General features: G+C 67.1%; 54 protein-coding genes and 1 riboswitch (2 of these 55 running past the window's edge). Of the genes, 33 read left to right on the top strand and 21 right to left on the bottom strand.

Annotated features, from left to right (window positions below; all coding sequences use genetic code 11):
* From AC1Q5B_RS06630 to AC1Q5B_RS06620, 3 genes are all read right to left on the bottom strand, one after another.
* Positions 1–448: the start of a sensor histidine kinase gene (locus tag AC1Q5B_RS06630; protein ID WP_492630913.1), read on the bottom strand. Its footprint begins 2,603 nt before the window's first position; 448 of the gene's 3,051 nt are visible here — the first part of the coding sequence; its start codon is at positions 446–448; its stop codon lies beyond the left edge, outside the window.
* A 187-nt stretch (positions 449–635) separates the two neighbouring features.
* Positions 636–1,613 (bottom strand): alpha/beta fold hydrolase, encoded by a 978-nt coding sequence (locus AC1Q5B_RS06625; RefSeq protein WP_492630912.1) that lies wholly within the window; start codon positions 1,611–1,613, stop codon positions 636–638.
* Positions 1,614–1,707: 94 nt separating this feature from the next.
* Positions 1,708–2,313 carry a response regulator gene (locus tag AC1Q5B_RS06620; protein ID WP_492630958.1) on the bottom strand — a complete coding sequence of 202 codons (606 nt, stop codon included), beginning with the start codon at positions 2,311–2,313 and terminating at the stop codon, positions 1,708–1,710.
* A 285-nt stretch (positions 2,314–2,598) separates the two neighbouring features.
* Between AC1Q5B_RS06620 and AC1Q5B_RS06615 the strand changes: the two genes are divergently transcribed.
* Positions 2,599–3,036, top strand: coding sequence for a helix-turn-helix transcriptional regulator (locus AC1Q5B_RS06615; RefSeq protein ID WP_492630911.1), 438 nt, complete (start codon positions 2,599–2,601; stop codon positions 3,034–3,036).
* Between the two features lie 11 nt (positions 3,037–3,047).
* Positions 3,048–3,647, top strand: coding sequence for an NAD(P)H:quinone oxidoreductase (wrbA, locus tag AC1Q5B_RS06610; protein WP_492630910.1), 600 nt, complete (start codon positions 3,048–3,050; stop codon positions 3,645–3,647).
* Between the two features lie 16 nt (positions 3,648–3,663).
* Here the strand turns inward: wrbA and mobA are convergent, their stop codons facing one another.
* Entirely contained in the window at positions 3,664–4,230 is a 567-nt protein-coding gene (mobA, locus tag AC1Q5B_RS06605; protein ID WP_492630909.1) for a molybdenum cofactor guanylyltransferase, read from the bottom strand.
* Entirely contained in the window at positions 4,215–5,459 is a 1,245-nt protein-coding gene (locus AC1Q5B_RS06600; RefSeq protein WP_492630908.1) for a molybdopterin molybdotransferase MoeA, read from the bottom strand. Before AC1Q5B_RS06600 ends, mobA begins: the two co-directional genes overlap by 16 nt.
* 167 nt (positions 5,460–5,626) lie before the next feature.
* On the opposite strand from AC1Q5B_RS06600, the gene azu reads away from it, so the two are divergent.
* Positions 5,627–6,082, top strand: coding sequence for an azurin (azu, locus tag AC1Q5B_RS06595; protein WP_492630907.1), 456 nt, complete (start codon positions 5,627–5,629; stop codon positions 6,080–6,082).
* Between the two features lie 45 nt (positions 6,083–6,127).
* On the opposite strand, the gene cydX is transcribed toward azu, so the two are convergent.
* From cydX to AC1Q5B_RS06580, 3 genes are read right to left on the bottom strand one after another with little or no spacing between them, the layout of a single operon-like run.
* Positions 6,128–6,244: a cytochrome bd-I oxidase subunit CydX gene (gene cydX / locus AC1Q5B_RS06590; RefSeq protein ID WP_492630906.1), complete on the bottom strand. Its 117-nt coding sequence runs from the start codon at positions 6,242–6,244 to the stop codon at positions 6,128–6,130.
* Between the two features lie 10 nt (positions 6,245–6,254).
* Positions 6,255–7,400: a cytochrome d ubiquinol oxidase subunit II gene (gene cydB, locus AC1Q5B_RS06585; RefSeq protein WP_492630905.1), complete on the bottom strand. Its 1,146-nt coding sequence runs from the start codon at positions 7,398–7,400 to the stop codon at positions 6,255–6,257.
* A 13-nt stretch (positions 7,401–7,413) separates the two neighbouring features.
* On the bottom strand, positions 7,414–8,982 hold the full coding sequence (locus tag AC1Q5B_RS06580; RefSeq protein ID WP_492630904.1) for a cytochrome ubiquinol oxidase subunit I: 1,569 nt from the start codon (positions 8,980–8,982) through the stop codon (positions 7,414–7,416).
* Between the two features lie 209 nt (positions 8,983–9,191).
* Between AC1Q5B_RS06580 and ccoN the strand changes: the two genes are divergently transcribed.
* From ccoN to cydC, 12 genes are all read left to right on the top strand, one after another.
* Positions 9,192–10,631: a cytochrome-c oxidase, cbb3-type subunit I gene (gene ccoN / locus AC1Q5B_RS06575; protein ID WP_492630903.1), complete on the top strand. Its 1,440-nt coding sequence runs from the start codon at positions 9,192–9,194 to the stop codon at positions 10,629–10,631.
* Between the two features lie 12 nt (positions 10,632–10,643).
* Positions 10,644–11,264 (top strand): cytochrome-c oxidase, cbb3-type subunit II, encoded by a 621-nt coding sequence (gene ccoO, locus AC1Q5B_RS06570; protein WP_492630902.1) that lies wholly within the window; start codon positions 10,644–10,646, stop codon positions 11,262–11,264.
* A 3-nt stretch (positions 11,265–11,267) separates the two neighbouring features.
* Complete coding sequence (locus AC1Q5B_RS06565; protein WP_093303618.1) at positions 11,268–11,408, top strand: cbb3-type cytochrome oxidase subunit 3; 141 nt, start codon at positions 11,268–11,270, stop codon at positions 11,406–11,408.
* Complete coding sequence (gene ccoP, locus AC1Q5B_RS06560; RefSeq protein WP_492630901.1) at positions 11,405–12,340, top strand: cytochrome-c oxidase, cbb3-type subunit III; 936 nt, start codon at positions 11,405–11,407, stop codon at positions 12,338–12,340. Before AC1Q5B_RS06565 ends, ccoP begins: the two co-directional genes overlap by 4 nt.
* Entirely contained in the window at positions 12,337–12,633 is a 297-nt protein-coding gene (locus AC1Q5B_RS06555; protein WP_492630900.1) for a hypothetical protein, read from the top strand. The genes ccoP and AC1Q5B_RS06555 overlap by 4 nt, the downstream gene beginning before the upstream one ends.
* Before the next feature lie 73 nt (positions 12,634–12,706).
* Positions 12,707–14,296: a 4Fe-4S dicluster domain-containing protein gene (locus AC1Q5B_RS06550; protein WP_492630899.1), complete on the top strand. Its 1,590-nt coding sequence runs from the start codon at positions 12,707–12,709 to the stop codon at positions 14,294–14,296.
* Positions 14,293–14,814 (top strand): FixH family protein, encoded by a 522-nt coding sequence (locus AC1Q5B_RS06545; protein WP_492630898.1) that lies wholly within the window; start codon positions 14,293–14,295, stop codon positions 14,812–14,814. Before AC1Q5B_RS06550 ends, AC1Q5B_RS06545 begins: the two co-directional genes overlap by 4 nt.
* An 8-nt stretch (positions 14,815–14,822) precedes the next feature.
* On the top strand, positions 14,823–17,195 hold the full coding sequence (locus AC1Q5B_RS06540; protein WP_492630897.1) for a heavy metal translocating P-type ATPase: 2,373 nt from the start codon (positions 14,823–14,825) through the stop codon (positions 17,193–17,195).
* Positions 17,192–17,386, top strand: a complete 195-nt coding sequence (gene ccoS / locus AC1Q5B_RS06535) for a cbb3-type cytochrome oxidase assembly protein CcoS (RefSeq protein WP_492630896.1) — start codon at positions 17,192–17,194, stop codon at positions 17,384–17,386. The genes AC1Q5B_RS06540 and ccoS overlap by 4 nt, the downstream gene beginning before the upstream one ends.
* Entirely contained in the window at positions 17,376–18,101 is a 726-nt protein-coding gene (locus AC1Q5B_RS06530; RefSeq protein ID WP_492630895.1) for a sulfite exporter TauE/SafE family protein, read from the top strand. Before ccoS ends, AC1Q5B_RS06530 begins: the two co-directional genes overlap by 11 nt.
* Positions 18,098–19,786 carry a thiol reductant ABC exporter subunit CydD gene (gene cydD / locus AC1Q5B_RS06525; protein ID WP_492630894.1) on the top strand — a complete coding sequence of 563 codons (1,689 nt, stop codon included), beginning with the start codon at positions 18,098–18,100 and terminating at the stop codon, positions 19,784–19,786. Before AC1Q5B_RS06530 ends, cydD begins: the two co-directional genes overlap by 4 nt.
* Positions 19,783–21,471: a thiol reductant ABC exporter subunit CydC gene (cydC, locus tag AC1Q5B_RS06520; RefSeq protein WP_492630893.1), complete on the top strand. Its 1,689-nt coding sequence runs from the start codon at positions 19,783–19,785 to the stop codon at positions 21,469–21,471. Before cydD ends, cydC begins: the two co-directional genes overlap by 4 nt.
* Positions 21,472–21,556: 85 nt before the next feature.
* On the opposite strand, the gene AC1Q5B_RS06515 is transcribed toward cydC, so the two are convergent.
* A complete protein-coding gene (locus tag AC1Q5B_RS06515; protein ID WP_492630892.1) occupies positions 21,557–22,321 on the bottom strand; it encodes a Crp/Fnr family transcriptional regulator in 765 nt (254 codons plus the stop codon).
* A 401-nt stretch (positions 22,322–22,722) separates the two neighbouring features.
* Here AC1Q5B_RS06515 and AC1Q5B_RS06510 point away from each other — a divergent pair, with 401 nt between their 5' ends.
* From AC1Q5B_RS06510 to AC1Q5B_RS06500, 3 genes are all read left to right on the top strand, one after another.
* Positions 22,723–24,090, top strand: a complete 1,368-nt coding sequence (locus AC1Q5B_RS06510; protein WP_492630891.1) for a DEAD/DEAH box helicase — start codon at positions 22,723–22,725, stop codon at positions 24,088–24,090.
* Between the two features lie 63 nt (positions 24,091–24,153).
* On the top strand, positions 24,154–24,510 hold the full coding sequence (queD, locus tag AC1Q5B_RS06505) for a 6-carboxytetrahydropterin synthase QueD (protein ID WP_492630890.1): 357 nt from the start codon (positions 24,154–24,156) through the stop codon (positions 24,508–24,510).
* Between the two features lie 155 nt (positions 24,511–24,665).
* Positions 24,666–25,058, top strand: a complete 393-nt coding sequence (locus tag AC1Q5B_RS06500) for a phasin family protein (RefSeq protein ID WP_492630889.1) — start codon at positions 24,666–24,668, stop codon at positions 25,056–25,058.
* Positions 25,059–25,228: 170 nt separating this feature from the next.
* On the opposite strand, the gene bioD is transcribed toward AC1Q5B_RS06500, so the two are convergent.
* Both bioD and AC1Q5B_RS06490 read right to left on the bottom strand, forming a co-directional pair.
* Positions 25,229–25,918 (bottom strand): dethiobiotin synthase, encoded by a 690-nt coding sequence (gene bioD / locus AC1Q5B_RS06495; RefSeq protein ID WP_492630888.1) that lies wholly within the window; start codon positions 25,916–25,918, stop codon positions 25,229–25,231.
* Entirely contained in the window at positions 25,911–26,636 is a 726-nt protein-coding gene (locus tag AC1Q5B_RS06490) for a TMEM175 family protein (RefSeq protein WP_492630887.1), read from the bottom strand. The genes bioD and AC1Q5B_RS06490 overlap by 8 nt, the downstream gene beginning before the upstream one ends.
* A 91-nt stretch (positions 26,637–26,727) precedes the next feature.
* Between AC1Q5B_RS06490 and AC1Q5B_RS06485 the strand changes: the two genes are divergently transcribed.
* The 4 genes from AC1Q5B_RS06485 to AC1Q5B_RS06470 all read left to right on the top strand — a co-directional run bounded on the left by AC1Q5B_RS06485 (position 26,728) and on the right by AC1Q5B_RS06470 (position 30,311).
* Entirely contained in the window at positions 26,728–27,213 is a 486-nt protein-coding gene (locus AC1Q5B_RS06485; RefSeq protein WP_162338101.1) for a GAF domain-containing protein, read from the top strand.
* Positions 27,210–27,581, top strand: a complete 372-nt coding sequence (locus AC1Q5B_RS06480) for a TfoX/Sxy family protein (RefSeq protein ID WP_492630886.1) — start codon at positions 27,210–27,212, stop codon at positions 27,579–27,581. The genes AC1Q5B_RS06485 and AC1Q5B_RS06480 overlap by 4 nt, the downstream gene beginning before the upstream one ends.
* 95 nt (positions 27,582–27,676) lie before the next feature.
* A riboswitch (cobalamin riboswitch) is annotated at positions 27,677–27,898 on the top strand.
* Positions 27,899–28,025: 127 nt separating this feature from the next.
* Positions 28,026–29,912: a TonB-dependent vitamin B12 receptor gene (gene btuB, locus AC1Q5B_RS06475; RefSeq protein WP_492630885.1), complete on the top strand. Its 1,887-nt coding sequence runs from the start codon at positions 28,026–28,028 to the stop codon at positions 29,910–29,912.
* Between the two features lie 105 nt (positions 29,913–30,017).
* The gene (locus AC1Q5B_RS06470; protein ID WP_492630884.1) at positions 30,018–30,311 is read left to right on the top strand and encodes a DUF2218 domain-containing protein; all 294 of its coding nucleotides are present in this window, start codon (positions 30,018–30,020) and stop codon (positions 30,309–30,311) included.
* Positions 30,312–30,318: 7 nt separating this feature from the next.
* On the opposite strand, the gene dinB is transcribed toward AC1Q5B_RS06470, so the two are convergent.
* A complete protein-coding gene (gene dinB, locus AC1Q5B_RS06465; RefSeq protein ID WP_492630883.1) occupies positions 30,319–31,392 on the bottom strand; it encodes a DNA polymerase IV in 1,074 nt (357 codons plus the stop codon).
* 214 nt (positions 31,393–31,606) lie between these two features.
* On the opposite strand from dinB, the gene fabA reads away from it, so the two are divergent.
* Both fabA and fabB read left to right on the top strand, forming a co-directional pair.
* Positions 31,607–32,122, top strand: a complete 516-nt coding sequence (gene fabA, locus AC1Q5B_RS06460; protein ID WP_492630882.1) for a 3-hydroxyacyl-[acyl-carrier-protein] dehydratase FabA — start codon at positions 31,607–31,609, stop codon at positions 32,120–32,122.
* A gap of 2 nt (positions 32,123–32,124) precedes the next feature.
* Positions 32,125–33,333 carry a beta-ketoacyl-ACP synthase I gene (gene fabB / locus AC1Q5B_RS06455; protein ID WP_492630881.1) on the top strand — a complete coding sequence of 403 codons (1,209 nt, stop codon included), beginning with the start codon at positions 32,125–32,127 and terminating at the stop codon, positions 33,331–33,333.
* 5 nt (positions 33,334–33,338) lie between these two features.
* Here the strand turns inward: fabB and AC1Q5B_RS06450 are convergent, their stop codons facing one another.
* Positions 33,339–34,424, bottom strand: coding sequence for a glycerophosphodiester phosphodiesterase (locus tag AC1Q5B_RS06450; protein ID WP_492630880.1), 1,086 nt, complete (start codon positions 34,422–34,424; stop codon positions 33,339–33,341).
* Positions 34,425–34,659: 235 nt separating this feature from the next.
* Here AC1Q5B_RS06450 and AC1Q5B_RS06445 point away from each other — a divergent pair, with 235 nt between their 5' ends.
* The 9 genes from AC1Q5B_RS06445 to AC1Q5B_RS06405 all read left to right on the top strand — a co-directional run bounded on the left by AC1Q5B_RS06445 (position 34,660) and on the right by AC1Q5B_RS06405 (position 48,620).
* Positions 34,660–35,319, top strand: a complete 660-nt coding sequence (locus AC1Q5B_RS06445) for a YjfI family protein (protein WP_492630879.1) — start codon at positions 34,660–34,662, stop codon at positions 35,317–35,319.
* Complete coding sequence (locus AC1Q5B_RS06440; protein WP_492630878.1) at positions 35,319–35,981, top strand: PspA/IM30 family protein; 663 nt, start codon at positions 35,319–35,321, stop codon at positions 35,979–35,981. Before AC1Q5B_RS06445 ends, AC1Q5B_RS06440 begins: the two co-directional genes overlap by 1 nt.
* A gap of 16 nt (positions 35,982–35,997) precedes the next feature.
* Positions 35,998–36,633, top strand: coding sequence for a hypothetical protein (locus AC1Q5B_RS06435; RefSeq protein WP_492630877.1), 636 nt, complete (start codon positions 35,998–36,000; stop codon positions 36,631–36,633).
* Between the two features lie 30 nt (positions 36,634–36,663).
* Entirely contained in the window at positions 36,664–38,637 is a 1,974-nt protein-coding gene (locus tag AC1Q5B_RS06430; RefSeq protein WP_492630876.1) for a hypothetical protein, read from the top strand.
* Positions 38,638–38,724: 87 nt separating this feature from the next.
* Positions 38,725–44,046: a DNA repair ATPase gene (locus tag AC1Q5B_RS06425; RefSeq protein WP_492630875.1), complete on the top strand. Its 5,322-nt coding sequence runs from the start codon at positions 38,725–38,727 to the stop codon at positions 44,044–44,046.
* Positions 44,043–44,744, top strand: a complete 702-nt coding sequence (locus AC1Q5B_RS06420) for a hypothetical protein (protein ID WP_492630874.1) — start codon at positions 44,043–44,045, stop codon at positions 44,742–44,744. The genes AC1Q5B_RS06425 and AC1Q5B_RS06420 overlap by 4 nt, the downstream gene beginning before the upstream one ends.
* The gene (locus AC1Q5B_RS06415; RefSeq protein WP_492630873.1) at positions 44,741–45,844 is read left to right on the top strand and encodes a toxic anion resistance protein; all 1,104 of its coding nucleotides are present in this window, start codon (positions 44,741–44,743) and stop codon (positions 45,842–45,844) included. Before AC1Q5B_RS06420 ends, AC1Q5B_RS06415 begins: the two co-directional genes overlap by 4 nt.
* A gap of 277 nt (positions 45,845–46,121) precedes the next feature.
* Complete coding sequence (locus AC1Q5B_RS06410) at positions 46,122–47,600, top strand: TnsD family Tn7-like transposition protein (RefSeq protein WP_492630872.1); 1,479 nt, start codon at positions 46,122–46,124, stop codon at positions 47,598–47,600.
* A gap of 84 nt (positions 47,601–47,684) precedes the next feature.
* A complete protein-coding gene (locus AC1Q5B_RS06405) occupies positions 47,685–48,620 on the top strand; it encodes a diacylglycerol kinase catalytic domain-containing protein (RefSeq protein ID WP_492630871.1) in 936 nt (311 codons plus the stop codon).
* Between the two features lie 197 nt (positions 48,621–48,817).
* Here the strand turns inward: AC1Q5B_RS06405 and AC1Q5B_RS06400 are convergent, their stop codons facing one another.
* From AC1Q5B_RS06400 to AC1Q5B_RS06365, 8 genes are all read right to left on the bottom strand, one after another.
* Positions 48,818–49,270, bottom strand: coding sequence for a GIY-YIG nuclease family protein (locus tag AC1Q5B_RS06400; protein ID WP_492630870.1), 453 nt, complete (start codon positions 49,268–49,270; stop codon positions 48,818–48,820).
* A 55-nt stretch (positions 49,271–49,325) separates the two neighbouring features.
* Positions 49,326–49,727 (bottom strand): hypothetical protein, encoded by a 402-nt coding sequence (locus AC1Q5B_RS06395; RefSeq protein ID WP_492630869.1) that lies wholly within the window; start codon positions 49,725–49,727, stop codon positions 49,326–49,328.
* Positions 49,728–50,611: 884 nt separating this feature from the next.
* Positions 50,612–51,049 carry an EamA family transporter gene (locus tag AC1Q5B_RS06390; protein WP_492630868.1) on the bottom strand — a complete coding sequence of 146 codons (438 nt, stop codon included), beginning with the start codon at positions 51,047–51,049 and terminating at the stop codon, positions 50,612–50,614.
* Between the two features lie 24 nt (positions 51,050–51,073).
* The gene (locus AC1Q5B_RS06385; RefSeq protein WP_492630867.1) at positions 51,074–52,630 is read right to left on the bottom strand and encodes an ArnT family glycosyltransferase; all 1,557 of its coding nucleotides are present in this window, start codon (positions 52,628–52,630) and stop codon (positions 51,074–51,076) included.
* A gap of 133 nt (positions 52,631–52,763) precedes the next feature.
* Positions 52,764–53,126: a hypothetical protein gene (locus AC1Q5B_RS06380; RefSeq protein ID WP_492630866.1), complete on the bottom strand. Its 363-nt coding sequence runs from the start codon at positions 53,124–53,126 to the stop codon at positions 52,764–52,766.
* Positions 53,127–53,238: 112 nt separating this feature from the next.
* Entirely contained in the window at positions 53,239–53,988 is a 750-nt protein-coding gene (locus tag AC1Q5B_RS06375) for a hypothetical protein (protein ID WP_492630865.1), read from the bottom strand.
* Positions 53,989–54,024: 36 nt separating this feature from the next.
* A complete protein-coding gene (locus AC1Q5B_RS06370; RefSeq protein ID WP_492630864.1) occupies positions 54,025–54,723 on the bottom strand; it encodes a response regulator transcription factor in 699 nt (232 codons plus the stop codon).
* A 48-nt stretch (positions 54,724–54,771) separates the two neighbouring features.
* Positions 54,772–56,213, bottom strand: partial view of an NADP-dependent malic enzyme gene (locus tag AC1Q5B_RS06365; protein ID WP_492630863.1) — the 3' portion only. It continues 910 nt past the right edge of the window; the window shows 1,442 of its 2,352 coding nt (coding positions 911–2,352); its start codon lies beyond the right edge, outside the window; the stop codon is at positions 54,772–54,774.

Here is a 56,213-nt window from a genome sequence, read left to right as displayed (position 1 = left end):
GCGCGAAGCGGAACACGGTACTGGTGGGCAGGCCCTGCGCCTCGCCGTAATGGGTCAGGCGGCCGTCGCGCAGGAACGACACCGCGCCATAGCGGAAACCGATCCAGAGACCACCGTCGGCGGTGGCGTACAGCGTGGAAATGCTGGTGGCCGGAAAGGCCTGCGTGCCGGGCGGCTCGTAGCGCTCGAACCGCACGCCATCGAACCGGAACAGCCCGACCTGCGTGGCCAGCCACAGGTAGCCATCATCGGTCTGCGCCAAGGCGGTGATCTGTCCCGGCGCGCCCTCCTTCACCGTCCAGGCCGTGTGGTGGAACTGGGCGATCTGCCGCTGCGGATCCAGCGCATGCGCGAACGGCATCGAGAGCAGCAGGCACAGCCCGATCAGCCACGGGCCGAGCCCGCGCCGGCATGCGGTTCTGGACTTCCTGCTGCGCGCGCTGGACACCCTGCCCCCTGGTGAGCTGTCGATCCGCCCGCGCCGTTCCCCCTCGGCACGCGACGCATCAACTCACTTTAACCGAGGCGGTGCCGGGCAAGGGCCATCACGCCTCGTCGCCCGGGGCGACGACGCGCCCCGATGCAGGGTGGTCCGCAACCTGGCCCGCTGCGCCATCCCTGTCGCGGCGGGAGGATCAGGCCGATGCGAACGCCAGCAGATCGGTGTTGAGCTGTTCGCGGCTGGTGTCGCCCAGCGAATGCGAACCGCCGGGATAGATCTTCAGCGTGGCGCCCGGCACCCGCTTGACCGACAGCTTCGCCGAGGCGTCGATCGGCACGATCTGGTCGTCGCTGCCGTGGATGATCAGCGTGGGCACGTCGAACTTCTTCAGGTCTTCGGTGAAGTCGGTTTCCGAAAACGCCTTGATGCAGTCGTACGCGTTCTTGAAGCCGGACTGCATGCCCTGCGTCCACCATGCGCGGATGTTGCCCTCGGACACCTTGGCGCCGGGACGGTTGTAGCCGAAGAAGGGACCGCTGGCGACATCGAGGAAGAACTGCGCGCGGTCGGCAAGGTAGGCCTGGCGGAAACCGTCGAACACCGACATCGGCAGGCCACCGGGATTGGCGTCGGTCTTCAGCATGATCGGCGGCACCGCGCCCATCAGCACGGCCTTCTTCACGCGCCTGGTGCCGTGGCGGCCGATGTAGCGCGCGACTTCGCCACCGCCGGTCGAGTGGCCGATCATCACCACGTCCTTGACGCCCAGGTGCTCGAACAACTGTTCGAGATCGTCGGCGTAGGTATCCATGTCGTTGCCGTTCCAGGGCTGGCTGGAACGGCCATGGCCGCGCCGGTCGTGGGCGATGCAGCGGAAGCCGTTGCTGGCGAGATGGAAGATCTGCGGGTCCCACGCATCGGCGCTGAGCGGCCAGCCATGACTGAAGGAGACCACGGGCCCCTTGCCCCAGTCCTTGTACCAGATCGTCGTGCCGTCTTTGGTGGTGAAGGTGGCCATGCGTCGTTCCTCGTGAGGGAGGGTGGAAGAAGAAGGTCCGGCGGCCGCGATCGGCAGCGCCGGAAGCGCGGCGAACGCGGCGGTGGCCGCGCCGGCGATGACCAGGCGGCGGCGTTGCGGATCGGCGGGTCGGTGATTTTCGGGACTGCGCATCGCGATGTTGCGCCTGTGGTCGTGGAGACCGCGTCAGCGTGCGCCCGCCCCCGCGCATCGCGATTGCACATCCGTGCGCTACGCGGCGCATCGATCAGAGCTGGATGATGCCGCGCTTGATCGCGATGGTGACCGCATGCGTACGGTCGTTGGCGCCCAGCTTGGACAGGATGCTCTTCATGTGCGCCTTGACCGTCTCTTCCGAGATGCCGAGGTTGCGCGCGACCCGCTTGTTCGCGTTGCCCTCGGCCACCTGGCGCAGCACGTCGGTCTCGCGTCCGCTCAGGCCGTCGTCGCCCACGTGCGCCGCCAGGTTCTCCGCGATCTCCGGCGGCACCCGGTGGCCGCCCGCGTGCACCGCGCGGATGGTGTCCACCAGTTCCCGGCGCAGCATGCTCTTCAACAGGTAGCCGTGCGCGCCGGCACGCAGTGCGCGCAAGGCCTGCACATCGCCCTGGTAGGTGGTCAGCACCACGATGCGCGCCATCGGGTCCTGATCGCGGATGGCGCGGATCGCGGTGAGGCCGTCCATCCCCGGCATCTGCAGGTCCATCAGCACCACGTCGGGCCGCAGCGACGCGTACAGCGCGACCGCTTCGCCGCCCTCGGTGGCCTCCGCTTCCACGCGCATGTCAGGCTGCGTACCGAGCACGGCGGCGATGCCTTCGCGCAGCAGGGGATGATCGTCGACGACGAGCACCCGGATCGTGCCGTCGGACGCGGACAGGCTGGCGATGGCAGGAGCATCCACGGGCGCGGGACCAGACGAAGTGCCGGCCACGATACCGCGTGCCGCTGTCCGGCGCGAAGCCGGATGCCGGGGAAGCGCGCAAGGCGCGGACGGACGGCAGCATGCCCTCCCCCGATCGGGTGAGGCGACGGCTACGCCGATTGGGGTATCGATGTCGCACCGGCCCGCGCATCGTGGACGAAGGGGACCACGCGGCGCGCCAAGCGCACGCCACACATCGGACACGATGCCGCCATGCCTGCCTGCCAGGAACGCCACCTGACCGGTCCGCGCGCTGCCGCGGGCCTCAACGAACGCGCCTTCCAGCGTGCGGATGCCTTCATCCTGCACAACCTGGGCAAGAACTTCACGCTCGCCGAAATCGCCTCGGCCGCCTGCGTCAGCCGCTTCCATTTCGCGCGCCAGTTCCGCCAGCGCATGGGGTGCAGCCCGATGGCCTACGTGATGCGGTTGCGGCTGGAACGCGCGAAGGAAATGCTCGCGCGCGGCGACCAGCGCATCGCCGACACTGCGGCGGCACTGGGGTTCTACGACCAGAGCCACTTCACCCGGACCTTCCGGCGCGCGACCGGCGTATCGCCGCGCGCGTTCTCGCGCCAGTGCCATCACACCGGCACGACGGGGGCGGCGCGCACACTGCGCCTTCCCGAACCCGCACACGCGCATCCCTGAGGAGACCCGCGATGGCCAGGATCCTGGTGCTGTACTACTCCGCCTACGGGCATATCGAAACGATGGCGCAGGCGGTCGCCGAAGGCGCGACCGGCGCGGGCGCGCAGGTCGACATCAAGCGCGTGCCGGAGCTGGTGCCTGAGGACGTGGCGCGCGCGTCGCACTACAAGCTGGACCAGCCCGCGCCGGTCGCCACCATCGCGGAACTGGCGGATTACGACGCCATCATCGTCGGCACCGGCACGCGTTTCGGCCGCATGAGCTCGCAGATGGCGAACTTCCTCGACCAGGCCGGCGGCCTGTGGGCACGCGGCGCCCTGCACGGCAAGGTCGGCGCGGCATTCACGTCCACCGCCACCCAGCACGGCGGCCAGGAAACCACGCTGTTCTCGATCATCACCAACCTGCTGCATTTCGGCATGGTGATCGTCGGGCTGGACTACGGCCATGCCGGGCAGATGACGCTGGACGAGATCACCGGCGGCTCGCCGTACGGCGCCAGCACCATCGCCGGCGGCGATGGCGCAAGGCAGCCCTCGGAGAACGAGTTGAAGGGCGCGCGCTACCAGGGCCGCGTGGTCGCGGAGACCGCGATCAAGCTGCACGGCTGATCCGCACGGCGGCCCCTCAGCGCAACGCGTCGAGGGCCGCCCAGTCTTCCGGCGTGTTGCAGTTGCGCAGCACCGCCTGCCACGGCGCTGCGGGCAGGTGCATGGCCTGCAACCGTTCCTGCAACGCACGCAACGATCGCCCACGCTCCCCGCGCGCGCCGACCTCCCGCATCACGGCACGCACGCCGTCATCGAGGCGAAGCGCCATCGGCAACGGGTGGTCCGCCACGCACGCGCACGCCGCGTCGACCGACAGCAAGGCATGCACCAGCGCCACCGGCAGCAGCGGCATGTCAATCGGCGCCACCAGCCACGCCCCATCGTGCAGCTGCGGCGCGAGCTGCGCCAACGCGCCCATCGGGCCGGTATCCGGCTGCGCGTCGGGCACACCGCCGAGATCGGGGCGGTCGCCACTGACGACGACCTGCGCCGCGCCCGCCTCTACCAGGCGCGCATGCATATGCGCCAGCAGCGTGCCCTCGCCCCATGGCAGCAAGGCCTTGTCGCTCCCCATGCGCGACGAGCGCCCCCCGGCGAGCAGCACCGCACACCATGCCGACGACGACATCAGGGGACGCTCCATGTCGGCGGATGCAGATGACCCGAGCCATGCACCTGCACGCGCGCGCCGGCGTCGACATGGTCCGGTTCCGTCGGCAGCGTGATCCATACCGACGACTGCGAGAAAGGCAGCAGGCGGAACGAGGCTTGCGCCTCGGCGACGCACGCCTGCAGCCGGCCTTCGTCATCGCCGCGCAGCGTGCCGTGGAACATGGCAAGCAGACCCGCGCGCTTCCGGCATGCGCTCGCCAGCGGCAGCCAGCGTTCGGGTTCGGGCGCCATGCCCAGCCATGCGCGCAGCAGCGGTTCGACCAGGAAGCGGAAGCCGACCGCGGTCGACAGCGGATTGCCCGGCAGGCCAACGAACATCGCGCCCTCGCGCAGGCGCGCGGCCAGGACAGGCTTGCCGGGCCGCATCGCCACGCCATGGAACAGCGGCTCGGCGTCGCGCGCGGCCAGGGCGGCGGGGACGAAGTCGTATACGCCTTTCGATACCGCCCCCGTGCTCAGCACCAGGTCGGCGCCGTCGGCGGACGCGGCCTCCAGCGCGCGCTGGAACCGTGCGACGTCGTCGCCGACGCGCACGACGCGGATGAGGTCGGCGCCCGCCGCGGCGGCCACCGCTGCCAGATACGGCGAGGTCGCGTCGTGGATGCCGCCCGGCGGCAGCGGTTCGCCGGTCGCCACGATCTCGCGCCCCGTCGCCACCAGCGTCACGCGTGGACGACGCGCCACTTCGACCGTGTCGATACCGGCGCCGGCCAGCACCATCAGTCGAGCGGCATCCACGACCGAGCCCCTCCGCAGCAGCACTTGGCCCGGCCGCACATCCTCGCCGCGGCGCCGGATGTTCGCCTCCGGCCATGCGTCGGCCAGCAGGCGCACGCGCGCTCGGCCCGGGCCCGGCGACGGCACGGCCTCGATGCATTCCACCGGCACGATGGTGTCGGCGTGCGCAGGCAGCGGCGCGCCCGTCATGATCTCCCACGCAATGCCGGCGTCCCGCGGTGCCGGTTCGCCGGCACCGATGCGCGCGGCGATGTCCCACTCGCTTCCCGCCCGCAACGTCCCGCCGGAAGACGCCAGCGCCACGCCATCCACGGCGGCATTGTCGAACGGCGGCAGCGCGTGCGTACCCACGGCATCGTCTGCCAGCACGCGACCGCACGCATCGGCCAGCACGACCCGCTGCGTCCCGCGTCGGCACGCGCCATCCACCAGTCGTGCCACTGCCTCGCGATAGCCGATCACGGCACGTCCCTCCCTGTACCCGTTCGACACCAGCCTAGTGTCGGTGGAAGGCAAAGCCAAACGCGGGATCGCCGAGGCCCATCCCGCCGACTGATCCAGATCAAGGCGACACCGGTGGGGCCGTGATGACATGGCGCTCCTTCCGCCGTTTCGACCAGGAGTACCCCATGACGCTCGCCCGTACCTTCGCCGCCATCGCCCTGCTCAGCGCCACCGGCATGGCGCAGGCCGCCAGCCAATGCACCGTCAGCCTCAAGGGCGACGACGCGATGAAGTTCGACCTGAAGGAAGCCACCGTCTCCGCCGGTTGTCCGACCATCACCATCGAACTGACCCACGCCGGCAAGCTGCCGGTCACCGCGATGGGCCACAACGTGGTGGTGGCGAAGACCGCCGACGTGGCCGGCGTCGCGCGCGACGGCATGAAGGCCGGCGCCGCCGGCGCCTACGTGCAGGCCAACGACGCGCGCGTCATCGCGCATACCACGCTGGTGGGCGGCGGACAGAAGACCAGGATCACCTTCCCCGGCAAGAAACTCACCGCCGGCGGCGACTACAGCTTCTTCTGCAGCTTCCCCGGCCACGCCACGCTGATGAAGGGCAAGCTGGTCGTCACCCGATAAGCCGACGTCCACGGCGCTGCATGCGACCGGGCGACACCGGCCGGGTCAGGACTCCCGGTGCGTGGCGTCGCGGTCGTTTTCGCGCATCTCGTACCACATCCCGTTGAGGATGGCGAAGCTCGCGGCGAGGCCGGCGCCCAGGATCCAGCTGAAGTACCACATGGGATGCTCCTCAGTATGCGTTGGGGTTGCGGCCCATGCCGTCCTGGTCGACCTTGCCGCGCAGCACGCGGAAGACCCAGGCGGTGTAGAGCAGGACGATGGGCAGGAAGAAGGCCGTGGCCAGCAGCATGATGAAGAGCGTCATGTGGCTGGACGACGCATCCCAGAGGGTCAGGCTGGAGCCCGGCTGCGTCGATGACGGCAGCAGGAACGGGAAGGCCGCCACGCCCTCGGTCAGGATGATCCCGATGATGCTGGCCGACGAGGCGAGGAACGCCAGCCCGGCGCGGCCGGCACGCAGCAGCCATGCGCTGGCCAGCGCGCCGGCGACGCCGATGACCGGCAGCAGCCAGCTCAGCGGCCAGCGCGCGTAGTTCTCCATCCATGCGCCGGGTTGCGCCACCACGACCTTCGCCAGCGGATTGGACGCGCCCGCGGGATCCATCGCGACCTGCAACGCATAACCGTCGAGGCGCGCCACCCACACGCCGCCGAGCACGAACAGCAGGGCGGTGGCCAGCGCCGCGATGCTGCCGTAGCGCCGGGCGCGCGCGGCGATCTCGCCGGACGTCTTCATCGCCAGCATGCCGGCACCGTGCATCACCAGCATCGCCACGCTGACCAGGCCGCACAGCAGCGCGAACGGCGTCAGCAGTCCGAACAGTCCGCCTTCGTAGAAGATGCGCAGCGTGTCGTCGAAGTGGAACGGCACGCCGAGCAGCACGTTGCCCATCGCCACCCCGAACACCAGCGCCGGCACCAGCCCGCTGACGAACAGCGCCCAGTCCCATGCCGCCCGCCAGCGCGGATCGGGGACCTTGCTGCGGAACTTGAAGCCGACCGGCCGCAGGATCAGCGCGAACAGGATCAGGAACATCGCGAGATAGAACCCGGAGAAGCTGACCGCGTACAGCGGCGGGAACGCCGCGAAGATCGCGCCGCCTCCAAGGATCAGCCACACCTGGTTGCCTTCCCACACCGGGCCGATGACGTTCAGCACGATGCGGCGCTCCTCGTCGGTGCGCGCCACGGCGGGCAGCAGCGTCGCCACGCCCAGGTCGAAGCCGTCCATCACCGCGAAGCCGATCAGCAGGATGCCCAGCAGCAGCCACCAGATCAGGCGCAGCGTCGCGTAGTCGAGGGGAATCGTGTCCATGCGTGGTCTCCCGTCAGCCCGCCAGGGCCGGTTGCGGTGCCGGGGCATCGGGGGCGGGCTCGGACAGATGTTCGGGCCCCTTCAGGATCAGCTTGCGCATCAGCCAGATTTCGATGATCGCCAGCACCGTGTAGACCAGCACGAAACCGGTCAGCGTGATGATGATCTGGTGCAGCTTCAGCCCGGACGCCGCCAGGAAGGTCGGCAGCACGCCGTCGATGATCCACGGTTGTCGCCCGTACTCGGCGATCAGCCAGCCGCATTCGATCGCCACCCACGGCAGCGGCAGGCTCCAGAACGCCACTTTCAGGAACCAGCGGTACCTGTCCAGCCGTTGCCGGCTGGCGAGATAGAACGCAACCGCGAAGAACGCGATGAAGTAGAAACCGAGCCCGGCCATCGCCCGGAAGCTCCAGAACAACGGCGCCACGTGCGGCACGGTGTCGTGCGCGGCGCGCACGATCTCCTCCTCGGTGGCGTTGCCGATGTCCTCGCGGTAGCGCTTCAGCAGCAGCGCGTGGCCGATGTCGCGCCAGTGCGCCTCGAACACATAGCGTGCGGTGCCGTCGTGCTTGTTGGCGCGCAGCTTCTGCAGCGCCTCGTAGCCCAGCAGGCCGTTGCGGATGCGGCCCTCGGCGCGTTCGACCAGGTCCAGGATGCCCGGCATCTCGGTATTGAACGAGCGCGTGCCGATCAGACCCATCACGTAGGGAATGTGCAGCGCGTAGTGGTTGGTCTGGGTCTTCTGGTCGGGGAGGGCGAATGCGTTGAAGCCGGCCGGCGCGGGCTCGGTCTCCCACATGGCCTCGATCGCGGCCAGCTTCATCTTCTGGTGTTCGCTGGTGGCGTAGCCGCTCTCGTCGCCCAGCACCACCACCGACAGCGCCGCGGCCAGGCCGAAACTGGCCGCCACCGCCATCGAGCGCTTGGCGAAGTCGGCGTTGCGGCCGCGCAGCAGGTAGAACGCACTGATCGCCATGACGAACACCGCACCGGTCACGTAGCCGGCCGAGACCGTATGCACGAACTTCGCCTGCGCCACCGGGTTGAAGATCACCGCCATGAAGTCGGTGATCTCCATGCGCATGGTTTCCGGATTGAAGACCGCCCCGACCGGGTTCTGCATCCAGCCATTGGCCACCAGGATCCACAGCGCGGAGAAGTTCGACCCCAGCGCCACCAGCCAGGTCACCACCAGGTGCTGCACCTTGCTCAGCTTGTCCCAGCCGAAGAAGAACAGGCCGATGAAGGTCGCTTCCAGGAAGAACGCCATCAGGCCTTCGATCGCCAGCGGCGCGCCGAAGATGTCGCCCACGTAATGGCTGTAGTAGGACCAGTTCATGCCGAACTGGAACTCCATCACGATGCCGGTGGCCACGCCCATGGCGAAATTGATGCCGAACAGCGTGCCCCAGAACAGGGTCATGCGCCGCCAGATGTCGCGCCCGGTCATGACGTAGACGCTCTCCATGATCGCGATCATGAAGGACAGCCCCAGCGTCAGCGGGACGAACAGGAAGTGGTACATCGCCGTCAGCGCGAATTGCAGACGGGACAGTTCGACGACGGTCATGTCCGGCATGGCGGTGCGGCTCCCGGGTGTCTGTCCGGGATTCTAGCCCCGTCGCGCCGCCGGCAGGGGCGACCCTCTGTCGCACCCCCCGCGCTTCCCGACATGCGGCCCCTGCACGTCGCGCGGCCGCGGCCGTCCGCCGGAGGCGGTTGATCCTGATCAATGCGGTGCGGCTGCCGGATCCCGAGAATCCGCCGTACCAGATGAGGAGAGGCCGCATGCAAGGCGTCCAGGGGACTTACAACGACAAGGTGGTGCGCCAGTTCACGGTGATGACCGTGGTCTGGGGCATCGTGGGGATGCTGGTGGGGGTGCTGATCGCCGCCCAGCTGTACTGGCCGGCCCTGAATTTCGATCTGCCGTGGCTGAGCTACGGCCGGCTGCGGCCGCTGCACACCAACGCGGTGATCTTCGCGTTCGGCGGCTGCGCGCTGTTCGCCACCAGCCTGCACGTGGTGCAGCGGACCAGCCACGTGCGGCTGCTCTCCGACAAGCTGGCCGCCTTCGTGTTCTGGGGCTGGCAGCTGGTCATCGTGCTGGCCGCGGTCACCCTGCCGCTGGGCCTGACCCAGGGCAAGGAGTACGCCGAGCTGATCTGGCCGATCGACATCCTGATCGCGGTGGTCTGGGTCGCCTACGGCGTGCTGTTCTTCGGCACCATCGCCAAGCGCGCCGTCAAGCACATCTACGTGGCGAACTGGTTCTTCGGCGCCTTCATCATCGCCGTGGCGCTGCTGCACATCGTCAACAGCCTGGCGCTGCCGAGCGGCCTGCTGCACTCCTACCCCGTCTACAGCGGCGCGGTCGACGCGATGGTGCAGTGGTGGTACGGCCACAACGCGGTGGGCTTCTTCCTGACCGCCGGTTTCCTCGGGATGATGTACTACTTCGTGCCGAAGCAGGCCGGCCGCCCGATCTACTCCTACCGCCTGTCGATCGTGCACTTCTGGGCGCTGATCGCCATCTACATGTGGGCCGGCCCGCACCACCTGCACTACACGGCGCTGCCGGACTGGGCGCAGAGCCTGGGCATGGTGTTCTCGCTGATCCTGCTGGCGCCCAGCTGGGGCGGCGCCATCAACGGCGTGATGACGCTGTCGGGCGTGTGGCACAAGCTGCGCACAGACCCGATCCTGAAGTTCCTGATCGTCTCGCTGTCGTTCTACATGATGTCGACCTTCGAAGGTCCCATGATGTCGATCAAGACGGTCAACTCGCTGAGCCACTACACCGACTGGACCATCGGCCACGTGCACGCCGGTGCGCTGGGCTGGGTGGCGATGATCACCATCGGCTCGGTCTACGCGATGCTGCCCAAGCTGCTGGGGCGCGAACAGATGTTCTCGGTCAAGGCCATCGACACGCACTTCTGGCTGCACACCCTGGGCGTGGTGTTCTACATCGCCTCGATGTGGATCGCCGGCGTGATGCAGGGCCTGATGTGGCGCGCCACCAACGCCGACGGCACGTTGACCTACAGCTTCGTCGAAGCGCTCAACGCCACCTACCCCTACTACCTGGTCCGCCTGGGCGGCGGCCTGCTGGTCTTCGTCGGCATGCTGCTGATGGCATGGAACACCTGGAAGACCTTCCAGGCCGCCAAGTCCACCGCGCCACAGCCGATCCTGCAACCCGATGCCAGCCAGGCGCGTGCCTGAGGACCTGACGACATGAGCAACGGAAACTCACACGAGAAAGTCGAGAAGAACGTCGGCCTGATGGCCGTCCTGATCGCGGTGGCGGTGTCGTTCGGCGGCCTGGCCGAGATCGTCCCGCTGATGTTCCAGGCCGAGGCGATCAAGCCGCTGGAAGGCGTGAAACCCTACCCCGCGCTGCAGCTCGCCGGCCGCGACATCTATATCCGCGAAGGCTGCTACAACTGCCACTCGCAGATGGTGCGCACGCTGCGCTTCGAGTCCGAGCGCTACGGCCATTACTCGCTGGCCGGCGAATCGGTCTACGACCGCCCGTTCCAGTGGGGCAGCAAGCGCACCGGGCCGGACCTGGCCCGCGTGGGGGGGCGTTACTCCGACGACTGGCACCGCGTGCACCTGGTCAATCCGCGCGACGTGGTGCCGGAATCGAACATGCCGTCCTTCCCGTGGCTGGAAAACGCCAAGGTCGACGGCCCCGAGGTCGCGCAGCGCATGAAGACGCTGCAGCGCATCGGCGACCCGTACACCGACGAAGAAATCAACAACGCCGCCACCGACGTGGAAGGCAAGACAGAACTGGACGCGGTGGTCGCCTACCTGCAAGGGCTGGGCAAGGCCGCACCGAGGGGAGGCTGAGCCATGGTATCGGGGATCGTGACCGGGGCACTGATCGTGCTCTTCATCGCCGGCTGGGCGTGGGCGTGGAGCCCGCGCCGCAAGGCGGATTTCGAGGATGCGGCGCGCATGCCGCTGGGTGAGGACGGGGAGAACAACCCATGAGCGCTGGCTGGATCGGTTTCATCGTCGCGCTGGTCGTACTGAACATCCTGGGCTGCGTGTGGTTGCTGTGGTGGACCGGCCGACGCCGTCCCGGCGATCCGGCGCCGGAAGACACCTCGCATGTGTGGGACGGCGACCTGACCGAGTACAACAAGCCGCTGCCGAAGTGGTGGATCAACCTGTTCTACCTGACCATCGTCTTCAGCATCGGCTACATCGCGTGGTACGGCGGCCTGGGCGTCATCCCGGGCTACGCCAAGTGGTCGTCCTCCGGCGAGCACGACCAGGTGAAGGCCGTGCAGGACAAGAAGCTGGAAGCCACCTTCGCGCCGTTCGCCAACCAGCCGATCGACGCGCTGGCCAAGGATCCGAAGGCGCTGGCGCTGGGCCGTTCGATCTTCAACAACACCTGTGCGACCTGCCATGGCTCCACCGGCCAGGGCGCGATCGGCTATCCCAACCTGACCGACGGCATCTGGCACTGGGGCGGCACGCCGGATCTGGTCCTGCAGACGGTGCTGGACGGCCGCGAAGGCGTGATGCCGGAATGGGGTACCGCGCTGACCAACATGGGCGGCCAGAACGCGGTCGACTACGTCATCGCGTACGTCAACGTGCTGGGCGATCCGCAGGACGGCATGAAGAACAACTTCATGGCCGCCCAGGGCAAGCCGCTGTACGACGGTCTCTGCGTCGCCTGCCACGGCGTGGACGGCAAGGGCAACCCGGAACTGGGCGCGCCCGACCTGACCGACGACTACTGGTTGTACGGCAACAGCAGGGACAGCCTGCGCAAGACGATCACGCAGGGACGCCATGGCGTGATGCCCGCCCACCGCGAACTGCTGGGCGAGACGCGCGCACGCCTGGTGGCCTCGTATGTCTGGTCGCTGTCGCACAAGGAAGCGCAGACGGCCACTGGCGCGCGATGACCGACTTCACCGCGCCGCGCCCCGATCATCCGCCCCGGCCGCTCGTGCAGCGCGCCGGCGCGGTGCTCTGGCCCAGCTTCTTCGCCGCCGGCATGGCGACGATGGTGTTCTTCGCCTTCGTCGACCCGCTGACGCTGCGCGACATGACCTTCCCCGACCTGGCGATCAGCCGCGAACTCGGCTACACGCTGGGCTTCTTCATGTTCTGGCTGGCGACGGCGTCCAGCAGCCTGTTCACCTGGATCCTGCTGCGTCCCGCCAGCCGCTTCAACCGCGCGCTGAAGCCGGACTAGGCCTGCGACAAACCGTCGCTCCCTCGCGCAGCCCCGCGGCGCGAGCATGACGCCAGCCACGACAGACACTGCCATGTCCACGCCAGCCCCGCCTTCCGCTCCCTCCGACAGCAAGCGCCGCATTCCGCTGGACGTGGTGGATGCGCAGGGCAATTCGTTCTACGCCAGCGAGCGCAAGGTCTATCCGCGCGACGTGGCAGGTCCGCTCAACCGCCTGCGCGTGGCCGCGGTGTGGTGGCTGCTGGGCATGTACTACGTGTTCCCGTGGCTGACGTGGGATGGCCGCCAGGCCGTGCTGTTCGACCTGCCGGCACGCAAGTTCTACGTGTTCGGCCTGGTGTTCTGGCCGCAGGACTTCCTGTTCCTGTCCATGCTGCTGATCATCGCGGCCATGGCGCTGTTCTTCTTCACCGCGCTCGCCGGCCGCCTCTGGTGCGGCTACGCATGCCCGCAGACGGTGTGGACGGAAGTGTTCCTGTGGATGGAGCGCTGGACCGAAGGCGACCGCAGCGCGCGCATGAAGCTGGACGCGGCGCCGTGGAGCGCCAACAAGTGGCTGCGCAAGGGCGGCAAGCACCTGTTGTGGGCCGCGTTCGCGCTGTGGACCGGCTTCACCTTCGTCGGCTTCTTCACTCCGGTCCTCGACCTCGGTGCGCGCCTGTGGCCGTTCGCATGGAGCGGCTGGGAGACCTTCTGGGTGCTCTTCTACGCGCTGGCCACGTGGGGCTTCGCCGGCTTCCTGCGCGAGCAGGTCTGCAAGTACATGTGCCCGTATGCGCGCTTCCAGAGCGCGATGTTCGACCGCAACACACTGATCATCGGCTACGACCCGATGCGCGGCGAGCCGCGCGGTCCCCGCAAGCGCGGCCTGGGCAGCGTGCTGGAGCGCGCACGCGGCCTGCTGGACCAGGTGACCGCCTACGACTACGTGATGCGCGCCAATGCGCATCCCAGCGCCGCCGACCAGCGGCTCGGTGCGCACGGCACCATCACCTTCGCCGGGGCCGGCGTGGTGGTCGAACCGCTGCCGAAGTTCCTGCCCGACCAGCTGGGCGACTGCATCGACTGCACGATCTGCGTGCAGGTCTGCCCCACCGGCATCGACATCCGCAACGGCCTGCAGTACGAGTGCATCGCCTGCGGCGCCTGCATCGACGCCTGCAACGACGTGATGGACAAGATGGGCTATCCGCAGGGCCTGATCCGCTACACCACGCAGAACGCGATCGACGGCAGGCCGTCGAAGGTGTTGCGGCCGCGCATCGCCGTCTACGGCGCGCTGCTGCTGGCGCTGGTCGCCGCCTGGAGCTGGGGCGTGTTCAACCGCGACGTGCTGATCGCAGAGGTACTGCGCGACCGCAACGCGCTGTATCGCGAGGTCGCCAGCGACCGGGTCGAGAACAGCTACACGCTCAAGCTGGTGAACAAGGACCAGCTGCCGCATCGCTACCTCGTGACGCTGGCATCGGATTCGCCCGGCATCCGCCTGCGCGACGGCGAGCTGTCGGTGCGTGCGGCACCCGAAGAGGTGCTCTCGCTCGCCGTCACCGCCACCGCGCCTTCCACCCTGCACGGCCGCCACGCCGTGACATTCATCGTCCGCGATGTCGATACCGGCACCGAGAAGACCGTGGACAGCAGCTACTTCGGACCGAGCCCATGACCACAAACCCCGTCTGCCACGCCGGCAATGCCCGCCCGTTCTGGAAAGAGCCGATGGTGTGGCTGGTGTGGGGCCTGCCACTGGCCTCGGTCGTCGCCGGCCTCTGGCTGGTGGTGACCGCCGTGCGCGCCGGTGGCGCCGATCCCGTCATCGACGAGGTGCAGCGCGTGTCGCAGATCCAGACCACCGACCTGGGACCCGACGAGCGCGCCGCGCAGCGCCGTCTCAGCGCCATCGTGCAGGTCCGCCCCGATCATGTGGAACTGACCGCGGTGACCGGCGAGTTCGAACGCGACGCCGGACTCGTGCTGGTCATGACCCATCCCACCGACGCCGCGCAGGACCTGCGCCTGCCGCTGGCGCGCACGACCACCGGCTGGACGGCACCGGTCGACGTCGACACGCGACACGACTGGAACGTGCAACTGGCGCCCGAGAACAATCACTGGCGCATCCGTGGCCGCCTGCAGAAAGACACGCAGGCCTCGCGCTTGGCGCCGTCGCTCGGGGGCGGTTGAGCCCGGCCATGGACGCGCGCGTGATGCCCTGCCATCACTGCGGCGAACCGGTCGCCTGCGGCCAGCCCATCACGGCGGGCGAGCACGCGTTCTGCTGCGAAGGGTGCGCCGCCGCCGCGGCGTGGATCCAGGACGCGGACCTGGGTAGCTACTACCGCCTGCGCAGCGCGAACGCCAACCGTGTGCAGGCCGACCGGCTGGACCTGGAGAGCTGGGACCGCGCCGAGTTGCTGGACGAACACAGCCGGGCGGTCGAAGGCGGCCGCGAGATCGTGCTGCTGACCGACGGCATGCGTTGCGCCGCCTGCGCCTGGCTGATCGATCGTGCACTGGCGCGTGAGGCCGGCGTGCTCGACATCACGGCCAACGCCGTCACCGGCCGCATCCGCATCGCCTGGGATCCGGCGCGCACGCCGTTGTCCGCCCTGCTGCAGCGACTGGCGATGCTCGGCTACCGGCCGTACCTGGCCACCGGCGATGCGCGCGAACAGGCGCGGCTGTCCGAACGCCGCCGCTGGCTGCTTCGGCTGGGCGTGGCCGGGCTCGGTTCGCTGCAGGCGATGATGCTGGCCGAGGCGTTGTACCTCGACGTCAACGCGACGATGCCGCTGCCGACACGCGACCTGTTCCGCTGGCTGACGTTCCTGGTCAGCACGCCGGTGGTGTTCTACAGCGGCTGGCCGTTCCTGGCCGGCATGGCGCGCGAGCTGCGCGCGCGCCACGTGGGCATGGATACGCTGATCGCCAGCTCCACCCTGCTCGCCTATCTCGCCAGCCTGGTCGAGACGATCCGCGGCGGCACGCACGTCTGGTACGACGCGGCGGTGATGTTCGTTTTCCTGCTGCTGGCCGCGCGCATGCTGGAGCAGCGCGCGCGCAACGTCGCCACCGCGCAGGTCGATGCGCTGGCGCGGGCGCAGCCGGTGTTCGCGATCCGCGAACGCGACGACGGCACGCGCGAATCGGTGCCGCCATCGGCGCTGCGCGTGGCGGACGTGGTCTGCGTGTCCGCCGGCGACGGCGTGCCCGCCGACGGCGTACTGCTCGACGCTGCGGCCGACTTCGAGGAAGCCCTGCTGACCGGCGAATCGCGCCCGGTACGCCGCCATGCCGGCGAGACGGTGTACGCCGGCACGACCTGCCGCGAGCGGCCCGCGCGCCTGCGCGTGACCGCCACCGGCCCCTCGACGCGGCTGTCGCAGCTCGCCGGGCTGGTCGATCGTGCACAGAGCCACCGCCCGCCGCTGGCGCGCGTCGCCGACCGCGTGGGTCGCCATTTCGTGGTGACGCTGCTGGTGTTGGCGGTGTGCGTCTACGTCGGCTGGCGGATCCACCAGCCCGAGCGCGCATTCGAAGTGACGCTGGCGCTGCTGGTGATCAGCTGCCCCTGCGCACTGTCGTTGTCGGTGCCGGCGGTACTCGCCGCCGCGCATGGCGCGCTGGCGCGCTGCGGCGTGCTGGCCACGCGACCGGAAGCACTGGACACGCTGGCGCGCGCCACCGATGTGGTCTTCGACAAGACCGGGACGCTGAGCGACGGGCGTCCTGCGCGCGTCGCCGTGGACGTGTCCGACGGCCTGGATGCGGAAGCGGCCACGCGCGTGGTCGCGGCGCTGGAGAAGGACAGCGGGCATCCGATCGCCGCCGCCTTCGCGGACATCGACGTGCGCGACATGGCACGGAGCGTCGTCGCCCGCGCCGGCCTGGGCGTGGAAGGCGATGTCGACGGTCGGCACTGGCGCTTCGGGCGCGCCGAGTGGGCAGCCGGCCGCGCCGACGATGGCGCGTTGTGGCTGGGCGACGGCACCCGCGGCGTGGCCCGCTTCACCCTGGACGAGAGACCACGCGACGATGCCGCCGCCGCCATCACCGCGCTGCGTGCGCAGGGCATGCGGATCCATCTCGCCAGTGGCGATGGCGAAGACGCGGTACAACGTCTGGCGCGCATGCTGGGCATCGACGCGACGCTGTCCCGCCAGTCGCCGGAGGACAAGCTGGCGCGCGTTCGGCGATTGCAGGCGGAAGGCCGCATCGTCGCGATGGTCGGCGATGGCCTGAACGATGCCCCGGTGCTGGCCGGCGCGGACGTGTCCATCGCCATGGGAGAAGGCGCGCCGCTGGCGCAGCAGGCGGCGGATCTGGTCGCCACCGGCCCCTCGCTGCTGCGCATCGCCGATGCGGTGCGCATCGCGCGCCTGTCGCGCCGGCTGGTGAAGCAGAACCTGCTCTGGTCCGCCGGCTACAACCTGCTCGCCGTGCCGCTGGCGGCGGCCGGCATGGTGACGCCTTGGATCGCGGCGGTGGGGATGGCGGTATCCTCGCTGGTGGTGACCCTCAACGCGCTGCGGTTGGCGCGCACGTCCACGGAGATGGCGGCATGAACATCCTGCTGATGCTGTTGCCGATCAGCCTGGTCCTGCTGGCGCTGGCCATCGCGGCGTTCGCGTGGGCGGTGCGCGAGGGCCAGTTCGACGATCTCGACACGCCCGCGCTGGACATCCTCGACGACGCACCGGCGAAGCCGCGAGCGCCCGCCGCGCCACCCGTCCGCGAAGGCGACGATGGCGCCTGACGTGCCGGTCCTGCTCGCCGCGCTGCTGGCCGGCCTGGTGGGCAGCACGCATTGCGCGGTGATGTGCGGCGGCATCGCCACCGGCTTCTCCGCCGTGTCGTCCCGCCCGGGCTGGGGCAGCGCACTGCAGCTCAATCTTGGACGCGTCGCCGGCTACACGCTGGCAGGCGCGCTGGTCGGTGCGTTCGGCGGTGGCCTGCTGTCGCTGGCACGGCACGAGACCGCTGTGCTCGCCATGCGCGTCGGTGTGGGACTGGCCCTGGTGGTGCTGGCGCTGCGCCTGTTCGACCAGCGCGGCCGGCTCGATGTCCTCGCCCGTCCCGGCGCGAAGGTGTGGCACGCGCTGCGCCCGCTGCATGCGCGCGTGCTGCCGGCCGATACGCTGCCGCGCAGGCTGGCGGCGGGCGCGCTGTGGGGCTGGCTGCCGTGCGGGCTGAGCCTGGGCCTGCTGACGGTGGCGTGGCTGCAGGCCAACGCGCGCGATGCCGCGATGACGATGGCGATGTTCGGCCTGGGCACGCTGCCGATGATGGTGACGCTGACCTGGTCCGGCGCGCGTCTCGGTCGCCACTGGCAGCGCGCGTCGGTGCGCCGCACGGCGGCCGGCTTCGTGCTCTTCGCGGGCGTGCTGACGATCGCCTCGCCGTGGCTGATGCGGCATCCCGCCCTCCATGGCGTCCTCGCGGCCCTGGGCTGCCAGCCGCTCCCGGCATGACGGAGAACGCCGCCGACATGCCGACGGGGGCCGCGGCAAAGGCTCGCCTGCAGGCGCTGGGCGCCGTGGCGCGCGGGCCGTTGCATGCGGCCAGCGTGCTCGCCATCCTCGGCGGCGTCCTGGTGGTGCCGCAGGCGGCGCTGATCGCGTGGTGCGTACAGCGCGGCCTGGTCGAGGACGCCGCGCCCGCTTCGCTGCTCCCGCTGCTCGGCGGCTTGCTGGCCACGCTGCTGCTGCGCGCGGTCCTGGGCTGGTCCGGCCGCCGTCTCGCCGACCGCGCTGTCGAGCGGATCCGCATGGACCTGCGCGCCCGCATCGCGCGTGGGCTGGTCGCACGCGGGCCGGCGTGGGTGCGGTCGCAGCAGAGCGGCGCGCTCGCCGAGCGGATGGGCACGCACGTCGACGCCCTGGAAGGCTACTTCGGCGGCTTCGTGCCGCTGCGGGCGGAAGTGGTGGGCGTGCCACTGGCGATCCTGGTGGCCGTGTTCGTCGTCGACCGCACCGTCGGCGTCGTGCTGCTGCTGACGATGCCGCTGGTGCCGGTCTTCATGATGCTGGTCGGCTGGGGCGCGCAGGCAGCCAGCCAGCGGCAGTTGCAGGCCCTTACCCGCATGGGTGGCCACTTCGCCGATCGTCTGCGCGGCCTGGGACTGATCCGTGTGTATGGTCGAGGCGAAGCGGAACTGCGCGGCATCCGCACCGCCGCCGAGGAACTGCGCGTGCGCAGCCTGCGCGTGCTGCGGATCGCCTTCCTGTCGTCGGCGGTGCTGGAGTTCTTCGCTTCGCTCAGCGTAGCGATGATCGCGCTGTACCTGGGCCTGACCTACCTCGGCATGCTCGACCTGCGCGGCGCACCGCTGACCCTCGGCACGGGCGTGTTCTGCCTGCTGCTGGCACCGGAGTTCTACGCGCCGCTGCGGCGGCTCGCCACGCATTACCACGACCGTGCCGCGGCGCTGGCGGCGATGGACGACATCGCGCCGGTGCTGGATGACGATGCGTCGACCGTGCCCGATATCGGCGCGACGACGTCCCCCGCCCCGCCGTCGTCGCTGGTCAGCGCGCGCGGGCTCGCGCTGCGTCACGCCGGCGGCGCACACGATGTGCTGGGCGACATCGCGCTGGACCTGCACCGCGACCAGCATGTCGCATTGACCGGCACCAGCGGCGACGGCAAGAGCACGCTGCTGGAGGCGCTGGCCGGCTGGCTGCCAGCGCATCAAGGCACCCTGGTGCGTGCCCCCGGCCTGCGCATCGGCTATGCGCCGCAGCGCCCGTTCCTGTTCGCCGGCAGCCTGCGCGACAACCTGCGTATGGCCAGGCCCGATGCCAGCGACGCGGAACTGGAGCAGGCGGCCGACGCCGCCCAGGTCATGCGCTTCGCGTCGCGCCTGCCGGAGGGACTGGACACCGTGATCGGCGAGCGCGGCTTCGGGCTGTCCGGCGGCGAGGCGCGCCGTGTCGCGCTGGCACGCGTCTTCCTGCGCGACCCCGACCTGCTGTTGCTCGACGAACCCACCGCCTTCCTCGATCCCGACACCGAGGCCGCAGTGCTGCAGTCGATCCGGCAGTTCGCTCGCGGCCGCGGCGTGCTGATGGCGACCCACAGTCCGGCGGCACAGGCATCCATGGCGCAGGTCTGGCAGATGCGGGGCGGCCGCCTGCACACGGAGACCGCGCCGTGAGCCCGCACAAGGACGACGCCGCGACCACGCTGCGCGACGTGCTGGCGAGGCATCGCCCGCGCATCGCACTGGCCATCGTCCTGCTGTTGCTGACCCTGCTGGCGGGCACCGCCCTGCTCGGCCTTTCCGGGCACTTCCTCACCGCCGCCGCATTGGCGGGCAGCGCGGCGATCGGCTTCAACTTCTTCGGGCCGTCGGCGGGCATCCGCGCACTGACCTTCGTGCGCATCCTGTCGCGCTACGGCGAGAAGCTGTTCGGCCACGACGTGACGCTGCGGATCGCCCGCGACCTGCGCGCCTGGTTCTTCGCCCGCGCATTGCCGCTGGCGCCTCTGGGACTCGGGCGCTTCCGCGTCGGCGAGCTGATGTCGCGGCTGATGGCGGACATCGATGCGGTCGATGGCTTGCTGGTGCGTGCGTTCGGCCCGCTGGTCGCCGTGCTGGCGCTGTGCCTGCTCGCGACGGGAGTGGCCGCGGCCGTACTGCCCCTTGCCGGCGTCGTGCTGCTGGTCGCACTGACCCTGATCGCCGCGCTGGCGCCATGGCTGGCGTCGCGCCGCGTCGCGTCCCTGGAAGACGAACGCGCGGACGCCCGGACGCGCCTGCGCGCCACCGTGCAGGAAGGCATCGAAGGCCAGCAGGACCTGGTGGCGATGGACGCGACCGCGGCGTGGCTCGACGCGCTGGATGCACGCAGCCGCGACGTCGCGCGCTGGGAGGAGCGGCGCAAGCAACACTTGGCGCTGGCGACGCTCGCCCATGCGCTGGTCACGGCGCTGACGCTGCCCGCGATGCTGTGGGTCATGCTGTCGGCCGTGCATGCGGGGCGTCTCGGTGCCGCGGCCGCCGGAGGGCTGTTCTTCATGACGGTCGCGGTACTGGACGCCTGCACCGCGATCGCGCCCGCATGGCAGGCCTGGCGCGCGGCCACCGTGGCCGCGCGGCGGCTGCAGGACGTGGTCGATCCTCCGGCGGAGCGTGGCGTCGCTGGCGCGCTATCGCCCGCCGCGCACGGCGCGCTGGACCTGCAGCAGGTTTCGTTCGCATGGCCGGGCACGACCCGGCGCGTACTCGACGGCGCCAGCCTGCACGTCGCTCCCGGCGAGCGCGTGCTGGTCGCGGGCGACAGCGGCGAAGGCAAGTCGTCGCTGCTGGCGCTCGTGCTTGGATTGCAGGTACCGCAGGCAGGGACGGTCGCGTTCGCCGGCGACGAACTGGCCACCCTGGAACCGGCGCAGTGGCGCGCGCGTATGGCATGGCTGCCGCAGGATGCGCCCGTGTTCTCCGGCAGCGTGCGCGAGAACCTGCATCTCGGCGATCCCGATGCCGACGATGCGCGCCTGTGGCAGGTACTGGCGCAGGTGAAGCTCGATGTCCGCTTCCGCGACACCGGCCTGGATACCTGGGTCGGCGAGAACGGCGCCACGCTGTCGGCCGGCCAGTCGCGCCGCCTCGCCCTGGCCCGCGCCTTGCTGCGCGACGCGCCGCTGTTGCTGCTCGACGAGCCGACCGAAGGCCTCGACCAGGACACCGCCGACGCGTTGATGCGCGACGTCGCGGAGGCCGGCGCAGGGCGCAGCATGCTGATCATCAGCCATGGGGTGTTGCCGGAAGGCGTGGTGGATGCGTGCTACCGGTTGCGGGACGGGAAACTTCTGCGGGAAGCCGCGTCCGGCTCGTTGTAGGAGCGACGTCAGTCGCGACCGTGGAAATGGAACAAGGATGATCTGCGGCCGCGACTGACGTCGCTCCTACAGAAGGCCCCCAACCTCAGGCCCGCGCCTCGGCCAACGCATCCAGCCGCGTCCGGTCGAGCAGCCGCACATGATGCGGATCGTCGGTGGCGATGCTGCCTTCCTGGCGCAGGCGGGTGAAGCTGCGGCTGACGGTTTCCACGGTCAGGCCCAGGTAGTCGGCGATATCGGTGCGCGTCATCGGCAGGATCACTTCGCTGTCGTCCTGGCCCTGACGCTGGCGGCGCTGCGCCATGTCGACCAGGAAGCCGGCCAGCCGCTCCATCGGATTGAGCCGGGCGAGCGCCATCAGGTTGCCGCGGGTCGCGTCCAGTTCCACGCAGGCACGTTCCAGCAGCTCGCGCTCCAGTTCCGGGTGGTCGTGGCACAGGCTGCGCATGTCGGCCATCGAGAACTCGCACAACGTGCTGTCGGTGATCGCCTCGATCGTGTGCTTGTAGTGCGACGTGCCGGAGAAGCCGATGAAATCGCCCGGCATCAGGAACCCGGCCACCAGCCGGCGCCCGTCCGGCAGCAGCCGGATCCGGCGCAGCGCGCCCTTGGTCACCGTGAACACGCCCCGGCGCGGCTCGCCTTCGCGGACCAGCGCTTCGCCGGCCTTCAGCCGGGCGTCGTCGGCGAGCGCCTCCATCGCATGGGCCTTGGAGACCGGCAGGGCCGAGCAGACCGCGAGGTGCCGCACCAGGCAGCCGCTGCACCCGCCGGAGGTCTGGCACACCACGCCGCCGGCGGGTGCCGGGCGCACCGGAGCGTCGTTCTGGCGGAGGATGCGAAGGCTCATGGCGGTCGGCTACGTAGGTCTTCGAAGGGGATGATACGCCTCGGAAAACCGCTATTACGGCGCTGCGACAATCGGTCGCAGACCCGGCTTTCAGCGCCGATTCCCCCATTCAGGCCCGGATTCGGTTACAGTGCGCGCCGCTTGCCTGCGGCCGTTCGTTTCCCCGATGGTCCGCCGGCGCAGGGAATTCCACGCGAACTCCCGCGCCCGCTCCGCTCCGACTTCTTTCGTTGCGCAAGCCCGGAACCGCCGTTGTGGCGCTTCCGCACCCCTTCTCGCAGCGCGGTTTCAGGGAACGCTTCGAGTCACGGTCTTGCCGCATTCCGCGCGTCCTACGTTGCCGCACATCGCTGTGCCGGCGTTGCGTGCCTATCCGGCCGGCCGGCTTTGGAGCTTCGACAATGACGTTTGAAAACCTTGGCCTCGCGCCTGCCCTGCTGCGCGCGCTGGACGAACAGGGCTACACCCAGCCCACCCCCATCCAGGAACAGGCCATCCCGCTGGCCCTGGCCGGCCACGACCTGCTGGCAGGCGCCCAGACCGGCACCGGCAAGACCGCCGCGTTCGGCCTGCCGCTGATCCAGTACCTGGCGACCACCCCGCAGGAAGTGCAGCGCGGGGGCCCGCGCAAGCCGCGCGCGCTGGTGCTGACCCCCACCCGCGAGCTGGCCGTGCAGGTGCACGACAGCCTGCGTGGCTACGGCAAGTACCTGCGCATCCCCAGCACCACCATCTACGGCGGCGTCGGCATGGGCAACCAGCTGGACGCGCTGCGCCGTGGCGTGGACCTGGTGATCGCCTGCCCGGGCCGCCTGATCGACCACCTCGAGCGCCGCAGCGTGGATCTGTCCGGCATTGAAGTGCTGGTGCTGGACGAAGCCGACCGCATGCTCGACATGGGCTTCCTGCCGTCGATCAAGCGCATCCTCGCCAAGCTGCCGCGCCAGAACCGCCAGACCATGCTGTTCTCCGCCACCTTCGCCGATCCGATCCGCGAGCTGGCGCTGGAGTTCATGCACGATCCGAAGCAGATCCAGGTGACGCCGCGCAACACCGTGGCGGAAACCATCACCCACCGCGTGCATCCGGTCGACGGCAGCCGCAAGCGCGACCTGCTGCTGCACCTGCTGGCGCAGGACAGCCGCCTGCAGACGCTGGTGTTCGCCCGCACCAAGCACGGCAGCGACAAGCTGGCCACGTTCCTGGAGAAGAGCGGCATCAAGACCGCGGCGATCCATGGCAACAAGTCGCAGGGTGCGCGCCAGCGCGCGCTGAGCGACTTCAAGGCCGGCCGCATCAACGTGCTGGTCGCCACCGACATCGCCGCGCGCGGCATCGACATCGACCAGCTGCCGCAGGTGATCAACTTCGACCTGCCGATGGTGGCGGAGGACTACGTGCACCGCATCGGCCGCACCGGCCGCAACGGCTCGACCGGCCAGGCGATCTCGCTGGTGGCGCAGGACGAAGCCAAGTACCTGCGCGCGATCGTGCGCCTGCTCAACCGCGACATGGACATCCGCGACGTGCCCGGCTTCGAGCTGCAGACCCCGATCCGCTGGGGCAACAGCGCCCCCGGCAAGGCCGAACAGCCCGCCGGCGAACGCACCCCGCGTCGCAACGGCCCGCAGAAGCACGCGCGCCGTCCGCACGGCGATGCGCCGCGCCACGCGCATGCCGGCCCGAAGAAGCATGGTGGCCAGCGCCGTGACGGTGGCCGTCCGGGTGGCGCCCGCCAAGGCCAGGGCCAGTCGCGCCCGGCCCGCTAAGCCGACCCCTGCGCGCGATCCCCTTCCGGGGGCCGCGCGCTTCATCGATCCGGACAACAACGCATGGACATCTTCAAGGTCTTTACCGTGGAAGCCGCGCATCGCCTGCCGCACGTGCCGGAAGGCCACAAGTGCGCACGCCTGCATGGCCACTCGTTCCGCATCGAACTGCACCTGTCCGGTCCGGTCGACCCGCAGGCGGGCTGGGTGATGGACTTCGCCGACGTCAAGGCCGCCTTCAAGCCGATCTACGACCGGCTGGACCACCACTATCTCAACGACATCCCCGGCCTGGAAAATCCGACCAGCGAGCAGCTCGCGAAGTGGATCTGGGACCAGGCCAAGCCGGTGCTGCCGTTGCTCAGCACCGTGGTGGTGCACGAAACCTGCACGTCCGGCTGCCGCTACAGCGGCGCCTGACGTAGGAAACCGGTTTCATACCACCCCATACAAGCGTTTGATTTTTAACGGCTCCTGACCGTTCGTCGGATTTCCGTACGCCCGATATTGCACTGCAACATGGACGGGTCTATGCTGCATCGCAACAGACGGGAATCCCTTTTCAGGAGCACGCCATGACCACGCAATTCAACGAAAGCTTCAGCCAGTTCACGCACCAGTTCGCCGCCGCCGCCTCGCGCGCCAACCGCCTGGCCCTGGAAAGCGCCGAGACCGTGTTCGGCGTGCAGCTGAAGACGTTCGAAAAGAACATCGACGCCACCAACGCCTTCTTCGGCGAACTGGCCGAGACCCGCGACCTGGACGGTTACAAGACGCTGTGGCCGAAGGGCCTGCAGGTCGCCAAGGACAACGCCGAGCGCGTCGTCGCTGCCAGCCAGGAAGTGTTCGGCCTGAGCCTCAAGACTGGTGAAGCCTTCGGCCAGCTGGTGAAGACCCAGTTCGAAACCGCGACCGACAACGTCCAGGCCTCCGTGGCCAAGGCGACCAAGGCCGCCAAGGGCAAGTAAGACCCGCCCGTTCCATCGCTTATTGCGCGGCTCCCCCTCCCTCCGCGCAGCCGACCCGGCAGCCCCCACGCTGCCGGGTTTTTTATTGCCCGTCGCGCGCGCCGTGGGCAGGCGTGGCGGGGTTGGACGGGCGCGTGCCGCGCGTCATGGGATCGTGCGCCTGACGCCCGTTACGGCGTCATGCGCTCGGCCTGGAGATGACGGGCCTGCTCGATCGCGCTGGCGCCAGGCGCGTACGGCAGCCGCCCCCAGCACGGTACCGGCAGGCGCGCGGACAGGAGAGCGAAGTTCTCGTCACGGCGCTCCATGTCCGGATCGACTTCATTGGCGATCCAGCCGATCAGCCGCGCACCGTCGTCCTGGATCGCCCGCGCGCTGAGCCGCGCATGGTTGATGCAACCCAACCGCATGCCCACCACCAGCACCACCGGCAGACGCAGTTCCTGCACCAGGTGGCGCTGGTCCAGGGTCGCGGTCAGCGGCGCGGCCCAGCCGCCGACGCCCTCGACCAGCACCAGGTCGGCCAGCGGGTGCAACCGCTCGAATGCCGAGACCAGCACGCCGAGCTGCACATCCACGCCGGCATCGCGCGCCGCGATTTCCGGCGCCAGCGGCGCGGGCAGCGCATACGGATTGAGATCGTCGTACGGCGGCACCGGGTCGCTGGCCGCCTGCAGCGCGAGCGCATCGTCGTTGCGCCAGCCTTCCGGCGTCGACGTGCAGCCGCTGGCGACCGGCTTCATGCCGACCGCGCGCATTCCACGCGCACGGAATGCGTGCAACAGCGCCGCGCTGGCGACGGTCTTGCCGACGCCGGTATCGGTCCCGGTGACGAACAACCGGTCCATCTGCCTATCCATCCGCATGCGCCGGCCAGCGTCCGGCGCCCCAGCGTTGCCCGCGCACGTGCACCAGGCCGGCGAACGACAACAGGAAGTACACGCAGCCCGGCAGCGCGACCTGCCACGAGCGCGACTGTTCGCCCAGCAGCAACGCGATCAGCACGGAGACCAGGCTGACCAGCACGAAATAGGCGTGGGACGCCACTTCCCCGGCGGCGTTGGACGCGGCTTCGCCATCCAGTCCCAGCCGTCGGCGCGCACGCCACGCCAGCACGTACAGGCCGCCGATGCAGGCGGACATCGATGCGAACGCCAACCCGTAGAACACGAACATGAAGGCCAGCGGCCGCGGCCCGTTCGCGTCGGACAGGGGCATCGGCAACCAGCCGCCGGTGATCCAGCCGAAGAAGGTGCCCAGCAGCAACCGCAGCGGATACACGTAGATCAGCACCAGGAACACCAGCAGCAGGCTCAACAGCGTCGCCGGCACGGTGCCCAGGCGATAGCGGCGGCTCCAGCGCACGTGCGCGTACCAGAACATCGCCACCATTGCGAAACTCGCCGCGAACGCCGGCACGTTCTTCAGCGCCTGCAGCAGGCCGTCCATGCTGTCGGGAATCCGCTCGACCGAGATCACGAGCAACGTCACCGCGAACGCGAACGCGGCGTCGACGAACGCCTCCAGCCGCGTCACGCCGTGGCCGCGCCAGCCCGCTCCGTCCTCATCGTCGCGCATGTATCCCGTCCCCCGTCGCCCGCACAAGGCCCCACTTGTGTGACACATCATATCGGGCCACCCCACAGGCACGGGGAGTAGAATCGAAACCATGTCATTCACTTCCCAGACGCTGACCGGCAGCAAGCCGGAACAATACGCACAGCTGGCCGAACAGGCCCGCGCCCTGCTGGCCGGCGAGCCCGACCGCATCGCCAACGCGGCCAACCTGGCGGCCCTGCTGTACCACGCCCTGCCCGACTTCAACTGGGCGGGCTTCTACTTCTTCGATGGCCGGGAATTGGTGGTCGGTCCGTTTCAGGGACTACCAGCCTGCGTGCGGATCCCGTTGGACAAGGGGGTCTGCGGAGCCGCCGCACGCACCCGCCAGACCCAGCGCGTGGACGACGTGGAAGCCTTCCCGGGCCACATCGCCTGCGATTCCGCATCGCGCTCGGAACTGGTGGTACCGCTGGTGAAAGGGGACGAACTGGTCGGCGTGCTCGACCTGGACAGCCCACGCCTGGCGCGCTTCGATGCCGACGACCAGGCGGGCATGGAACGCATCGCCGCCATCTTCGTGGATTCGCTGACATGACAGGCACCAAGCTGCGCAACATCGGCCCCAAGTCCGCCGCCTGGCTGCGCCAGGTCGGCCTGCGCACGCAGGAGGACCTCGAGGGCGTAGGCGCGGTGGAAGCCTTCATCCGGGTCAAGCGTGCGGGGTTCCGCCCCAGCCTCAACCTGCTGTATGCGCTGGAAGGCGCGCTGCTCGACTGTCACTGGCAACAGCTCCCCGAAGATCGCCGCAGCCAGTTGCTGGTGGCCTATGAAGCCGCCGCGGCGCTGCTGCCGCCCCCGCGCGGCCGCCCCGCCGCCGGACCGGTGACGACCACGCACACCGAACGCGAAGAGGACGCGGGCCCGTCACTCAATCTGTTCGACTCGCCCGGCGGCGAGGACTGACACTGCCGTAGCGTCGCCCGCTCGACGCCGCACGCCGTCCGTTCCCCGAGAGCAGCGGAGCAAGCGCCGCTCCACGCCGTGCGGATGCTTCCCGTATACTGCGCGCGCTTTCAGGTGACCCGCGGCGTGTCCGCCCAGGGTTGAAACGGGAAGCCGGTGGACCGCGCAGGCGGCATTCCGGCGCTGCCCCCGCAACGGTAGGCGACGACAACCGCGGCATCGGCCACTGTGCGATCCATGCATGGGAAGGCGCCCCGGCAGCGTGCATGGCGCACGCCTTCGCAAGCCCGGAGACCGGCCCGGAAGTCCACTGGTTGCGATGCGGAGGGCGTCGCGGCGTGCTGCGCCGCCGTTCGCCTGCTGCGCTGTCCGCTACGCTCCCTCTCCGTCATCGCAACTCCATGCCTAGTAATGCGCGCGGGGCGCGCGATGGAGTCGAATCCGATGTACAGCCGTCATTCCCTTTCCCTTCTGGCCACGGCGGTCGCGCTGGCACTACCGTTCGCCGCGTACGCGCAGGAGGCCACCGACCTGGACGAGATCGTCGTCACCGGCACGCGCACCGACGTCGCCGTGCGCGACAGCCTGGCGCCGGTGCAGGTCATCGGCCGCGAGGAGATCGAGCGCAGCCAGTCGCGCTCGCTGGTCGACCTGCTGAAGGGCCGCGCCGGCATCGGCTTCACCAACCAGGGCGGCCTGGGCAAGCTGAGCACCCTCAACATCCGGGGTACCGAATCCGACCATGTGCTGGTGCTGGTCGACGGCATCCGCATCGGTTCGGCGACCGCCGGCCTGGCGTCGTTCCAGGACCTGCCAGTCGACCAGATCGAGCGCATCGAGATCGTCCGCGGTCCGCGCTCCAGCCTGTACGGCTCGGAGGCGATCGGCGGCGTCATCCAGATCTTTACCCGTCGTGGCACGCAGGGCCTGTCGCGCGAACTGCGCATCGGTGGCGGCAGCCACAACCTGCGCGAAGCCAGCGGCGGCTTCGCCTACGGCGGCGAGCGTGGCTGGATCGGCGCCAATGCCGCCTACCAGGAAACCGACGGCATCAACGCCTGCCGTGGCTCGGGCACGCTGTTCCAGGGCTGTTTCACCGACGAGCCGGACGACGACGGCTACCGCAACGTCTCGCTCAACGTGCGCGCCGGCTACAAGCTGACCGATACGCTGACGCTGGAAGGCCACGCGCTGAATGCCGATGCCTTCAACGAATTCGACGGCAGCATCTACGGCGGCAACGAAGCCGACAACGTGCAGCAGGTGCTGGGCAGCAAGCTGACCTGGAAGCCCTCCGGCGCCACCACGCTCACCGCGCAGGTCGGTCGCGCTTCGGACAAGTCGCACAACTACTTCAACGACGGCACGGGCACCGCCCGCCAGGACGTCAGCACGTTCGATACCCGCCGCGATACGGCGTCGCTGCAGGGTGACTTTGCGTTCGGTGAGCAGCACGTGCTGACGGCCGGTGCCGACTGGCAGCGCGACGAAGTCACCAGCAGCGTCGATTTCGTCAACGACACCGTCGGCGTGCCGGTGGACAGTCGCGACAACACCGGCGTCTTCGTCGAATACCAGGGGCGTTTCGGCGCGCACCAGGTGCAGGCCAGCGTGCGCAACGACGACAACGACCAGTTCGGAAACCACGTGACCGGCAATCTCGGCTGGGGCCTCGGCTTCGGCAGCGGCGTCAAGCTGACCGTCAACGCGGGCACCGGCTTCAAGGCGCCGACGTTCAACGACCTGTACTACCCGTTCTCGGGCAACGCGCTGCTGGAACCGGAACGTTCGAAGACCCTCGACATCGGCCTGGCCCAGTACGGCGACGCGTGGAACTGGACGTTCAACGTCTATGAGACCCGCATCGAGGACCTGATCGCGCTGGACAGCAACTGGCTGCCGGCCAACACCGACGAAGCGCGCATCCGTGGCGCCGAACTGACCGGCGCAGTGACGCTGGCCGGCTTCGACATCGCGGCGCAGGTCAGTCACACCGATCCACGCAACCATACTGCCGGCGGCAACTACGACAACCTGCTGGCACGCCGCGCGCGCAACACGGCGCGCGTCGACGTGGACCGCGCGTTCGGCGATTTCCGCATCGGCGTGACCGCCAACGGCGCCAGCCATCGCTACGACAACGCGGCCAACACGGTCCGCCTGTCGGGCTACGGCACGCTGGACCTGCGCCTGGAGTACGCGATCACCGACGAATGGTCGGTGCAGGCGCGTGCGAGCAACGTGTTCGACCGCGACTACGAAACGATCGCCTGGTACAACCAGCCCGGTCGCGAGTACGGCCTGAGCCTGCGCTACCGCGCACGCGACTGATCCGGACGGACCCGGAGAGGCCGGCAATGGACTGTTCCGTTGCCGGCCTTTTTGTTGCCTGCTTACGGAGGTAAACAGGACGTCCCGCTTTCCGTGCCCATGATCATGCAACCTGCTTCTCGTGCGACCGTCGTTCCCACCGATTCCGCCAAGCTGCTGCGCACGCTGTGCAACCACTGGCGGCACAAGTTCGAGATCGAGCGCCCCGATGACGCCCATGCGCGCATCCCGTTCGGCGACTTGGGCCCGGCCGACTTCGCCGTCGAAGGCGACGCCCTGCTGATCACGCTGTACACCCCCGATGCCGAAGCACGAGCGCGCCTGCAGGACGTGATCGCCTCGCACCTGCGCCGCTTCGAGCGCAACGAAGCGCTCGCATTCGACTGGCAGGCGGCCTGAGCCGCGCCTACGCTTCCTGCGGATCGAACAGCCCCGCCTGCACGACCGTTTCGTCGCGGTCGCGGAAGCCGGACAGCCCCACGCCCACCAGGCGATAGCGCGTCGCGGCAGGCAGATCGACACGCTCCCGCAGCGCCAGCGCGATGTCGATGAATTCCTGCTCCGACGCCGGCGGCGATTCCGGGGTGAAGCTGCGCGTCAGGATGCGGAACTGCGAGGTCTTCAGCTTCAGCACCACCGTGCGCCCGACCCGCTCGGTCTTGCGGCTGGCCTGCCACGCCTTTTCGGCGATGCGCACGATGTGCGGCGCCAGCTCGGACAGCGGCAGATCGGTGGCGAACGTGTCTTCGGACGAGATCGACTGCACCGGCTGGTCCGGCTCGACCGGCCGCTCGTCGATGCCGCGCGCGCGCCGGTACAGGCCACCGCCGAAGCTGCCATACCGCGCCTCGAGTTCGTGCTGCGAATAGGCGCGCAGATCGCCGACGGTGTGGATGCCGTCGGCATTGAGCTTGCCCTGCATCACCTTGCCGACGCCGGGAATGCGCTCGACGGGCAGCGGCGTCAGGAACGCCTCCACCTGGTGCGGCCGCAGCACGAACTGTCCATCGGGCTTGCGCCAGTCGGACGCGATCTTGGCCAGGAACTTGTTCGGTGCCACGCCGGCCGACGCGGTCAGCTGCGTCTCTTCGCGGATCTGCGCGCGGATCGTCTCGGCCACGGCGGTCGCGGTCGGCAAGTCGGACTTCGGCACGGTGACGTCGAGATAGGCTTCGTCCAGCGACAGCGGTTCGACCAGGTCGGTGTGGCGCAGGAAGATCTCGCGCACCTGCCGCGACACCGTCTTGTAGCGGACGAAATCCGGCGGCACGAACACCGCCTGCGGGCACAGCCGCTCCGCGCGTACTGCCGGCATCGCCGAGCGCACGCCGAAAACACGCGCCTCGTACGAGGCCGCGCAGACCACCGAACGCTCGCCCCGCCACGCCACCACCACCGGTCGGCCGCGCAGCGACGGATCGTCGCGCTGCTCCACCGACGCGTAGAACGCGTCCATGTCGATGTGGATGATCTTGCGCATCACGCGATGATATCGGCCGCCGTACGCGATCGCATGGATGCGGATGCGAACGATACGGTTGCGTGTGGAGTCGCGGACAGAACGCGCGAAACCCTTGCCGCAATTACGTCGCACCGATGGTACGCCGGCGTATGGAAAAACGCGGTTGATCTGCATCAAGACAAGCGTATGCACATGTGTGCATTATTTGCGCCTTCGCAAAACGGACATCGCAATGAACGCCCCTGCCTCCTTCTCGCGCGAACAGCTGCTGGCCAGCGCGCGCGGTGAACTGTTCGGCCCCGACAGCGGCCGACTTCCGAACGACCCGATGCTGATGTTCGACCGCATCACCGAGATCCGCGAGGACGGCGGCACGCACGGCAAGGGCATGGTGCGCGCGGAGCTCGATATCCATCCCGACCTGTGGTTCTTCCAGTGCCACTTCCTCGGCGATCCGGTGATGCCGGGCTGCCTGGGCCTGGATGCGATGTGGCAGCTGACCGGCTTCTTCCTGACCTGGATCGGCGCGCCAGGCCGCGGCCGCGCCCTCGGCTCCGGCGAAGTGAAGTTCACCGGCCAGGTGCTGCCGACGGCGAAGCGCGTCAGCTACGAGATCGACATCAGTCGCGTGGTCAACCGCAAGCTGGTGCTGGCCGTTGCAGACGGCCGCATGCTCGTGGACGGCCGCGAGATCTACACCGCGCGCCACCTGCGCGTGGGCCTGTTCACGTCGACGGAGAGCTTCTGACCATGCGCCGTGTCGTCATTACCGGCTTCGGCATCACCTCGTGCCTGGGCAACGATGCGGACACCGTATCGGCTGCGTTGCGTGAAGGTCGTTCGGGCATCCGCCACCTTCCGCAGTACGCCGAACTCGGCTTTCGCAGCCAGATCGGCGGCGCGCCCGAGATCGACCTCGACGCGCAGATCGACCGCAAGCAGAAGCGTTTCATGGGCGACGCGGCCGCGTTCGCGCATGTCGCGCTGCGCGACGCGATCACCGATGCCGGCCTGGATGAAAGGCTGGTCAGCCAGCCGCGTACCGGCCTGATCGCCGGCTCCGGCGGCGGTTCGGCGGAATGGCAGATCGAAGCCGCCGATCTGCTGCGCCAGCGCGGCATCCGCAAGGTCGGGCCGTACATGGTGCCGCGCACGATGTGCTCGACGGTGTCGGCCACGCTGGCCACCGCGTTCAAGATCAAGGGCGTCAGCTATTCGATCTCGGCGGCATGCGCGACGTCCGCGCACTGCATCGGCGCCGCGGCGGACCTGATCCGTGCCGGCCGCCAGGACATCGTGTTCGCCGGTGGCGGCGAGGAGTTGCACTGGGCGCTGACGATGATGTTCGATGCCATGGGCGCGCTGTCGAGCAAGCGCAATGACGATCCCGCGCATGCCTCGCGTCCCTACGACGCCGACCGCGACGGCTTCGTCATCGCCGGTGGCGGCGGCATGCTGGTGCTGGAGGACTACAACCACGCGGTGAAGCGCGGCGCGCGCATCCATGCCGAATTGCTCGGTTACGGCGTGACCTCCGACGGCGCCGACATGGTCGCGCCGTCGGGCGAGGGCGCCGTGCGCTGCATGCAGATGGCGCTGGAAGGCGTCACCGCCCCGCTGGACTACCTCAACACGCACGGAACCTCGACGCCGCTGGGCGACGTGATCGAACTCGAGGCGATCCGCAACGCCCTCGGCGACACGCTGCCGCCGATCTCGTCCACCAAGGCGTTGTCGGGCCACTCGCTGGGCGCCGCCAGCGTGCACGAAGCGATCTACTGCCTGCTGATGATGCGCGACGGCTTCATCGCCGGCTCGGCCAACATCGAAACGCTGGACGAGGGCGCTGCGGCCTTCCCCATCGTGCAGGCCAGCCGCGATGCGACGTTGAACACCGTGATGTCGAACAGCTTCGGTTTCGGCGGCACCAACGCCAGCCTGGTGTTCGGCCGGGTGTAACCGGCTCAGCGGACGTCGACCGCGCGACGCCCCAGCGCAGGATCGTCGGTGAAGAAGCCGCCGATCCCCAGCGCGAGGTAGGCGCGGATCTCGGCGACGGATCCTGCTTCGCTGCGCGTACGCGGAGCCTCGCCGTCGCGCAGCGCCTTCGGCAGGAACTGATTCTCCGGCCGGAACGTGTAAGGCCACACCTGCAGTCCCACCTCGCGCGCGTCCGTCATCAGTGGCGTGGCATTCCCCAGTGTGCCGTCTTCCGCGACGGGCATCAGCAACCGCATCCATGGGCCGATGATCTCGGCGTAGCGGGCGATGTCCTTCAGCCCGGCCGGCGTCATCAGGTCGGCATAACGGGTCGGCTTGCCTGCCGCCAGCGCATCGCCTGGCCGGGCATCCGGAGGTCCGAGCAGCTGCAGCAGACGGATGTTCCTGTGCGACGGGCCCAAGTGGTCGCGCAGCGTGCGCAGGTTGGCCTGTTCGAACGACTGGATCACTACCGGCGCCTCACGCGTATACGCATGGGCTGCCAACGTCTCCAGCAGACGCTGCTCCATCGGCAGGCCGATGCGCTGGAAGTGGCTCGGATGCTTGATCTCGGGGATCAGGCCGATGCTGCGGCCGGTGCGCGCTGCCTGCTCCGCTGCCAGTTCGATCACTTCGTCCAGCGTCGCGATCTCGTAGCGCCCATCGTGCGAGGTATCGCGGAGTTCCGACAGGCGCTCGCGCGCACGCAGCGTCTTCAGTTCGGCCAGGGAGAAGTCTTCGGTGAACCAGCCCTCGAACGTCTCCCCATCGATCACCTGCGAGCGCTTGCGCGAAGCGAACTCGGGCCGCTGCGCGACATCGGTGGTACCGCCGATCTCGTTCTCGTGGCGCGCCACCAGCACGCCGTTGCGCGTGGCGACCAGATCCGGCTCGATGTAATCCGCACCATCGGCGATGGCGCGCGCGTATGCGGCCAGCGTGTGCTCGGGCAGGTGCGCACTGGCGCCGCGGTGGGCGATGACGAGTGGCGTGTCCGGGGTGTCGGCGGCCATTGCGGGCAGGAGGGGCGCGACGGCCATCAACAGCGGGAACAAGCGACGGAACGGCATGGCGTAATCCTCATGGGCGCCAGCATGCCATGGGCAGCGCGTAGCCCGGAAAGCACGAAGCCCGGCTTTCACCAGGCTCCGGAGCAACGCGGGAGGAGAGAGGTGCCTCGTTGCAGGACGCATTCTGCGCCCCGCCTGTTACAGGCCGGCGACACCCGTCACCCACGGGTCATGAGGCCACCCACCATGCGAGGACCCGTCCGTGCGGCAGCGCCGCTTGACATCATTACATGTAATGAATAAGTTCGATTTCATGACAGCCGCCCGCCCCGCGATCAAGGCCTCCACGTTGCACGTACGCAACTACCGCGAGCGCATGCGCGAGCAGGGGCTGGTCAAGAAGGACGTGTGGATCCGGCCGGAGTACGCCGAGGAACTGGCGGCGATCGAGAAGGCCATGCGCGACGCCAAACGCGATGCCGGCATCCCCTACCTGCCGGCTCAGCCCATCGAGGCGGGCTGGACGATACCGGCGATACGCCACGCCATCGGCCAGACGAGCGCGGTCCGGGACGGCCTGCTGAGCCTGGAGACCATCGAAGGCGCCGAGCCCAGCCTGCACTTGGTGATGCACGAGTACGGCGACCTGTCGGTGTTCCTGGCCGTCGGCGGCGAACAGATCCTGGTCGAGGCCTACCTGTGGCCGGTGGATGACGTGGCCGACCCCGCCGCGTTCAATGCGCACGTCCTCAGTACTCATGTGCTGTTGCCGCTGTCGACCATCGGCATGCAGCGGATCGGCGGCGTCGCGGGTTACTCCATGTTCGGCGCGCTGGACAGCCACTCCAGCTTGGCCAACGTCATGTTCGAGATCGAGACGCTGGCCGAGAACGTCATCCATGCCACGGACGCCTACCGCCCCTATCTGCGTGTCGCGCAGAAGGCGAGAGCCTGATGCCGGACGCACTGAAAAGCCTGTTCAAGCGTATCCAGGACGGCATGGAGGGCGTCGCCGATGCCGTACTCGGCGAGCGCGCCGAACGCCTGCTGGACAGCGAGATCCGGACGGTCGACGACGGCCTGCATGCGGCCCGTGGCGATCACGCGGCCGCGAAGGCGCGGCGCATCGCGAACGAGCAACGCCAGGCAGAACTGGCGGCCGACATCGCCACGACAGAAGCGAAAGTGGAAAGCGCGCTGCGGCAACGCAGGACGAGCCAGGCGCACGCTGCCGCCACCGACGTGGTGCGCCTGCAGGAAAGGCGCGATGAACTGATGGCTCAAGGTCGCGATCTTGCCGCGCAGGAACACCAGCTCGCGCATGCCAGCGAACAGCTGGAAGGCCGGCTGCGGCGCCTGAAGCACCAACTCGACATCCTGCGTGCCAGCAACAGCCTGCAGCGCGCCCAGGCGACCGTGGCACGCAGGCAGCCCGGCGAGGCACCGTATCCCGAGCCCGCGTTCGCTTCCGCACAGCGCATGAAGCGTCGCGTCGGCGCTGCGTCTTCCATCCCTGCCATCAAGGGGGAGGCAAGCGCACCGGCGGCGAACGACCCCGCGCAGGCCGTGCTGGCGCGGGCCCAGAAACGCATCACGTCATCCGCGCGCAAGCGCTGACACAGGGGGAGCCACAATGAACGAGTTCCTGAATACCGTGCTGGCCTTCCCCACGCTCGTCTACAGCGTGCTGCTCGCGTTCTGCACGGTGTACTGGCTATTGGCGGCCACCGGGATCGTCGACATCGACGCCGTCGACGGCTGGCTGACCACCGACGGCGACACCGCCGAGCCCAGCGTGGTCGCCGGCATGCTGGCCAAGCTCGGCCTGTCCGGCGTCCCGATGATGCTGGTGCTCACCGTGCTGTCCTTCTTCGGCTGGCTGATCACCTACTTCGTGCACCTGCTCCTGCTCCAGCACCTGCCGGACAGCCTGCGCTGGATCGCCGGCGCCGGCACGCTGGTCGTGGCGCTGCTGCCCGGCGCGCTGGTGACATCGCTTTTGCTGCGCCCGGTCGCGGCGGCGATCGCGCGCCTGCGTCCGCCGACGCCGCCCTCCGTGTTGGGCCGCGCCGGCTCGGTGATTTCGCCGTACGCAGATGGCGCCAGTGGTCGCGCGCACTTCGACGATGGCGGTGCCGGCCTGATCCTGCAGGTCCGTACGCTGGCCGGCGAGCGCTTCTCGCGCGGCGATCGCGTCGTGCTGATCGAACACCTCGAATCCGATAACACCTACCGCGTCATGTCCGAAACCGCCTTCCACCAGCAGTAAGTACCCGCGCCGTCTACAAGGAGTTCTGCAATGAGCACAGCCACGATCCTTCCCTTCGTCATCGGACTCGCTGTCCTGCTGGTGCTGGGATTCGGCCTGATCGGCATTTTCAAAGCCTTCTACAAGAAGGTCGAACAGGGCACGGCCCTCATCGTCAACGACATGAGTTCGCACCCCAAGGTGCACTTCACCGGCGCGCTGATCATCCCGGTGCTGTACAAGGCCGAGCTGATGAAGATCAGCCTGATCACCCTGCAGGTGGACCGCCGCGGCAAGGAAGGCCTGGTCTGCAAGGACAACATGCGCGCCGACATCGCGGTGGCGTTCTACCTGCGCGTCAACGAGACGCCCGCCGACGTCCTGCGCGTAGCCAAGGCGATCGGCGCCGACCGCGCGTCCGACAAGCACGCCGTGGACGAACTGTTCAACGCCAAGTTCTCCGAAGCGCTGAAGACGGTCGGCAAGAAATTCGACTTCACCGAGCTGTTCGACAAGCGCCAGGAGTTCCGCGACGAGATCGTCGCCGTCATCGGCCAGGACCTCAACGGCTACGTGCTGGAAGACGTCGCGATCGACTACCTGGAACAGACGCCCAAGCATCTGCTCGACCCCAGCAACATTCTGGACGCCGAGGGCATCCGGAAGATCACCGAGCTGACCGCGCGCCAGAACGTGCAGACCAACGAACTGGAGCAGAACGAGAAGCTGGCGATCACCAAGAAGAACACCGAAGCCCGCGAAGCCCTGCTCGCTCTGGAACGCCAGCAGGCCGAAGCCGAGGCGCGCCAGCATCGCGAAGTGGAAACCGTGCGCGCCCGCGAAGCCGCCGAGACCGCCAAGGTGATCGAGGAGCAACGCCAGGTGTCCGAGCGTGCGCGCCTGGAGACCGAAGAGCAGATCAAGATCCGCGAGCAGGAACAGCTGCGCCAGGTCGAGGTCGCCGAGCAGAACCGCCGTCGCGCCGTCGCCATCGAGCTCGAGCGGGTGGCCCGCGCCGAGCAATTGGAACGCGTCAACACCGACAAGGAAGTCCAGATGCAGCAGGTTGACCGCGACAAGGTGGTCGAGCAGGGCCGCATGGAAGTGGCGAACGTGGTGCGCGAACGCACCCAGATCGAGCAGACGGTCGCGGTGGCGGAAGAGAAGATCAAGGAGACCCGCGAGGTCGCCGAAGCCGACCGCGCCAAGCAGGTGACCATCCTGGCTGCCGAAGCCGCCGCGCAGGAAACGCTGGTCAAGGACGTCAAGGCCGCCGAAGCCGCCGAGCAGGCCGCCCGTCACCGTGCGATCGAACTGACCGTGCTGGCCGATGCCGAACTGCAGGCCGCCGGCAAGCAGGCCGAAGCCAAGCGCGTGATGGCCGACGGCGTGCGCGCCGAAAGCGCCGCGCCCGGCCTGGCCGAGGCGCAGGTGCAGGAAGCCAACGCCGTGGCCATGGAGAAGACCGGGCTGGCCGAAGCACGCGTGCTGGAGGCCAAGGCCGACGCCACCTACAAGCAGGGCAATGCCGACGCGCGCGTGCTGACCGAACGCCTGACCGCCGAAGCCGAGGGCGCACAGAAGCTGGGCCAGGCCAACGCCAGCGCCACCCAGGCGATGGGCGATGCCGAAGCCAGCAACATCGCTAAGAAGATGTCCGCCGAGGCCGAGGGCCTGACGTCGAAGTTCGATGCGATGGGCAAGATGAGCCCGGACGCGCGCAGCCACGAAGAGTTCCGCATGTTGCTGGAAACGCAGTTGCGCCAGTTGCTCGCATCGATCGACGCCGGCAAGGCGATCTCGCGCGAGAATGCCGAGATCTTGGGCAGCGCGCTGAAGAACGCCAACATCGAACTGATCGGCGGCGACGGCGGCGTATTCAACGCGCTGACCAAGGGCGTATCGCTGGGCAAGGCACTGGAAGGCATCGTGGGTGAAAGCCCGATCGCCGCGCAGCTGCTGGGTCGCCTGGCGGGCTCCGGCCTGCCGGTGGCCGGCCGCCAGGCCGAAGCGACCGACGCCTGATCGATTACGCCTGAACCGGGCCGGCGGCGCACGTCGCCGGCCCCGATTTCCGCATCGACCGCCCAGGACGGGCGAGGATGAGGTCCGATGTCCGATACGCCGAACACCGAAGTCCCTTCCACCGATACGCAGGTCGACCATGCCGTCGCCCAGGGCGGCGCCTACGACGTGCTGCGGCGGCGCCTCGACGAACAGGGCGCGCGCCTGCGCACGGTCGTCGAAGCGCTCAACGCGCGCCGTTTGCAGGAGTTCGGCGACAGCCGCATGGAAGCCATCGGCCGCCTGCGCATCCGCACCGAACACAACTCGGTCGGCCGCGACATCGTGCAGGTCGGCGACCTGCTGCTGTTCGGCTTCAACGTCTACATGGGATTGAAGGCGACCACCTCAGTCGCCGACGTGTTCGGCATCTACCGCCTGGTGGAGACCGGCGAAGGCTACGACGTCGCCCCGGTCGACATCGCCGCGAGCTTCCTGGCCGACGAGGCGTTCCAGCGCGACTTCGGCGAGCTGTACAGCTACTACAAGGACGCCCGGCTGCTGCAGCTGATCGTCCGCGACGGCCGCCTGCTGATGGCGTTCCAGATCGGCCTGAAGAACACCGACGTGCGCGTGTTCCGCTGGACGCTCACCTCCGAGGGCGAGGTGAACTACCTCGATGCACGCGGCGAGCGCGACATCGTGTTGCCGCCACCGTTCGACTTCGAGTGGACGCGAGCGACCAAGGACATGGAGGTCAGCGGTCGCCACCCGCACCTGAACATCCTCGACACCCTGTTCGTCGAGACCATCGGCGGCGACCTGACGCTGAAGGTGGAGAACAACACCGAGACCGGCGCCGGCGTCTACAGCGAGCCGGTCGAGGACCGCACGCAGTCGCTGGACGACGCGCAGATCGAGTTCGCCCGCGTAGGCTCGCTGATCCTGCTGAAGGTGCTGCCGTATCGCGAGAGCGCCTGGCGCGGCCTGGTCTACAACACCCAAACCGGCAAGGTGACCCGGCTGGACGCCATCGTGCAGGCCTGCATCCAGCTGCCCGAAGACCACGGCATCATCTTCCCCGGCGGTTACTACCTACAGAACGGCGAGCACAAGGCGTTCGAGGCCGCCGTGCAGGACATGCAGTACAAGCGCACGATCCGCTCGCCGAACGGCGAGGATGTGATGTACGTGTTCTACGAGCGCGAGACCGGTCAGGCCGCGCTGCTGGTCTACAACCTGGTGCAGCGCCGCCTGCAGCCGCCCGTGCTCGCGCACGGCTACGCGCGCCTGCACGACGGCCGCATGGTGCTGTTCCGCGCCGAGAACGACGACCCCACCCGCGCACATCCGATGCAGGTGTGGCAGACGCCCTTCAGTTCCGACGAGTTCGCGGCGACGCGTCCCGCCGGCACTTCGTTCATGGCGAAGCTCGGTAATGCCGAACTGGTGCGCGCGGTGTCGAACCTGTTCGATCTCGCCCGCGAAATCGAACGCCCGGACGTGTCCGCGCAGCGCTACCAGCTGCTGACCCACGGCACCCGCCGCCTGTTCGACCTGCACCACTGGATCGACGATGCGCAGTGCGACGGTCTGGCCACGCTGCTGCACGAGGTCGCCAGCACCGGCGAATCGGTACTGGACGAATACGAGAAGGTGCAGGAGATCCGGCGCCAGTCCGAGACCTCGATGGCACAAGCGCAGCGGGACCATCGCGCCCTCCTCGGCCGCCTGCAGCCGGAAGGATGGAACGGCATCGGCGAGTTCGTCGAGGCGCTGGGCGCGGTCTCGCGCCTGCGCGGCCACCTGCTGACGCTGCGCGATTACCGCTACATCGACACCGTCGCCATCGACGCGATGACGGCCGCACTGCAGGAGGCGCACGAGCGCGTCGGCACCGCGACCGGCCAGTTCCTCGCCGGCGAGAAGGCGCTGGCGCCGTTCCAGCAGCGGCTGGGCGAACTCGATGCACGGGCGCAGAAGGCCGCCAGCGCACGCGAGCTGGCCGAAGCCATCGAGGCCATGCAGGGCATGGCCGGCGAACTCGACATGCTGTCCGAACTGATGGCGACGCTCAGGGTCGACGACGCCACCGAGCGCACACGCGTGGTCGATGCGCTGTCGGCGATCTACGCCAAGCTCAACCAGACCCGCGCCCGTGCGACCCAGCGACGCCGCGAACTGGGTTCGGCCGAGGCCGTGGCGCAGTTCGGCGCGCAGTTCACCCTGTTCGGCCAGGCGGTCAGCAGCGCACTGGCGATGGCGACCACGCCGGAGCGCGCCGACGAACAGCTGTCGCGCCTGATGGTGCAGCTGGAGGAGCTGGAGAGCCAGTTCGGCGAACACGAGCAGTTCCTCGGCGACATCCTGTCCAAGCGCGAGGAGATGCTGGAAGCGTTCGAGGCACACAAGCAGGCGCTGCTGGACGAGCGCCAGCGCAAGGCGCAGTCGGTTCAGGAAGCCGCCAACCGTATCCTGGAAGGCCTCGGGCGGCGCACCGAGCGCTTCACGTCGCCGGACGAACTCAACGCCTTCTTCGCCGGCGACGCGCTGATCCTCAAGCTGCGCGAGCTGGCCGGTCGTCTGCGCGAACTGAAGGACTCGGTGAAGGCGGACGACATCGAGGCACGCATAAAGGGCGCGCGCGACCAGGCCGTGCGCGGCCTGCGCGACCGCAGCGACCTGTTCGAGGACGCCGGCAACGTCATCCGCCTCGGTCCGCGCCACCGTTTCAGCGTCAACACCCAGCCGCTGGACCTGACGCTGATCCCGCGCGGCGATACGCTGGCCGTGCACCTGACCGGCACCGATTATCTGGAGCCGTTGCAGGAACCGGCGCTGGAGGCGCTGCGCGCATACTGGGACGTGAGCCTGGAATCCGAATCGCCCACGCTCTACCGCGGCGAGTATCTCGCCTGCCGGCTGCTGCAGGATGCGCTGGCCGGTGAAGGCGGGTTGAGTGCGGAGCAGCTGGGCCACGCGCTCGCCGATCCGGAAGCGCTGGACCGGATCGTCCGCGACTACGCCGCGCCGCGTTATCGCGAGGGCTACGAGAAGGGCATCCACGACCACGATGCCGCCGCGATCCTGCGCAGTTACCTGCCGCTGCGGCAGGCGGCGGGCACGCTGCGGCATGCGCCGGCCGCACGCGCACTGGCCGTCGCCTGGTGGTGCCGTAGCGATGCGGCGCCGCAGGACGCGATCGACCGGATCCGCGCGGCCCGCGCGATCGATGCGATGTCGCCTGCGGGTCGCGCGTTGCCGGCGCTGCGCGACGAGCTGGCGACGACCCTCGCCGAGTGGGTCCAGCGCGATTCGCTGCCCTTTCCCACGACGGACACACCGGCCGCCGCCGCCTTCATCGTGGACACCGTCACTTCCGCGACACCGACGTTCCGCTTCACCCACTACGCCGAATCGCTGGTCGCTGGGTTCCGCGCCCGCCTCGTCGACGACGCGGGCGGCAATGTGCTGGCGAGCGCGCTGCAGCGGCTCGACGGGCGTCCGGCGGCGGCGTGGTCGTTGCTGCGGCAGGCGCTCGATGCATTGACCGCCCTGCCCGACCAGACCCACCTGGCTGCGTACGTGCCGGAGGCGATCGCGCTGTTCCGCCATGGCGCGCAGCTGACCCACGTGGTCGAGCACGTGACCCTGATGAGCACGGTCAACGGCCTGCTCGGCGAGCATCCGCGCATCCGCGATGGCCAGCTGTCACTGGCGGTCGACGACCTGCCGGCGCGTTTCGCCGCGCACCGGGACCATTTCGTCCCGGCGTGGCAGCGCTACCAGACGCTGCGCGGGGAAGTCGCGCAGCGCGAGCGCAGCGCCATGCGCCTGTCCGAGTTCAAGGCGCGCCCACTGACCTCGTTCGTGCGCAACAAGCTGATCAACGACGTCTACCTGCCGGTGATCGGCGACAACCTCGCCAAGCAGATGGGTACCGTCGGCGAGAACAAGCGCAGCGACCTGATGGGCCTGCTGATGATGATTTCGCCGCCCGGCTATGGCAAGACCACGCTGATGGAATACGTGGGCCACCGGCTTGGCCTGGTCTTCATGAAAATCAATGGGCCGGCACTCGGCCACGAGGTGCGTTCGCTCGATCCCGCGCAGGCACCGGACGCCACGTCACGGCAGGAACTCGAGAAGCTCAATCTTGCGCTCGAGATGGGCAACAACGTGATGCTGTACCTGGACGACATCCAGCATACGCATCCCGAGTTCCTGCAGAAGTTCATCTCGCTGTGCGATGGCACGCGCCGCATCGAGGGCGTCTGGCGTGGCAAGACCAAGACCTACGACATGCGCGGACGCAAGTTCGCTGTGGTGATGGCAGGCAATCCGTACACGGAGTCCGGCGAAGTCTTCAAGATCCCCGACATGCTCGCCAATCGCGCGGACATCTACAACCTGGGCGATGTGCTCGGCGGCATGGAAGACGCATTCCTGCTCAGCTACGTGGAGAACTGCCTGACGTCGAACCCGGTACTCGCGCCACTTGCCACTCGCGACATGGCCGACCTCTATCTGCTGGTCGACAAGGCACGCGGCAAGGACGTCAGCACCAACCAGCTGTCGCATGCATACAGCGGTGCGGAGATCGGCGAGATCGTCGCCGTGCTCCAGCGCCTGCTGACCGTGCGCGACGTGGTCTACCGCGTCAACCAGCAGTACATCGCCAGCGCCGCGCAGGCCGACAAGTACCGGGTGGAGCCGCCGTTCCGCCTGCAGGGCAGCTACCGCAACATGAACAAGCTGGCGGAGAAGATCTCGCCGGTGATGAATGCGGCCGAGCTGCAGCAGCTGATCTCCGACCACTACCTCGGCGAGGCGCAGCTGCTGACCACCGGCGCGGAAGAGAACCTGCTGAAACTGGGCGAGCTCCGCGGCACGCTGACCGGCGACGAGCAGGCGCGCTGGAATCAGATCAAGGCCGACTTCCTGCGCAACAAGGCAATGGGTGCGGAAGACGCCGATGTCGGCGGCCGCGTCGTCGCGCAGCTGGCGGACATCGCCGTCGGCCTGCAGCGCCTGGGCGAACCCGCGACGGTCGAAGTGCCGCCGCCGGCACCTTGGGAGGCCCTGCTGTCGGCGCTGCAATCGCTGCGCTTGCCGGAACCGGCCCCTGCCGCTGCGCCCGCCGCGCCGGCACCCGCGAACGATACCGCACCGGTGCTCGATGCCCTGCAGCAGACGATGGCGCGACAGGACCAGCTCAACGCGGCGCTGATCGCGCTGGCGCAGGCGATGCGCAGCAGTGCGATGGCGCCCGCTCCGGTGGGCGCACGCAAGGCCAAACCGAGATCGCCCCGCGAAGCGGAGTTCGACCAGGTGATCGCCAGCCTCGCCTTCAAGGAAGAGCGCCCGACACCGACGCTGGATGTGTCCCCGTCGGTGCCGGATGACGACACGGGAGACTTGCCGCAGTGAGTCCGACCGGGGCCACGGAAGCCGATACCCCCGGCCTGGCTGAGCATGCCGCGGCCATCCGTGCGCTGGCGCAAGCCGGCGCGGGTGACCTGCAAGCGACGTTGCGCGACCTGCGCACGGTGCTGCTCTCGGCCGATCCGCGTGCGTTGCGTCGCAGCGTCGGCTTCTGGGGCCGGCTGATCGGCCGCGACATCCGACTCGCCGCGGAGGCACGCTCGCTGCGTGAGCGCAGCGGCATCCTGCTGCGGCAGGCCGGCTTCGAAGCGACACGACTGCGACACCAGCACGCGACGCTCGCCGGCCATGCAGAGCGGCTGCGCGATGCCTGTGCGAAGTTGCAGCAGGAAATCGACGCACTGGCGCGCCAGCAGGCGACGACCGAGGGAGTGCCGCCCGGCTCGTCGCGCCTCGCGCATCTGGTCACGCTGCGCAGCGCTTACGAGATCACCGCCAGCCAACTGGATCTCGTCGCGGCCAATGCGCTCGCCATCGCCGAGCGCCACGCGCAGCAACTCCCCCGGCTTTCCGTGCTGCTGGACCAGCAGCAAGGCGTCGCCGCGGGTGCCGACCACGGAATGCAGCTATCCTCCGCCACGCGGACGATAGAAGAGCTGGAAGCCCATATCGAACACCTGCCCGTGCCATCCGCCGCACCTGCGGCGGCAGCACGCGCCACTCAATCCCAGGAGGCCCCATGACGACGCCGAATCCCGAACAGACGCTGATACCCGCGGCGCTGTCGCCGCAGCTGCTGACCGATCTGGGCCTGGAGAACGCCGACATTCCGCGCATCCAAGAGGCGGCGAAGGCACTGCAGGACATCGCGCCCGGCAACCTGCACACCTACGGGCGCGAGGCCACCACCAAGACCAGCGCGTTCAGCACGCAGCTGCTGGACAAGGTGCGTAATGCTGATCTCGACAGCAGCGGCGACAAGCTGGGCGAGGTCGTCCGCATCGCGCGATCGCTGAACCTCGACTCCTTCCACGGCCGCTCCAAGCTGCCGATCCTCGGCCCGCTGATCGACAAGATGCGCGCCACCAAGGACGACCTGGTCCAGCGCTACAGCTCGACCAACCGGCAGATCGACCAGCTGATGGGCGACGTCGGCAAGACCCAGCAGATCCAGCAGCAGCGCGTGCGCGAGTACGACCAGATGCACGACATCGTGCTGGACGAGCGCCGCGAGCTGGGCGTGCATGTGGCGGCCGGCCGCGTACGCATCAGCGAACTGGAGGCGGAACTGGCCTCGCTGTCGGGCCAGGAGGATCCCGAATCCCGTACGCGCCGCGCCGCGCTCGACACCGCGCTGCGCCTGATCGACAAGCGTGTGTCCGACCTGCAGGTGCTGCAGCACGCAGCCGACCAGACGCTACCGATGATTCGGCTGATCCAGGCCAACGCCATCCAGTTGATCGAAAAGTTCAGCGCGGTGCGTGACATCACCATCCCGATGTGGCGCAACCAGTTCGCCATCCAGCTATCGCTGGCCGACCAGCGCAACGCGGTCGAACTGGCCAATGCCATCGACGACGCCAGCAACGAGCTAATGCGCAAGAACGCCGAACTGGTACATTCGACCGCCGTCGGCACCGCGCGCGCCAACCAGCGCTCGGTGATCGACGTCGAGACTCTGCGCACGGTCAACGAGACACTGATCCGCACGGTCGAAGAAGTTCGCGAGATCCACCGCGAAGGCATGGCCAAGCGCAAGCAACTGTCTGCCGAACTGGTGGACATGCGCGAAGACCTGGAGAAGCGGCTGGCAGTGCCGACCGCGGGCAACGCCACGGCCTGATCGCCGATGCTTCCGACTCAAAGCGAACGGGCCGCCCAAGGGCGGCCCGTTGCGTTTGTGGTGATCAGAATTAGATAGTCCAAACGCAGTCTAGCAACTTCAAGGGATTCAACGCCGGGCCTACCGATTTGGCCACGGGAAATTAGCCCAAACGAGCCCAGTACGCTTCTCCGAGATCGTCGACGCGAGAAAAGTTGGCTCAACAGTTTTTTCCTTGGTAGACGATCTTCACGCCGGGACACGTGCTTAACTGATCGGCCCGGAGGAAGTCTTGGCCATGTCAGCCATCCTGCCGCTTCTCCTCGCAAATCAGACCCTTTACAGCTGGTGTAGCCACGCGCACCAGCTGAACTGCAGCACTTCTGCGCATCAGACCAGCGACCAGCTCTTTGGCACGCCATATTCCGCTTTATGCCATGACTTCCCAGCACATCTTCGGACATTGACGCAGAGAACTCGTGGTCAGTTGGGCTCGCCTCGCGAACTGGCCCTCCGCCATACACTCTTGGGCTACTTCCTACCCACCATCGATGACAAGAAAGCAGAAGAGACAATAGACCTCATTACTGAAGGGGCCATCCCTAGTTTGAAGATGCGGCTGGGGATCACAGCTAGCCGGGTGGGCGGATACCATCCGCTCAAGCTATGTTCTGACTGCGCTGGCGAAGAGCAAGGACGGCTTGGATACTCGTACTGGCATATCGAGCACCAGTTTCCTTCAAGCTTTGTTTGCGTGAAGCACGCTCGGCCACTGGTCTTTCTCCGAGACGCTATTACGCCGGTCCATCGACGCTACTGGGTGACTCCTGCGGACCACCAGGATTGCAAACTAATCGAGGTACAAGTTCCCAGCGAAACCGCAATGGCGACTCTTTCTCGCCTCGCTCGCGATTCCCTGGACCTGGCGATGCTTCCGCCTGGTGGCCTTTCACCTGCGCGTGCTGCTGGCGGGTATCAGCGCCTGCTTCGCGGTCGAGGACTGGCGACCAGTCACGGAAACTTGCGCATTGAAAAGCTCGTCTCCCTGATTCGTGAACGTTATCGGGGCCTGGAGGGGCTGCCGGGAATGGCACCGCTGGAATCAGTCGGTTACGAATGGCCGGGTTTGGCGGCTTCACTCTCCAGAAGAAGTCCCCAACCCGGACACCCGCTGAAGCATCTCCTCCTCGTCGGCGCGATCACCGATAGCTGGGAGGAGTTTGTGCAGGCCTGCGAATCTGGCTGCGATAGCGCGCCCCTCGAACACCAGACCAAGCCGCGACCAGTGAAAGATCGGGATCTCACACGATTCAAACAGCTCGTAGCTGAAGGAAGTATGTCGATCTCAGCAGCGTCAAAGATTGTTGGCGTCTCTACAACAACCGGTGTGCAGTGGGCAACGCGATTCGGGATTCCATTCATCAGCCGAAGCAAGTCTGTAACCCCCGCATTGGTTGGTGAAATCCGGAGACTGCTGGCGAAAGGAGAACCCGTTGGGACGATAGCTATGTCCTCTGGCGTTTCTTCCTCCGTTGTCAATCGCATTCTCGGCGCGGATGAGTGCCTAAAGGCACTACGAAGCCGTTCCACGTTCTCCCACAGGAAATTTGTTGCACGCACCAAGTTCTCGCATCTCTGTAAGCGCTACGCCCACCTTCCTCTATCTGAACTTAGAAAACTGCCGGGGAACGGCTACGCGTGGCTCTACAGAAATGATCGACCATGGCTTACTAAAGCACTGCGCCGCCTCGGGCGGCTGCCCAGCAGCGGCTCCTGAGGTCAACCCGGTGTCACAGGTCACATTGGGCTATGTTCCCTCTCTTCGCCCGCCAAGGGCAAGTCCACGGCGCGGGCGTGAGGCATGGAGCCGCTGAGCCAGCGGATCGTCCTAATCGTCCGCAAGACCCGCCTCGAAGACCTGATAGTCCGGTTCAACACGGTTGAGCAGGCACGCTTCTACATCGAGCACCTGGGTGCGGATTTCGGCGACTACGAGGCCGAGCACCGCACCTATCAGCAAGCAGTGCTGACTGCCGAAACCTCGCTGCGCCGCTTTGGTCGCGTGCAGAAGCTCGATCGCAGCTTCCTGCCCAACTTCCTGTTCCCTCCCGAAGCCTTGGTGGTAGTTCTGGGACAGGATGGCCTTGTGGCTAATACCCTGAAATACCTCTCGGGTCAGCCGGTAATCGGCGTGAATCCCGATCCAGCAAGATGGGACGGCGTGCTCCTGCCATTCAAAGTAGGGGACCTCACTTCGATCACGCTCGCCGCTCAGACTGGAACGCGGCCAACCCGCAGCATCACGATGGCACGTGCGCGCCTGAGCGACGGCCAAGAGTTGCACGCGGTCAACGACCTGTTCATTGGTCCGCGCTCACATGTGTCCGCCCGTTACGAAGTTCATGTCGGTGGCCGGAGCGAGACGCACTCCTCCAGCGGGCTAATCGTGTCGACCGGACTCGGCTCTACAGGATGGTTTCGTAGCCTATTGGCGGGCGCAGCGGGAATTGCTGGACAGTCGATGAAAGGATCTATCAAGGAACTGCGCGAGAATGGTTTCCCTTGGGACGCCGACCATCTGCACTTCACAGTTCGCGAGCCGTTCCCAAGTAGGACAACGCAAACAGGCCTTGTGTTCGGGAAGGTCACTCGCAAGCAGCCCCTGCGGCTTGTGTCGCAAATGGCGGGCCATGGTGTGATCTTCAGCGATGGCATAGAGGCCGACTACCTGGAGTTCAACTCCGGAATGACTGCCGTTATTGACGTTGCAGAGCGTAATGGTTGCCTGGTGTGCTAACAGCCAGCGAGTTGGGCATCTCCGCCTAAGGGCGATCGAGTTGGGCGAGAACCGAATGAGCTCTAGCCAGAGCCGCGCATAAGGCGCGTGTCCTATTGATGTCCGCTACCGGCCAGAGGCGGACATCAACGCCTGAATTAATCCGCGCGGCGAAGTGGCGTCGGCTTGAATGAATTGTTCGCCATATGAGGCTAGCTTCACTTCAATCCGCAAACTTCTTGGGTGTAGCGCAGCTCGTATGGGTCGGGCTTAAACATTCCAACCAAGTCTGATTCGAAGAATCTTGTCAGAATTCTCGGGCTCATATGCCCAGCGCTCTTGATTTCTTGTCGGCACCATTCTTCGAGAAGACACTCGATTTGCAGCTGCGCCTCTTCTGGAGTGATCCTGAACCATTCTGACTTCGTGCCATCGTGGTTCAGTATTCGGTAGTCGGAGAAGTAGTGATGAAGGCTCGACTCCACGTGGCCATGCGGGCCAACATTCAGTGGAATGTAATAGGCGACAACCAAGCCGAGCGTTGGGTCGCTAGTACGCTGCTCTCTGAAACGCCTTAGTGGATCGATGCTTTTCCCGATCTTCGAGCGAGTGTAGTCGCTGGAAGAAAGAAAAATGTAGATCCAGCCACCGTCAAACATGATTTCTTCCATTGGCTAACGGCTGAATTAGGCCGACCCGCGAAGCGGGTTCTGCTTGAATGAATTGTTAGGGCTCAACCGTGACATCCGCGAATCCTGCGGCACGGAGCAGCCCCGCGACCTTGCCAACAATTGGGTCATCGGCAGAAATCTTGTTCTTTCCGAGAAGCTTCTGTGTGAACGTGCGATAGCGCTCAAGCATGACATGCCACTCGCCGTAGTCGGGGCGACTAGGGTCCTCGTTTGAGTTGCCGGCCACGCACATAAGGTAGGAGACGCCCTGATACTCAACCTGGTTGGCCCATCCAAAGTCTTCCATACAGATCACATCGGCATCGACGCCGACCTCAGGGAGGGCAGAAACAAGCCATTTGGAGAAGTCCTCGCCAAAGCAGCAGTCGTTAATGAAGTCAGGGCCCACTACGGACAGATTGAATCTATCTGTCTTGCAAGTTATATCGATGACCATAGACCCTCTCCTTGAGCCCTAACTACCTAATAGCCTCATCCCTGGGTCCGGTAATACGATTTATCCACAGCGCATCGTATGGTGGGCTATCCCCTTGATAGGGCTAGATCTTAGGGCTGCTGGGTCCGGCTAACAAGCCGATGCATATCCGGACCCAGCAAGCAGACCAGGCCGCATTTCAAGTGCAGTGGACAAGCACTGATGGATGTCCACTTTGGGTCGGAAACTGCCATGCCCTCTACACTCGATAGACAAGCCGAGGCCCATCCTCCGGCAGGAGCTTTGCATTCAAGCGGGTCGTACGCTCTGCGATGTGGCCTACCGTTCTCGCACCAGTGCATAGGGGAGCATAGCCTTGCCTATTGGCGTGTCAGGCTTCCCATGCAGCGCCCATCAGCAGTAGATGGCCCACCACTTCGCTACCGATCGCATCGGTGGTGGGTCATCCCTGCTGACCAAGCGTGATCGCTGATCAGTGCCCTCACGCTCGCCTACTTGGAGGTACAAACTAGGAGGACGAAGACCCTAATAGGGATCTGACAGGGATCTGACAGGGGGAGTCAACAACAGGCGGAACCATCTTCTATTCGACCTGCATGAGCGAATCCCCCACACGACCGTGGGCGCCCCATGAAACTTTCGAGGGGACGAGCGCATGATGCGTATTTGGTACTACGTAGTCGAGCGCGAGGGCCGCTGGTGGGTCAGTCGCGGCGTGTCGCATGAACTGATAAACCTGCCGAGCCTGGAAACTGCCCGGGCTTACGCCCATGCCTTGGCTCGCTTGCTGCATGAGACCTACCGGCAGCCAGCAGGGGTGCGAGTTTCCGGTCAGGGACGATGGCGCGATGACGCCACCTACGGATAACTAGGCCCGACCACCATTAGACCTTCTTGATCACCAACAACAGCAGTCCGGCTGCCATGAGCGTGATCCCCAACCAGTCCTTAGGCGCGGGTCGCTCACCCAAGATGAAGAAGGCGAAGACTGCGACGAGCACCACACTGAGCTTGTCCACCGGCGCTACACGAAAGGCTTCGCCGACTTGCAGTGCGCGGAAGTAGCACAGCCAGGACGCGCCTGTGGCAACCGCGGAGAGAACCAAGTATCCCAAGGTACGTGCGGGCAGTTGCAAGGGGTTGCTCCACTTGCCTGTGATCCACACCAGCGGCAGAACCAGAGCGCATATCACCACCGTGCGCAGGGCCATCGCCAAGTCCGCGTCCACATCTTTAACGCCCAACTTGGCCAACACCGCAGTGAGGGCCGCAAATACGGCCGACAGTAGCGCCCAGATCACCCAGTGTTCGGGCATCGGCATGGGGAGTCCTCCTTCGTGTGATTGTTAGCGAAAGGCGTTTGTCGCTGGCAGGCCTGGCGCCCCGGGAGGATGGGTCACCTCGAAGATCACGCGCCCCTGGTACTGCTCTCCCAGTGGACGAGCCACATAACCATGGTCGAGTACGATCCGCTCTACCTCTGGCCAGAGGTCTTGCTTGGTGACATAGACCAAGCCCTCCTCCATTCCTGTCTCTTTTATCTCATCCCACAGGGTCTCGTCGTAACTAGGATTGAATCGCGCCTGCGGCGGGAGTTGTCTGGCGACACGCTCAATTTCCACATCCAGATGCAGATGTAAACCGTAACGCGCCATGTCTTCCACAAAGATCACCTCACGCACGGGTGTGCCGGCACGCTGCTCCAGCACGCTCGCCCATACCGAGGCGTCCTTGTGAGTAGGGAAGTAGGCCGCCGCGAACCGCAGCGCCAAGATGACCACCACCCAAGCCCAAACCCACGACAGCGAGGGCCTGCGATAGCCCGGCCAGCACGACACGATCGCCAAGGCGATCGGCGCGAACAGCGGCAAGACGTACAGCGGCAGGCGCGAGCGGGACACGCAGAAGATCAACAGCGGCACCAGGATCCAGAGCGCCAACAGCAGCATCGCTGGATCTGGCTTTGTTCTGGATTGATTCGCCTGGAACACCGTACGCAGCAGTGCGGGCAGCAGCCGCGTCCACCGCAGCAGGCCGACGGTCCATGGCGCGGTCCCCAACAACAGTGTTGGCAGATACACTGCCAACCATCCGTACCACTCTCCATTCCTGCCAAAGCGGTCGCTGGCGACACGATCTACCAGCTCGGCGCCGAGGAAGTACTGCCACAGGCCAGCGTGACGCGCGGCCACTAGGCCGTACCACGGCAGTGCGATGCCCGAGAACAGCGCCAACCCTGCCAGATGCCAGACCGGTGATGCCGGGCTCGGATGCGGGCAGCGCCACGCCAGCAGCATGAGGGCTGGTACGGGCACCAGCGCGGGAGGTCCCTTGGTCAGGAAGGCCAGCCCGAAGCCGGCATACATCACCATCAGACCCCAGGGCTTCGTCCTGCCCTGTCGATCCGGAAAGCGATGGACGATGAAGCCTGTCATGCCGAGCAGTTGGAAGGCGCTGAGCAGGAAATCGGTTGTGATCAGTTGCGCCGCACACGCGGGCAAGAGCATCGTTGCGAACACCAGCGGCGCCCAGTCAGCCGCACCCGGCAGCAGCCGTCTCGCGCAGACGGCTACCAAGCCGAAGCACGCCAGGTACGACAGCGCCACGGGAAGGCGCGCGGCCCACGGGGTCTGCCCGAAGGTCGACACGCTGGCGGCGATCAGCCAGTAGGTCAGCGGCGGCTTGGTCCAGTGCCCGATGTCTTCATTGCGCATCGGGTCCAGCCAGTTGCCGCTGTCCAGCATGGTCAGAGCCACGTTGGTGTAGCGGCCCTCATCCGGATCCCATATCCCGCGCAGGCCAAGAAACGCGAAAGTGAGGATCAGCCCGATCGCGACCAGCGTACAAAGCGATACCTCACGGGTGGAGGACGAAGCGCTGGCGTGTGCGGCATCGACTTGCATTCGGAGCACATCCCATCGTTCAAACCGGATGTGCCCATCGTTGCGATAGCTAGGTCAGACTTTCGTCAGATCGGGCATGACAGTTCTGCGACAAAGCAGAAGCGCCCTGCGATCAATGCAGGGCGCACAGGATTCAACGCACGCGAACGGCAGGATCGGCGTACGGCATATAGCGCTGCATGTGCTTGGGCATCTTCACCCGGCGTGATAGTACATAGCCATCGCGACGATCCAGCAGGACTTCCACCTTCATGCCCTGGGCGTCATAGCCCTTCGCCTTGAGCAACAGGTCGCGCACTTCCAGTTCGGTGACGTGCGCCATTTCACGCGCGGCGATGCGCTCGAGCTGCTCGAACGGCAGCACCGCCGCCGTTGGACGCGGGGAATCGACGTAGGATCGCGGTGCAGGCGATTGGGCGAAGGCGACGTGGGCGGACAGGCCCACCAGCGCCGACAACGCGAAGGCAATTGTCAGGTACTTGGCGCGTGCAGTCATGGGGTATTCCTTCTCGATTGAGCCGCAATCCGGCCCTTCCTGTATACGCAAGTGGACCTGATACGCCCGCCACCCTGCCTGTCAGTTACGTGTCAGCGGAGTCGAAAGCGCCTCAATATTTGTACTCCAGCACCAGCTTGTAGGACGTCTGCGCAGATCCACGCTGGTTGCTCACGCTGCGCCCGACCAGCCCCTGCACTTCGAACGCCTGCGTAGGCCGCCATTTCGCGGCCACATTGGAGCGCACGTGATAGCGTCCGGCGTCATTGAGTGCGGTGTCGGCAAATAGGTCGATACCCACCACCCATGCCGGCGACGGCACGTACTCCACCAGACCGCCCACACCCCATAACTGTTGCGCCCGTTCGGCACCGAAGACGTGGGTATAGCGCGCTTCGGCGGTATAGGTCAGTGCGTCCACCGTACGGCTAGCCCGGAGCGGCAGTTCCAGGGCGTAGCGACCGCGGCCGATGCCACCACGATCATCCCCGACCGGCACGCTGAGCTTCGGTTCGATCAGCCACGCTAGGCGTGTCGGGGTTTCCTTCGCAATCCGGTACTTGAGTTTGACATCGAGATCGCGCGCACCGCTGCGACGCTGACCACTCTGCTCGACCACACCATAGCCGTAGGAGGCCTCGAACGACATCGTCTCGTTGAACGGCAGCGCATATCCGAGCACGGGGCGAGACCACACACGTCCATCCGACGTCTCTTTAAGTGCGATCTCTACCTTCGCCTTCCGCTTGGTGTCGACGCCGGTGCCGCCGACTTCCCAGGGACCCGCCTTGGCGTGCGGCGCCGTAAGCACGCAGACGAAGACAAGCAAGGGTGTTGCGCGCAGCCAGTTCTTCCACTTCATCCCAGAAAGCCTCTCCAAATCATGGAGGCTCCTGTTCTATCGCTGTCCAACTGACATCGCGCTGATGCCGTTTGTCAGGCTGGCCGGACCCGTAAGCTGAGTCGATCCGATGCTCCACGCACGCCGCATCATGAGCAATGCGGCCTGTGTACGCGACCTGCATTCGAGCTTGCTTAGAATGGCCACGACATGGCATTTGACCGTATTTTCCGCGGCTCCTAGTTCGGCACCGATCTGCCTGTTAGATAGCCCCTCGGCTACCAACTCGAGCACCCGCATCTGCTTAGGGGTCAGCTCCGCCAGCTGCAGCGCCAAGACGGTGTCCTTAGATTCGAAAGCACGATCTTCGCGCCTGAACCATTCTCCACCCGACATCACCATCCTCACCGCAGAGCGGAGCGTACTCTCTGAACTTGTCTTCGGTAGGCAGCCAGAAGCGCCGATCTTTTTCGCCTGGTCTGCAATGCCCGGATGGCCGTGCGCCGGCAGCACGATTGATGAGAGCTCCGGCATGTCGCGATGAATGCGACCCAATTCGTGCAATCCCGCTGTGCCCGGTGTATTAATGCTCAAGAGGACAAGATCTATACGCTCTGAACGCAGCTTTCTGGCATAAAGCGCGTCGGCGCTGTGGAACTGCAACACGCCCCCGTCGTGCAGCATGTCCGCAAGTACGTGCGATGTCGCAACCCTAAAAATTGGCTGATCATCGACTATGGCAACTCTCAGGCGCATCCAGAGCCCCTTAGGCTGTCACGCGGGCGTGAGCATGACGGACCGCCATCACTTCTTCGCACGCATCTTGTTCTCGAAGCGGTTTTGGTACTGACGAGCCGTCGCTTGTTTGAGCTGCTGGGCTTCCAGCACGTCCCGTTTGCGAATCTGCGCATCTACGGCAGCGATAGCCGTCATGTTGACGATGCGGCGGGGTGTGGCGCTGGTAGTCAGAATGTGGGCCGGCTTTGAGACCCCCATGAGAATGGGGCCGATGGCTGCCCCATCAGTCATCATGCGGACCATGTTGAAGGTGATGTTGGCCGCATCCAGTGTGGGAAACACGAACAGGTTGGCACGGCCCTTGAGGGTGCTGTCGGGAATTATCCGTGCGCGCAGGGCTTCATCCCATGCCGTGTCGCCCTGCATCTCGCCATCCACGTTGAGCTCGGGTTTGAGCTGGAACAACAGATCACGGACCTTTCGCATTTTCAGCGCGCCAGACGTTTCATGGCTGCCAAAGTTGGAGTGCGAGAGCAACGCTATACGTGGTTCGATGCCGAATAGCTTCAGGCGGTAGACAGCCTGCAGGGTAGCCTCCGCGATCTGTTCGGGCGTTGGATCTTCTTGTACGTGCGTATCTAGGAAGAAATAGGCGCCTTGCTGATTGATCACACCAGTCATGGCCGAGGTCGATTGCAGGCCCGGGTCCAGCGGGATCACGCTGCGCACGTAGCCGAGCTTCTTGTGGAAGCGGCCGACCAGTCCGGTGATCATGGCGTCGGCTTCCCCGCGTGCCACCATCACCGCAGCGATCAGCGTGGGACGCGAACGCATCAGGTTCTTGGCTGCCGCTTCGGTGACCCCGCGCCGGCACGTCAGACGGTGATAGTGCTGCCAGTAGTCGTTGAAGCGCGGATCGTCGAGGATGTTCGTGAGCTCGAAGTCCTCGCCCGCCCGCATGCGCAAGCCCATCCGGGCGATACGTGCTTCTATCACGTCCGGTCGTCCGATCAGGACGGGGAACGCCAGACATTCGTCAATCACCGTCTGCACCGCACGCAGCACGGTCTCTTCTTCGCCCTCGGCGTAGACCACGCGCTGGCGTTCGGATCGCGCGCGGTCGTACAACGGCTTCATCATCAGGCTGGTGCGGTAGACGAACTGGCCCAGCTTCTCACGATAGGCCGCCATGTCGGCGATCGGGCGCAATGCCACGCCGGAGTCCATCGCCGCCTGCGCCACGGCTGGAGCGAGTTCCACCAGCAGGCGCGGATCGAATGGACGCGGGATAAGGTAGTCGGGACCAAAACTGGGGATGTCTTCCCCATAGGCCGCACCCAGATCGGTGGCCTCGCGCCGCGCCAGCTTGGCGATGGCGTGCACGCAGGCGACCTTCATTTCCTCGTTAATCACCGTGGCACCAACATCGAGCGCGCCGCGGAAGATATACGGAAAGCAGAGTGCGTTGTTGACCTGGTTCGGGTAGTCGCTACGGCCAGTGCCGATGA

This window comes from Pseudoxanthomonas sp. GW835-FHT14C01 (assembly GCF_058793715.1).
The sequence above is the reverse complement of the archived record's forward strand: the minus strand, read 5'-3'. Positions and strand labels throughout refer to the sequence as shown.

Bases quoted from the DNA above. Each gene is read 5' to 3' on its own strand.
- AC1Q5B_RS06625 (WP_492630912.1), bottom strand. From the start codon at position 1,613: ATGCGCAGTCCCGAAAATCACCGACCCGCCGATCCGCAACGCCGCCGC.
- AC1Q5B_RS06615 (WP_492630911.1), top strand. From the start codon at position 2,599: ATGCCTGCCTGCCAGGAACGCCACCTGACCGGTCCGCGCGCTGCCGCG.
- wrbA (WP_492630910.1), top strand. From the start codon at position 3,048: ATGGCCAGGATCCTGGTGCTGTACTACTCCGCCTACGGGCATATCGAA.
- mobA (WP_492630909.1), bottom strand. From the start codon at position 4,230: ATGGAGCGTCCCCTGATGTCGTCGTCGGCATGGTGTGCGGTGCTGCTC.
- azu (WP_492630907.1), top strand. From the start codon at position 5,627: ATGACGCTCGCCCGTACCTTCGCCGCCATCGCCCTGCTCAGCGCCACC.
- cydX (WP_492630906.1), bottom strand. From the start codon at position 6,244: ATGTGGTACTTCAGCTGGATCCTGGGCGCCGGCCTCGCCGCGAGCTTC.
- cydB (WP_492630905.1), bottom strand. From the start codon at position 7,400: ATGGACACGATTCCCCTCGACTACGCGACGCTGCGCCTGATCTGGTGG.
- AC1Q5B_RS06580 (WP_492630904.1), bottom strand. From the start codon at position 8,982: ATGCCGGACATGACCGTCGTCGAACTGTCCCGTCTGCAATTCGCGCTG.
- ccoN (WP_492630903.1), top strand. From the start codon at position 9,192: ATGCAAGGCGTCCAGGGGACTTACAACGACAAGGTGGTGCGCCAGTTC.
- ccoO (WP_492630902.1), top strand. From the start codon at position 10,644: ATGAGCAACGGAAACTCACACGAGAAAGTCGAGAAGAACGTCGGCCTG.
- AC1Q5B_RS06565 (WP_093303618.1), top strand. From the start codon at position 11,268: ATGGTATCGGGGATCGTGACCGGGGCACTGATCGTGCTCTTCATCGCC.
- ccoP (WP_492630901.1), top strand. From the start codon at position 11,405: ATGAGCGCTGGCTGGATCGGTTTCATCGTCGCGCTGGTCGTACTGAAC.
- AC1Q5B_RS06555 (WP_492630900.1), top strand. From the start codon at position 12,337: ATGACCGACTTCACCGCGCCGCGCCCCGATCATCCGCCCCGGCCGCTC.
- AC1Q5B_RS06550 (WP_492630899.1), top strand. From the start codon at position 12,707: ATGTCCACGCCAGCCCCGCCTTCCGCTCCCTCCGACAGCAAGCGCCGC.
- AC1Q5B_RS06545 (WP_492630898.1), top strand. From the start codon at position 14,293: ATGACCACAAACCCCGTCTGCCACGCCGGCAATGCCCGCCCGTTCTGG.
- AC1Q5B_RS06540 (WP_492630897.1), top strand. From the start codon at position 14,823: ATGGACGCGCGCGTGATGCCCTGCCATCACTGCGGCGAACCGGTCGCC.
- ccoS (WP_492630896.1), top strand. From the start codon at position 17,192: ATGAACATCCTGCTGATGCTGTTGCCGATCAGCCTGGTCCTGCTGGCG.
- AC1Q5B_RS06530 (WP_492630895.1), top strand. From the start codon at position 17,376: ATGGCGCCTGACGTGCCGGTCCTGCTCGCCGCGCTGCTGGCCGGCCTG.
- cydD (WP_492630894.1), top strand. From the start codon at position 18,098: ATGACGGAGAACGCCGCCGACATGCCGACGGGGGCCGCGGCAAAGGCT.
- AC1Q5B_RS06515 (WP_492630892.1), bottom strand. From the start codon at position 22,321: ATGAGCCTTCGCATCCTCCGCCAGAACGACGCTCCGGTGCGCCCGGCA.
- AC1Q5B_RS06510 (WP_492630891.1), top strand. From the start codon at position 22,723: ATGACGTTTGAAAACCTTGGCCTCGCGCCTGCCCTGCTGCGCGCGCTG.
- queD (WP_492630890.1), top strand. From the start codon at position 24,154: ATGGACATCTTCAAGGTCTTTACCGTGGAAGCCGCGCATCGCCTGCCG.
- AC1Q5B_RS06500 (WP_492630889.1), top strand. From the start codon at position 24,666: ATGACCACGCAATTCAACGAAAGCTTCAGCCAGTTCACGCACCAGTTC.
- bioD (WP_492630888.1), bottom strand. From the start codon at position 25,918: ATGGATAGGCAGATGGACCGGTTGTTCGTCACCGGGACCGATACCGGC.
- AC1Q5B_RS06490 (WP_492630887.1), bottom strand. From the start codon at position 26,636: ATGCGCGACGATGAGGACGGAGCGGGCTGGCGCGGCCACGGCGTGACG.
- AC1Q5B_RS06485 (WP_162338101.1), top strand. From the start codon at position 26,728: ATGTCATTCACTTCCCAGACGCTGACCGGCAGCAAGCCGGAACAATAC.
- AC1Q5B_RS06480 (WP_492630886.1), top strand. From the start codon at position 27,210: ATGACAGGCACCAAGCTGCGCAACATCGGCCCCAAGTCCGCCGCCTGG.
- btuB (WP_492630885.1), top strand. From the start codon at position 28,026: ATGTACAGCCGTCATTCCCTTTCCCTTCTGGCCACGGCGGTCGCGCTG.
- AC1Q5B_RS06470 (WP_492630884.1), top strand. From the start codon at position 30,018: ATGCAACCTGCTTCTCGTGCGACCGTCGTTCCCACCGATTCCGCCAAG.
- dinB (WP_492630883.1), bottom strand. From the start codon at position 31,392: ATGCGCAAGATCATCCACATCGACATGGACGCGTTCTACGCGTCGGTG.
- fabA (WP_492630882.1), top strand. From the start codon at position 31,607: ATGAACGCCCCTGCCTCCTTCTCGCGCGAACAGCTGCTGGCCAGCGCG.
- fabB (WP_492630881.1), top strand. From the start codon at position 32,125: ATGCGCCGTGTCGTCATTACCGGCTTCGGCATCACCTCGTGCCTGGGC.
- AC1Q5B_RS06450 (WP_492630880.1), bottom strand. From the start codon at position 34,424: ATGCCGTTCCGTCGCTTGTTCCCGCTGTTGATGGCCGTCGCGCCCCTC.
- AC1Q5B_RS06445 (WP_492630879.1), top strand. From the start codon at position 34,660: ATGAATAAGTTCGATTTCATGACAGCCGCCCGCCCCGCGATCAAGGCC.
- AC1Q5B_RS06440 (WP_492630878.1), top strand. From the start codon at position 35,319: ATGCCGGACGCACTGAAAAGCCTGTTCAAGCGTATCCAGGACGGCATG.
- AC1Q5B_RS06435 (WP_492630877.1), top strand. From the start codon at position 35,998: ATGAACGAGTTCCTGAATACCGTGCTGGCCTTCCCCACGCTCGTCTAC.
- AC1Q5B_RS06430 (WP_492630876.1), top strand. From the start codon at position 36,664: ATGAGCACAGCCACGATCCTTCCCTTCGTCATCGGACTCGCTGTCCTG.
- AC1Q5B_RS06425 (WP_492630875.1), top strand. From the start codon at position 38,725: ATGTCCGATACGCCGAACACCGAAGTCCCTTCCACCGATACGCAGGTC.
- AC1Q5B_RS06415 (WP_492630873.1), top strand. From the start codon at position 44,741: ATGACGACGCCGAATCCCGAACAGACGCTGATACCCGCGGCGCTGTCG.
- AC1Q5B_RS06410 (WP_492630872.1), top strand. From the start codon at position 46,122: ATGTCAGCCATCCTGCCGCTTCTCCTCGCAAATCAGACCCTTTACAGC.
- AC1Q5B_RS06405 (WP_492630871.1), top strand. From the start codon at position 47,685: ATGGAGCCGCTGAGCCAGCGGATCGTCCTAATCGTCCGCAAGACCCGC.
- AC1Q5B_RS06400 (WP_492630870.1), bottom strand. From the start codon at position 49,270: ATGGAAGAAATCATGTTTGACGGTGGCTGGATCTACATTTTTCTTTCT.
- AC1Q5B_RS06395 (WP_492630869.1), bottom strand. From the start codon at position 49,727: ATGGTCATCGATATAACTTGCAAGACAGATAGATTCAATCTGTCCGTA.
- AC1Q5B_RS06390 (WP_492630868.1), bottom strand. From the start codon at position 51,049: ATGCCGATGCCCGAACACTGGGTGATCTGGGCGCTACTGTCGGCCGTA.
- AC1Q5B_RS06385 (WP_492630867.1), bottom strand. From the start codon at position 52,630: ATGCAAGTCGATGCCGCACACGCCAGCGCTTCGTCCTCCACCCGTGAG.
- AC1Q5B_RS06380 (WP_492630866.1), bottom strand. From the start codon at position 53,126: ATGACTGCACGCGCCAAGTACCTGACAATTGCCTTCGCGTTGTCGGCG.
- AC1Q5B_RS06375 (WP_492630865.1), bottom strand. From the start codon at position 53,988: ATGAAGTGGAAGAACTGGCTGCGCGCAACACCCTTGCTTGTCTTCGTC.
- AC1Q5B_RS06370 (WP_492630864.1), bottom strand. From the start codon at position 54,723: ATGCGCCTGAGAGTTGCCATAGTCGATGATCAGCCAATTTTTAGGGTT.